Origin of the sequence: Martelella radicis (genome assembly GCF_014196625.1) — a bacterium.
Taxonomy (GTDB): Bacteria; Pseudomonadota; Alphaproteobacteria; order Rhizobiales; family Rhizobiaceae; genus Martelella; species Martelella radicis.
The window spans coordinates 1-57,671 of sequence record NZ_JACIDZ010000014.1 but is presented as its reverse complement, the minus strand read 5'-3'; the positions used below and the strand labels follow the sequence as shown (position 1 = coordinate 57,671).

The following is a 57,671-nucleotide window of genomic DNA, read 5'->3' as shown; positions in this document are numbered from 1 at the left end:
GATCGACCGGTTCCGGTGGCTTCGGGTTGAGAAGGTGGTAGAGGCTGTAGAACGCCATCAGGAGCCCGCTGACCGGAATGACGATGTAAACGATCCAGTAGGGGATATTGAGCGCGATGGTGAGCTGGCCGGAACGGAAGACCTTGGCCAGCAGGTACCATCCGCCGCCGGTGATGACGACCAGCGAGAAGACGAGAATGCAAAGGTTGATGAAGACATCGAGGATCGCCCGTTTCTTCGGCCCGAGAAGGATCGGGACGATATCGATGGCGATGTGCCGTTGCGCGCCAACCGCGTAGGCGCTACCGAGAAGGCAGGTCCAGATCATCAGGAAACGGGCAATCTCGTCCGTCCACGTGCTTGGCACATGCACGACATAGCGGCTCAGCACCTGCCAGGAAACGCAGATGACCATGATGCCCAGGAAGAGAACGCACACGAAGGACAGCGTCTTGTCGAGCCCCTTCTTGATTTGTTCCAGCATTGTTGTCTCCATCGGGAGCGAGAGAAAGATCAGGGATGCAGCGCCGAAAGGTTCTTGCGTGAACCAAAGGTTCCGGCGCCCTTCACAAAGGCGCCGGACTTCTCATCAGGCGATCAGTTGGCGGCGTCCTGGATCCGTTGCATCAGGTCCTCATATTGCGGATGGGAGGCCTTGAAGTCATCGACGATCGGCTTGACCGCCGCCTGGAAGGGAGCCTTGTCGACCGGGGTGAAGGTGACGCCGGCCTCGATCGCGGTCTGCCGGTTTTCGGTTTCCATCTGTTCCCAGAGTTCGCGCTGATAGCCCTGGGCGTCCTTGGCTGCCTGCAACAGCCAGCCGCGCTGTTCTTCCGTCAGGGCATCGAGCGTCTGCGTGGAGACGACGAGATAGTCCGGGAAGGAGCTGTGCTCGTCTTCGAGGAAGTATTTGGCAACCTCGAAATGACGGGTCGAGACGAAGGAGGGAATGTTGTTTTCAGCGCCGTCGACAACGCCCTGCTGGATCGCCGTATAGGATTCGGCAAAGGCGATCGGCGTCGGAAGGGCGCCGACGGCCTCGGTGATCGCGACCAGCATGGGCGACGGCGGAACGCGCAGTTTCTTGCCTTGAAGGTCTTCATAGGCGGTGATCGGGTCGCGGGCATAGAAGCTGCGCGAACCGGCGGCATAGGCGCCGATGGCCACATAGCCCTTGTCCCTCGTGGACTCCATGATTTCCTTGCCGATCGGGCCCCAGACGACGGCGTTGTAGTGATCCTTGTCCTTGAAGATATAGGGAAGCGTCAGGACCGAGTAGATATCGGCAAAGGATTCCAGGCCGCCGGCGGAGATGTAGGTCATGTCGACGCCGCGGTCGGGCAGGATTTCCATCAGTTCGCGGGTCGAGCCCATCTGGCCGGAGGGATAGATGTTGATCTTCATCTTGCCGCCGGAGAGTTCGGCGACTTCCTTGGCGACGAATTCGGAGACTTTCTGGCCCGAATGTTCAAGGTCGACATCATGGGCAAGCTGCAGCGTGACCGTGTCTGCGGCCATGGCCACGCCGCCCGATATGAAGGCGACCGAGCAGGCCAGTGAGAGTTTTGAAATGAAACGCATGATTCCTCCCGTTTCGTTCTGTGTGGTGTTGGTGTCCCGGCGAACTCATGTCGCTTTGGCAGGCGAGAGATACGCCGGCATCGGGGTATGCCCGGGTCTCTAGAACCCGATCAGCGCGCCGCCATCGACCACCAGAACATGACCGGTGACGAAGGAAGCGGCGGGTGAGGCGAGGTAGCAGGCGGCCCAGCCGATATCTTCCGGCTTGCCGAAAGTCTTCATCGGCGTGCGACCGAGGATCTTGTTCTTGCGTGCGTCGTCGCCTTCGATCGCCTTTCGCAGCATCGGCGTGTCGATCCAGCCGGGGGCAACGCCGTTGACCCTGATGCCGGACGGCGAAAGTTCGGAGGCAAGACCGCGAATGAGGCCGAGATAAGCCGATTTTGCCGCCTGGTAACCGGAAACCAAAGGCGTGCCGATGAACGATGCCATGGACGCCGTAAACAGTACCGATCCGCCGCCCGCCTGCTTCATGAACGGCACCAGCGCCTTGGTGAGCGCGAAGGCGCCGACGACATGGACATCGAGCACGGCCTCGAATTCGGCGACCGTCATCTCCTCGATCGGCTTCTTCTTGTGATTGCCGGCATTGTTGACGAGAATGTCGACCTTGCCGGTCTTTTCCAGAACAGCGCCGACAAAGGCGTCCGCCATCTCGGTCTTCGACACATCGTAGACCATGGGGATAGCGGCAGCGCCGAGCTCCTCTGCTGCCCTTTTGGCGGTTTCCTCATTCAGATCCGCGATGACGACCGTGGCGCCGGCGGCAACCATGCAGCTTGCCATCGCGAAACCGAGGCCGCTGCCGCCGCCGGTGATCAGGGCTGTCTTGCCCGCAAGTGAAAACGCATTTTCGGCATTCATGTGTGAACTCGCTCAATTGGCTTGGCGCGAAGCGGCCGCCTGCTTCGCATTGTGACGAGAGCTTCCGGAGACGGTTGGTTTCGCGTTCCGTCGGTCTCGGACGCCAAAATATGCCCATCGACAAACATGTCAACCTGTCTGATAGGTTTATGGGAAAGAATATTTTGATTTTCGCCTGACGATCATCATGGACATTGTTTTTGTTCATGAAATTTCTTTTCGGCGGGATGCTGTACGTCAGGCGAGGTGCTGATCGCCATCGATTGCACGTCATCCGCCATCATGACCGAAGCGCTTTCGCCATGATTTTCCAGAACCGGCCAGAGGCTATTCTGGGGGGATCGGAAGGAGGTCGCTTTGCCGCAGATCATGAAAAATGATCGAAACTGTCTTGCCAGCGCTGAAAATTGCGATAGAGATAACCTATCCTACAGGATGATAGGTTTATGAAAGGTGCATCATGAAAATCCAGAGCGTCGAGACGTGGCAATGCCGCCGCGACCTCAGCCTGTTTCCCGAAAGCCGGGCGGGCAACAATATGCCGTGGGACGTCGTCGTGCTGAAGGTGACGGCCGATACGGGGGCTGCGGGCTATGCTTCCGCGCTTGCCGCGCGCTCAGGGGCCATCACCGAGGCCTATCTGCACGAAACGATAGCGCCGGTGATGCTCGGGCGCGATCCCTATCAGCGTGAGGCGATCTGGCACGATCTTTGGAATGTCGACCGGCATTTGACTTTCTTTCCGGTCTACCTGCCGGGACCGGTCGACGTCGCCCTGTGGGACCTTGCTGCCCGGGAGGCCGGTCAGCCGCTTTACCGCTATCTCGGCGCCTATCGCGACCGCCTGCCTGCCTATGCCAGCGGTCTCTTTCACGACACGGTCGATGAATATGTCGAGGAGGCGAAACACTACAAGGCACTCGGCCTTCCGGGCTACAAGGCACACCCGCCATGCCCGTGGCGAAAGGATATCGAGGTCCACCGCGCGGTTCGCGAGGCCGTTGGACCTGACTATCTTCTGTTTACCGACCCGGTCGGCGAATACACGCTGGAAGAGGCGATCAGGGTCGGCCGGGACCTCGAAAAACTTGACTACGTGTGGTTTGAGGAACCCTTCCGCGATTTCGAGCTTCAGAAGTACCAGGCGCTGTGCCAGGCGCTCGATATCCCCATTGCCGCCACCGAAACGACAAGAGGGGCACATTGGGGGGTCGCCCAGGTGATTGCCCAGCGTGCGGCAGACATCGTGCGCGCCGATGTTTCATGGAAAGCCGGTATCACCGGGACGATGAAGATTGCGCATATGGCTGAAGCCTTCGGTCTGAAGTGCGAGATCCACACCACCACCATGGCCTATATGGACATCGCCAATCTCCATGCCTCCTGCGCGATCAAGAACTGCGACTATTTCGAGTTGTTCGTACCGCAGGAGCCGTTCGTATTCCCGATGAAGGGTGGCTTGCCGATCGATGCCGAAGGCAATGCGGTCGTGCCGGATAGCCCCGGCCTCGGTGTTGATCTAGATTGGGACGAGATCGACCGGCTTTGCGTCAATCATCGTGTGAGTTCGATCTGAACAAACCCCCAGCGGCCGCAGCCGGGCATGCGTCCGGAACAGGAATCGGCAGCCGCGATATCGATGCCGCTCAAGGGTCTTGCAGGGAGCGTTTTCGCCCGCAACTTGAGCGGCTTCACGAAGGCAGGTCAGGCGCGATCCGGCGCCTGTGGTCGCCCGGCCGGGATTGCCGTTACCGCTTGTCTCCGTAAGGCGTCCGGAATGCTCCCGAGCTGCCTGGCTTCACCCGTTCTGGAGCCGGAACTCGGCCGGCTGTTCCTTTGCGCGGCTCGTGCGGATCTGGGAGACCAGAACGGCGATGAACGCCAATGCTCCGAGCGCCAGCATCGGATATTCGATCGGCAGGCCGTCGACGTGCCGGAAACCGGAATAACCGAGCATGAGGGCGGCCGCGGCCGTGGCCAGAAGTCGCTCGCGCGCGGACAGCACCGTCAGGCCGCAGCCATAGATGGCTGCCGTCAGCGCTGTCATGCCTAGAGGCACCGCGATGATGGTGCCGAGCCCCCAGACCCAATTGACCGGGTTGAAAGTCAACAGTGGGTTGAAGATGATCAGAAAGGGAATGATGAAGCCGGAGATGGCGAGCTTGGCGGCCGAGAGCGCTGTCTTGAAATAGGGCGCTCCGGCAATCCCCGCCCCGGCCAGTGCTGCAAGCGCCACGGGTGGCGTCAGGGATGAGATTACCGCGAAATAGAACGAGAAGAAATGCGCGGCCATCGGGTCTATGCCCATCTTGATGACCGACGGGATCACCACGATCGCAACCAGCGTATAGGCAGCGCTCGTCGGCACGCCGCATCCCAGAATGATCGAGACCACCATGGTCAGGGCGAGTCCGATCAAAAGATTGCCTGCGCTCAGGATCTCGACGAGACCTGCGATCTTGTTGCCGAGACCGGTTGTGATCAGGGTCTGGGCGATCATGCCCACGATCGCGAGCGAAATGCCGATCTGGGCCCCGATCAGCGCGCCGCCGGCAATGCTCTTGACGAGCTCCAGTGGGCGCGGCCGCGTCTGTGGATCGATATAGGACAGGCCGATGGCTAGCAGGATCGCCCAGAAAGCCGATTTTGCTGGACTGTACTGCATGATCAGCAGTGTGATCAGAACCGCAAGCGGCAGGCCGAACAGCGGCAGCCGGCGCATGAGCTTTCGGTAGTCGACGCGCTCGAGCGGCGCCTTGATGTCGAAGCGGACGGCGAGGAACTGCACGCCGAGCATCACGCCCCAGAAGTAAAGAACGGCGGGCAGGATGCCGGCGAGCATCACTGCATCGTAGGAAACGCCCAGGAACGACGCCATTAGAAAGGCCGCGGCCCCCATGACTGGCGGCATGAGTTGGCCGCCCGTGGAGGCGGCAGCCTCGATGGCGCCGGCATGCTGCGGCTTGTAGCCGACCTGTTTCATGTAGGGAATGGTAAAGGCGCCGGTGACGGCGACATTGGCAACGGCGGCGCCCGAGATCATGCCGATAAAGCCGCTCGAGACCACAGCCGTCTGGCCCGGCCCGCCGCGAAAGGCCTTGCCGGCGATCTTTCCCGCCTCCAGGAAGAAATCATTCACCTTGATGATGCCGAGTAGCGAGCCGAAGACAACGAACAGGAAGACCTGATTTGCGGATATGCCCAGAAACTGGCCGAAAATGCCCGATAGCCCAATGCTGAGATAGGAGACGACATAGTCGAAATTGAACGGACGGTGGTAAAGGTGGCCGGGCAGCGCGTCCCCCCACAGAAAATAGGCCACGAAAATCGCCGCGACGATCGGTAGCGTCCAGCCCCATGCGGCCCGGGTCGCAATCACCACAAGGCCGATCAGCACAACGCCGACAACGACATCCGTCGGGTCGGGAAATCCGAATACCTCCTCCAGGTGAACCATGTTGACGAGCACGTAGCCGGACGCGGCAACGCCGAGCGCGGCAAGGGCGAGATTGAGGACCATGCCGATCCGCGTCTTCGACTGGCGCGCCTGATAGAGAAACAGAAGCAGGAAGATGAAGGCGAGATGCACGGCCTGATGCTCGTAGGATCCCAGAAACAGGTACTGGGTTGTCAGCATCTGGTAGCCGAACATCGCCAGTCCGGAAAGGACGAGGGCGCCGTCCAACAATCTCAACCGCATGACGTCGGGCTCCGATAGAGCATTTCGCAGTCAGGCCGGGCTGCCTGGCATTCGCGAGAATGCATCAAACAAACAGTGAGAGCGCTCTTGCGTTTCCAGAAACGCCAAAGGCTCCGGGGGCGGGTGTTCATCCTTGCCTCAGCGTGGGAAAAGGCGACGCGTTCCGGATGATCGGCCGCCCTTTCCCATGACGCAGCCGATCAGTTGATCAGGCCGGCCTCGCGATAGGCACGAAGGGCGCCGGGGTGGATATCCTCCACGTCCCAGCCATAGATCATGCCTTCGGGCGACATCAGCTTGCCGGTGGCCTGGTATTCGCCGAACTGGTCGATATTCTCCAGAATGAGCTTGGTCACCTGATAGGCTTCCTCGTCGGGAAATTCCGGCGCGACCATCCAGGCAACGCTGTCGGCAAAACCCTCCATCGGTTCGGTGATCGACGGATCGGCGCCGGCCGGGATTGTCGCATTGGCCATGCTGATTCCGGCTTCGCGCGCCTTGGCCACCTGCTCGGCGCCCCATTGCAGGTGATGCGGCTTGCGCCCGGAAGCGAGGAACTCGATGGTCTGCGGGCTCATCATCACGCGGTCGCTTACCGGATCGATATAACCGCCGACAACGGCGGCATCCGCCGTGCCGTCGAGAAGGGCGTTCACCGCCTCCTGCGTTCCGACATACTCGATGTCGATATCGTCATCGGTAAAGCCGTAGCCATCCTTCAAGATTGCCACCGGTTGGATAGCCCAGTTGATCTGCGCTCGGCGGCCCACGGCGATCTTCTTGCCTTTCAGGTCCTCAATGGTCTTGATATCGGGATCGAGCGTGGCAAGCCAGCTCGAGTTGAGATTGTAGTTGGCGATCAGCTTCAAGGGCTCGTAAGCCTTGTCGAAAGGCGCGTCGCCGGCCTCCGCAAGACCCAGCACGCCGCCGCCGGAGCCCACGATCGTGTTGGCCTTCAGGTCAGGTTCAGCGTCGAGCTTCTTGATGTTGAAGACAAAGCCGGGGCTTTCGGTGTGGGTAATCCGAACGCCGTTGCCGTTCTTCTTCGAAATCTCCTCAAGCGCCGATCCCATGACATAGGATCCCGTCCCGAAGGGGGCGCTGATCAGGCTGATGTCGGTCTGGTCCTGCGCCGATGCAGCGCCAGCGCCGAAAGAGAGTAGCCCGCAGGCGAAAACCGCCGCAGTGATCCCGCGGACTTTGGCATTGGCTGACTTTTGCATAACTGTTCTCCTCCCAGAGTTTCATTCCCCCGCCCGGATGGCGATTGCCGAAGGCGTCCGGACCGTCGCCCAGTCTTTTATGCCGGCCTGAATTTCGGGATGCCCGCCTCCTTGCTGATCTCCTCGAAATAGACCCGTACCCGCATTCCGACATGCACGTCCTCCGCGACAGTATCGGTGAGTTGCGCGTACATTCTGGCGCCGTCATCAATGTCGATGAGGCACATCACCACAGGCAGCTCCTCCTGCCAGCCGAGATAGTTCATGGCGACGGAATGCGAGATCGTGTAGGAGTAGACAGTGCCCTCGGATGGCATTTCAGTCCACTCCAGCGCGCGTTCTCCACACTCGATGCACCATGGTTTTGGCTGGAAATTGACCGTGCCGCAGCGCGGACATTTCTGCATGACGAGCCGCCCCTCGCGCGCCGCCGTCCAGAACGGGCGCGTCAGGTCGGAAATCTCGGGCAGTGGCTTTTTCGGCAAAGCGTTCATGGTTCAGGCCTCCGATCCGAGAATGACTGAGATGCAACTGCGGCCGGGTCGGCCATAGGGAATGCCGCCGAAACCGCAGACCGCACCGACCGTTGCATCCCTGACCTGGCGTCCGTCGGCTTCTCCGCGAAGCTGGGCCACACCTTCCACCAGCGGCATGAAGCCGCCATTGGCGCCGCCCGGCTGGCCGCCCGAGAGCTGGCCGCCGTCTGTGGAGAGCGGAAAGTCGCCATCATAATGAAGATCGTGCTCCTCGATGAATCGGCCGCCTTCACCCTTCTTGCAGAAGCCCCAATCCTCGATCGTCATCATCGAGATGAAGGGATAATCGTCATAGGGCTGCAGAAAATCGATGTCGTCATGCGTCACCCCGGCCATTTCCATTGCGCGTGGCGCCGATTGCGTAAAACCGGTCACCGTCACATCGGGAAACACTTTCGAACCGGCGTAGAAATTATTGGTCTCTCCGAAACCCAGAACATGGACGGGCCTGTCGGTGATCGATCTTGCCGTTTCGGCCGAGGTCACGATGAAGGCCAGGCCGCCATTGACGATCGGCACGCAGTCGAAGAGCCTGATCGGATCGGAAAGCATGCGCGAGCCGAGATAGTCGTCGAGCGTATAAGGCTTGCGGTAGATGGCGCCCGGATGAAGCGAGGCATGATAGCGGTTCGACACCGCGACCTTGCCGAGCTGCTCGGGGGTCACCTCATGTTCATGCATGTAACGGCGCAGCACAAGGGCGAACTGGGCCGTGGCCCCCATCACCCCGAACGGCCCCTGAAAATCCCAGAAGACGCCGCGCGTGCGCTCCGGCGAAAGCGGAAGTCCGGGTGCGATCGAGGGCATGGAAAGCGGCGTGTCGGCGCCGACGATCAACGCCCGGTCGATGACGCCGGCATCGATCAGTGCCGCGGCGCGGATCAGCATCGACGTGGCCGAACAGCCGCCCTGGTCGCCGCGGATCAGGGCGTTGGGACTGATCCCAAGGTTCTCCGCCGTTGCCGCCGACCAGTTCACGGTGTGAGCGACTTCGGCGTGGGAAACGCCGAGGCCCTGGCCATCGAAATCGGATTTCGACATGCCGGCACTTTCAAGCGCCAGTTCCGCCGCCCAGGCGATATATTCATCAACCGTGTAAACCTGCTCGCCGGGTTTCACCCGGCTGTATGGCGTTCTGCCATAGCCGACGATAGCCACTTTTCCGCGCATTTTGTCTCCTCCCAGGTCTGCCCGTTTTGTCGGCAGCCCGCATTTCAGGCGTCAGGGTGCGCAGGCGACCTGTATTTGTCTAGTTTCTATAGATGATAGACAATATTGACTTTGTGAATATTTTGGCAAAGCCACTGAGAGGCGTGATGAATCTTCGATCGATGGATCTCAACCTGCTGCTCATCTTCGACGCGATCTATTCCGAGCGCAGCATCTCGCGGGCGGCATTGCGGCTGAACCTGTCCCAGCCTGCTGTTTCCAATGCGCTGGCGCGATTGAGGCATGCGTTGGAAGATCCGCTGTTCAAGCGGGAGGGCAGCGGCATGGTGCCGACAGCCCGCGCCAAATCGCTGCGCGATCCCATAAGCCAGGCACTGGAGCTGCTGGAACGCGGGTTTCGCAGCGACGAGACCTTCGATCACTCTCAGTCCAGCCGGGAATTCGTGATCGCGGTCGAGGATTATGGCGAGACCGTCCTGATCCCGCGTTTCATCGACTGGCTTGCCGAGGCCGCGCCCGGCATTCACATCCAGATCCGCCCGGAATTGAGTTCGTCGCTGACCCGTGAACTGAGGGAGGGGACGGTCGATCTCGCGCTCGACTATTTCGCCCTGCGCGGAGACGGCTTTGAAAGCCGGTGCGTGCTGACGGAAGACCTCGTCACGCTATCGCGGATCGATCATCCGGCGATCGGCGAGCAGCTTTCCCTGGAGACCTATCTTGCGCTCCAGCATGCGGTCATCACGCCGCGGCGCAAATCCCGTCCGATGATCGATCTGGCGCTCGACAAGCGCGGACTGAAGCGGAAGATTGCCCTGACGGTCCCGCATTTTCTTTCGATGCCGACCGTGGTGCAGCGTTCCAACCTTCTGGCAACGCTTCCGCGTCGCATGGCCTATATCTATGCCGATCATTTTCGCCTGAAGACCTATACGCCGCCGGTCCGAACGCCGAAATTTCCTGTCTTCCTGATCTGGCACGATACGTTCAACACGGACCCGGCGCATCGGTGGCTGCGCAATCACCTGATCGCGCTGTGTGAATCGCTCTAAGGCGTTTGGCGCCAGTATTATTCAAGTTATGAATAATCATTCTGCCCAAAATAAATTGGACTGTTTTTACCTCGACCTGATAGCTGCTTTGAGCGCCGGTGAAATTCCCGTTGATGATCTGTCGGGAATCGGAGCGTCGAGATGACAGATTATCGGGTGGTTTCATGAACGTGCCGGTGATCCGGGCTAGTTTCCAAAGGCAGGCGTATGGCAGAGTATGAGACAATCAGATTCCGGCAGGACGGCCCCAAGGCATATCTGACCTTCAACCGGCCCGATGTGCTCAACGCGCTCAACAATCATCTGATCGCGGAGGCGCTCGATGCAGTCTCTCGGCTTTCTGCGGACACCCGGGTTCTCGTTCTGCGCGGCGCTGGCGGAAAAGCCTTTGCCGCAGGCGCCGATCTCCGCGAAATGGAGAAGCGCACGCAGTGGAGCGAAATCGATTTCGGTGCCCGCCGCCTGCTTGCCCGCAAACTTGAAACCGCTCCTTTTCCGACGGTTGCCGCGATTGACGGGTTTGCGCTCGGCGGCGGTCTGGAACTGGCGCTTGCCTGCCATTTGCGCATCGCTTCTGCCAATGCAGTCGTGGGGCTCCCGGAGACGAGGATCGGAATCCTGCCCGCCAATGGCGGCACGGCCCGGCTGACCCGCCTTGTCGGACGCGGTCGCGCCATGCGGATGATCCTGCTGGGCGAACGGATCGATGCTTCTGAAGCCGAGCGTTTCGGTATCCTCGACTGGGTCGTGGATGGGGATGTTTTCGACGGCGCGGTTGAGGCACTGGCCGAGCGCCTTTCAAAACTGGCGCCCGTTTCGGCGCGCGCGGTCATTGATACCGTCTCCCGCAGCGCCGACATGACCATTGATCACGCCATCGATTACGAGCACCGCTGGTTTCAGATCTGCCTTGCCTCTGCTGGCAAGAAGGAGGGCGTGGCGGCGTTTCTCGAAAAACGGGAACCGCAATTCGGCCCGCAGCCGGAAAGCGACGGGTTTTGAGGCGGGACTGGAGGACGCGCCAGCAGCGCGAGAAGTAGGAGGGGGAAACAGATGACGTATCACCAACCGCCGGCGGATGTGCTGGATCGCGCGCGCATGAAGGGTGCCCGGTTTGACTGGGAGGATCCGTTCCGGATTGAGGACCTGCTGACCTCCGAGGAGATCATGATCCGCGACGCGGCCCGCGACTATGCGCAGGAACGCCTGATGCCCCGGATTTTGGAGGCAAACCGTCACGAACGCTTCGACATCGAGATCATGGCCGAAATGGCCGAACTCGGCTTTCTTGGCGCGACCATCGATGGTTTTGGCTGCGCCGGCATCAGCTATGTCGCCTACGGGCTGATTGCGCGCGAATTCGAGCGCGTCGACACAAGTTATCGCTCGGCGCTCGGCGTGCAGAGCACGCTCAGCATGCTCCCGATCTATCTCTACGGATCAGAACACCAGCGCGAAGCCTTCCTGCCGGCGATGGCGCGTGCGGAAAAGCTTGGATGTTTCGGCCTGACCGAGCCCGATCACGGCTCCGATCCCTCGGGCATGCAGTCCCGCGCGCGCAAGGTGGATGGCGGTTTCCGGCTGACGGGGTCGAAGACCTGGATCACCCATGCGCCGATCGCCGATGTCATGGTGGTCTGGGCCAAGGACGATGAGGGCGCGTTGCTCGGATTCATTCTCGAGCGCGGCATGGAGGGGCTGGCAACGAGCAAGATAGAGGGCAAGTTCTCGGTTCGCGCCTCTCCGACCGGCCAGATCCACATGGATGATGTTTTCGTGCCCGAGGAAAACCGGCTTCCCGGGGCCCGTGGTTTCGGCGCGCCGTTTAGCTGTCTCAACAATGCCCGCTTCGGCATTTGCTGGGGGGCTGTCGGGGCTGCCGAATTCTGCTGGCATGCAGCGCGCGACTATGCGCTCGAGCGCCGGCAGTTCGGCAGACCGCTCGCCGCCAATCAGCTCATCCAGAAGAAGCTGGCCGACATGCAGACCGAAATCACGCTCGCCCTGGTCTCCTGCCTGCATCTCAGCCGGATGCGCGACGAGGGCAAGGCCAGCCCGGAAATGGTCTCGCTGCTGAAGCGAAACAATGCCGGCAAGGCCCTGGAGATCGCACGCCAGGCCCGCGACATGCACGGCGGCAACGGTATTTCCGACGAGTATCATGTTATCCGGCACCTTATGAACCTGGAAACGGTAAACACACTCGAAGGCACCCACGACATTCACGCGCTCGTTCTCGGGCGCGCGCAGACCGACATTCCGGCATTTTAGGGTCAGTACCATGACGTTCATGAACCCCGACCGCGCGGCGGTCATCCGACAGCTCGTCAACCCGCGGTCAGTCGCCGTCATCGGCGCTTCGGCCGATTTCTCCAAGGTCAACGGACGCCCGCTCAAACACCTGATCGACAAGGGCTATGGCGGCGAGATCCTTCCGGTAAACCCGAAATACCGTGAGATTGCGGGGCTTGCCTGCTATCCCGATATTGCCTCGCTTCCGCGTGCCGCCGATCTGGCGATCATCGCGTTGCCGGCGGCGCTCGTCTGCGATTGCATTCGGCAACTGGGGAGGAAAGGCATCCGCGCAGCGGTTATCTTCAGTTCCGGCTTCGGCGAGATGGGGCCGGACGGCAAGGCGCTTGAACAGGAACTCGCGGACACGGCGAAAGCGGCCCGCGTGATCCTGCTCGGGCCCAACTGCCTCGGCTTCATCAACGCCTTCGAAAACGTCTATGCCACGTTCAGCCAGTATGCGGACGGTGACACCGGGGCGGGCCCGGTCGCCTTCGTCACCCAGTCCGGCGCGTTCGGCACGGCGATCGCGGCGCTTGCGCGCAGGCGCGGGCTGGGCCTTGGATACTTCGTCAACACCGGGAACCAGGCCGACCTCGACTTTGCCGAGCTGATGATGGCGGTCGTCGAGGATCCGCGCGTCAAGGTCGCCGCCGGCTATCTCGAAGGCATCTCCGATGGCGAGGCGCTGGTGAAGCTTGCTCAGAAATGTCGCGCACTCGGCAAGCCGCTCATTCTGACCAAGGTCGGACGGATGGAATCCGGCGCGCGCGCCGCCGCCTCGCACACCGGGGCGCTGGCGGTCTCCGATGCGGTTTTCGATGCGGTGGCCCGGCAATATGGCATCCTCCGCGCGCGCAACGAGGAGCAGATGCTGGACATGATGGAGGTATTCTGCCAGGCCCGTCGCGCCGGCGGAAACGGGCTCGGCATCGCCACGCAATCGGGCGGCGCCGGCGTGATGATGGCCGACCGTGCGGAGGAGGTCGGGCTTGCCGTTCCCCATCTCGGCACGCAAACACAGGCAAAACTCGCATCGGTGATGCCGGCCTTCGGCGCTGCCGGAAATCCGGTCGATGTGACCGGCCAGTTCGTTGCCCGGCCGGAACTCTTGAGTGAATCCGTCGTTGCCATGCTCGACGATCCCGCAATTGATGTCGCGATCGTCTGGCTGCAACTCATGACTGGCTATGTCGATGCGCTGTTGAAGATATTCGCCGAGATCAGGGACCACACGGAAAAACCGTTCCTTGTCTGCTGGGTCGCCGCGCCCGAGGCGGCAGCGAAGGGGCTGGGCGCGCTCGGCATTCCGGTGTTTTCCGCCGGAGAACGGGCGGTCGAGGCCGCAGCAGCACTCGCGCGCTATGGGCAAAGCGAGCGAAAAGCCGACGCCGGCCCGGCAAAGTCACGCCTCTCGCCACCCGTGCCCAAGGCGCCAAGCGGCGTCCAGCCGACGGTCGAGGCATCCGCTCTCCTTGCCGCCGCCGGCATTCCGATGGCCAACGTCGCGCTTGCCGGAGACGAGGATGCCGCCGTCGCACTGTGGCGCGGGAATGGCGGCGCTGTCGCTCTGAAGGTCGAATCGCCCGATATCCTGCACAAGTCGGACATGGGAGGCATCATTCTCGGCGTCGACAGCGAAGCCGCGATCCGAGAGGGATACCGGACACTGGTGTCGCGGGCGAAGGAGAACATGCCGAAGGCCCGTCTGTCCGGCATCCTGGTTCAGGAGATGTCGCAAGGACATGTCGAACTCGTCGTCGGCGTGAGCCGTGATCCGGTTTTCGGCATGATCGTCATGGTCGGTCTAGGCGGCGTGCTCGTGGAGGTGCTGAAGGATGTCACCTTCCGCAAGGCGCCCTTTGACCGCCATGAGGCCGCCCTCATGCTTTCGGAACTGCGGATGGGCGCGATCCTCGACGGCGTGCGCGGCAAGCCGGCCGTCGACCGCGACGAAATCGCCGACCTGCTGGCCAAGCTGTCGCAATGGGCGGATGCGATGGCGCCGCGTCTTCTTGAACTGGATCTCAACCCCGTGCTTGTCGGCAAGAGCGGGCCGCGCGTGGTGGACTGCGTCATGATCCTGAACGACGCGCCGCCTGAAGCATCCAGTCGCTGAGCCATGCTCGAGCAACCGGATGCGTTCCTTCTGGCGGCGCCGATCATCTTTTTCGGCTATGCCGTCTACGGGCTGACGGGTTTCGGTTCAACCATCACCGCGCTGCCGTTGCTCGCCTTTTTTCTGCCGATCACCACCGCTTCGCCGGTGATGCAGGTGCTCGATATCCTGGCCGGCTTCCTCGTCGGCGTGCGTGGCCGAAAATTGGCGGACTTTGCTGAGCTGGCCCGGCTTGCGCCCTTCTGCGCGGTCGGTATCGCGCTCGGGCTTGTGGTCTTCCACTATGCGCCGGAGCGTGCTTTGAGGTTGACGCTCGGTGTGTTCCTGCTTGCCTATTCCGGCTTGAACTTTCTCAAACGGCCGGCCGGCGGCCCCGTATCGAGCCGCTGGGCAATCCCTACCGGTCTTTCCGGCGGCATTTTTACCGCGCTGTTCGGTACCGGCGGTCCGATCTATTCTGTCTATCTCTCGCGGCGTCTGCCGGATCACAGGACGTTCAGGGCGACGATCAGCCTGTTCATCCTGAGTATCGGCGTCTGCCGGTTCTCATGGTTCTTGAGCACGGGCTACTACGCGCGGAGGGAAACCCTGCACCTGATTGTCTGGTGCCTTCCCGCCATGCTTTGCGGGTTGGCCTTCGGCAGCCTGCTCGGCGGCCGCATTTCCCGCATCAAGGTGCTTTACGTCATCTGGAGCGTTCTCGCAGCAGCGGGGTTTGGCCTTGTCATCGGCTGAGGCCGGCCAAGGCTGGGCAGGGCCTGCCGCGCGATCATGGCAGAGCCGCCAACGTGTGACAGCGGGAATATCTGCCTATCGCAACGGCGCCACGCTTGCGCGTTTTATCAGCGTGCAGGCGAGTTCAACCCGTCGTGCGGGCGCGGATGGTCCGAAGGACTCGCTCAGACGCTCCTCGAGCAGTTTCAGGGCGACAGGACCGATATGGCCGACCGGAACGGCGACAGAGGCGAGCGGAGGCGAACTCATTTCCGCATGGACGATATTGTCGAACCCCATGAGCGATATGTCTTCCGGCACTTTGTATCCGGCCTTGTGAAGGGATCTGTGGACCCGGAGCGCGACATCGTCGGCCCCGCAGAAGATCGCGGTGATGTTCTCGGACCGAACCTGTTCGATCAGCTTGTCCGATAGGAAGGGTTGGGCGCGCCAGGCGTCTGGACCGGAAAAGGCGAAGATCGGCGCATTCTCGGGCCTGACCCCGATCTCTGCCATGCCGTCAAGAAATCCGTCTCGCCGCCGCGAGATCGTCGTTCTGCCGTGCCAGGTAACATGCAGGATGTTGCGGTGACCGATCTCCGTCAGCCATCGTGTGGCCTTGAACGCGGCGAAACGGTTCTGGGGCGAGACCGTATCGATGCCCATGTCGGGATCCTCGCCGTTGATCAGGACGACCGGCGGCAATTCCTCCCGGCGTTCGCTGAGCAGCGCCAGCAATTCGCGCCGATCGTCGTGAATGAGCAGAACGCCGTCGGCGCGTTCGTCATTGGCAGCACGAATGATGCCCTCGGCGCTCAGATGATCGCCCGGCGGCGAGTGAGGGAGAAGCTTGACGCCGATCTGTTCACATCGTGCCCGAAGCGCGGACAAGATGCTCCACAGGAACAGGTTGTTGTCATTTTCGGCAAGGCCGTAGGCCGAAGAGGCGAGCAGCACCTTTCGGATGCCGCCGCGCGCTTCCCGCTCCCTGCGCAGGCCGAGATAGCCGGTTTCACGTGCCGCCTGCATGACCCGTTCGCGCACATCCTCGGAGATTGGCGCGGTCCGGTTGATGACGTGTGAGACCGTGCTGATCGAGACATTGGCGCTTTGGGCGATGTCCTTGAGGCCGACCCGGGGCTTCGATCCCGGACCTTTTGTCGTCTTCGCCAAGATTTTGACACTCCTGATCTACTTGATGCCGGTATTGGCGATGCCAGCGGTAATGTAGCGCTGAAGAAATACAAAGATGATTGTGACCGGCGCAAGGCTCAGCATCGTCATCGCCAGAATATAGTGCCACTGGACCTGATATTGGCCCTTGAAGGCGTTGAGGCCGACCTGGAGCGTGAAATTTTCCGGACGGATCAGAACGATCAGCGGCCAGAGAAAATCGTTCCAGCGCCAGATCACCGAGAAAATCGCCAATACCGCAAGCGCTGGCGCCGTCAGCGGCAGAACGATCCGCCAGAAGATGCGGAATTCGCTCGCAGCGTCGATGCGGCCGGCCTCGATCAGTTCATCGGGGATGGTCAGCATGTACTGGCGCAACAGGAACACGCCGGTCGGGGTTGCGATGGTCGGAAGAATGACGCCCCAGAGGTTGTCCATGAGGTTGAGGCCTACAACCACCAGGAATGCGGGGACCATGACCACGGAAAGCGGAATCATCAAGGTCGAGATGATCAGCACGAATACCGCATTGCGTCCGCGGAAGCGATATTTCGAGAGCGCAAATGCCGCCATTGCATTCAGCAGCAAGGTAAGCAGGGTTGCCACCGTGGTGACGAACACGGAATTCTTGAAATAGGTCAGGAAGTTGAAGCGTTCGAGCGGCTCTGTGTAGTTGCTCGCCGCTATGGACAGTTCCAGCAACGGGCGAATGTCGCTCGTCGGCACGTTGACGGTCTCCTCCGGATTTTCAGGGTCGACCATGCTGGCCTGGATGCCGATCCGCCGCACGAGCGCCATCTCCTCCGTGTTGCCGTCGATGTTCACCTCCCACAGACCCAGAGGCCTGTCGTAACCGGCAACTTCCACCTGTGCCGGCGCCGTGGGCACGAAACTCGGCGGAAAACGGGTGATCTCTGCGGGTTGTTTGAGCGAGGAGATCGCGGCCCAGGCGACGGGTATGGCAATCAGCAGCGTCCCGAATACCAGCCAGAACCAGGAAAGCCAGTCGGCGATATCCGGTCCGTTCTTGCCGCGGGTCTGTGCGAGAAAGCTTTTTACAGGCATGAATCTTTACTCCGCTTTACGAGCCAGTTGGAGCTGCACGAGCGTCAGGATCAAAAGCACGAACCCCATGACCACCGATGCGGCGGATGCCAGGCCGTAGAGTTTCAGGTCGCTGGCAAAGGCGGTTTCGTAGATGAACTGGACGAGGAAGGTGTTGGCGGTGCCCGGCCCGCCGCCATTCGTCAGGACATAGGCCTCATCGAAGACCTGCACCGCCCTGATCATCAGGAGCACGAGGACCACGACAAGATTGGGCGCCAGCATTGGCAGGGTGATCCGGGTGAAGACCCGCCAGCGCGGGGTGCCGTCAATGGCGGCCGCCTCATAGATGTCGCTTGGGATTGCCTGCAGTCCGGCAAGCAGGATGAGCGTGTAAAAGCCCATCTGGAACCAGATCGACACGAAGATCACGAAGAAGCGCGACCAGAAAATATCGAGCATGAAGATCACGCGCTCGAAACCGAGCTCCACCAGAAAGGCGTTCAAAAGGCCGTTGGTGTTGAGGAACCACTGCCAGACCAGTCCCACGACAACGGGAGAGAGCAGAACCGGATAGAAGAACACGGCGCGGAAAAAGCCTCTTCCGAACCATATCCGGTTGAGGATGATCGCCGTCATCAGCGAAATGGCAAGCATTGCCGTGACCTTGATCGTCACATACCAAAGGGTATTCCTGACCGCGATCCAGAAAAAGGACTCGCGGCAGGTATAAGGCGAAAGGTAATTCTCGCAGTCGAACAGCCTCGCAAAGTTCTCCAGGCCGACGAAAGGCCGGTCCCCGAGCAGGACGTCCGAGCCGCCGGTAAAGGCGTAGCCGATCAGTAGCGCGATCGGCAGAAAGCTGAATATGCCGAAGATGACCATGTTGGGCGCCAGGAACGCCCACGGCATGCGCCGTCCGCCGATCAGCCGCTCAATCAGATCGAAGGGAACTTCAAGCAGCCGGACCAGCCAGGAAAAGGTCATGCCGGGAAGCGCTCTGAGATTGGTCATCGGCCGCCTCCCTGGCCTGCCTCGGTGCGTGTCGGCACGCGTTTCTCGTCGGACTCGCGGAAGACATGCACGCGCTCAACCGGAAGGTCGAAGGCCAGTTGCTGACCGGGTTCGGATTGGAAGTGATCCTGCACATGCAGGGTGACCAGTTCTTCCACGCCTTCAAGCTTGCCGTAAATGAAGGTCTCTGTGCCGAGGCTTTCCTGATACTGCACCTCGACCGCGTATGGCCCTTCATTGACTTTCGTATGCGAGGGGCGGACGCCGATAACCAGACGCTCCCCGTCGGTAACGCTGCCCGTGGCGAAAGGCAGGACGATGGAGCCGAGGTGGTCGAGCGTGACGGTGATGTTTTCGCCGTTTATGCCGCGCACCGTTCCGGGGAAGAAGTTCATCCGGGGCGATCCGATGAAGCCAGCGACGAACAGGTTGACCGGCGCGTCGAAAAGTTCAAGCGGTGTGCCGACCTGCTCCATGATGCCGTCATGCATGACCACGATGCGGTCGGCCATGGTCATGGCCTCGATCTGGTCATGCGTCACATAGATCATCGTTGACTTGAGCTTGCGGTGCAGATTGATGATTTCGCCGCGCGTCTGCACGCGCAATTTGGCATCGAGGTTGGAAAGCGGCTCGTCGAACAGGAATAATGTCGGTTCGCGCACGATCGCCCGCCCGATGGCAACGCGCTGGCGCTGCCCGCCGGAAAGGGCCTTCGGTCGCCGATCCAGGAACGGATCGAGGCCAAGCATGCCGGCGGCGCGAGATACCCGTTCATCGATTTCCGACTTCTTCATGCGGAGATTTTCAAGGCCGAAGGACAGGTTCTTGCGCACGCTCATATGCGGATAGAGCGCATAGGACTGGAACACCATCGCGATTTCCCGCTGGGCCGGGGTGAGGCGTGTGACCTGCTTCCCGCCGACGGCGATGTCGCCTCCGGTGACATCCTCAAGCCCGGCGATCACGCGCAGCAGGGTCGATTTTCCGCAACCGGATGGGCCGACGAGAACGACGAATTCGCCGTCCTCGACCTCAAGGTCGACACCCTTGATGACCTTGACGGCGCCGAAGTTCTTGGTGACGTTTTCGATCGAAAGACTGGCCATGCTTCACGCTCCCCAGTTGATCTGCGGGATGACGGTCAGGGCTGTGAACGGGGTTGGCCTGCCGTCGACGGAAAGGCCTTCGCTCCAGCCAAGAGCGAGTTCTGGCCCCTCGCTGCGGGTCACTTCGAGAACGCGTCGATCCGCGTCAAATTGCGGTGGCGCTCCCTTGTTCTCTGCCATGAAGCTCTTGAAGCCTGTCCTGCCATCGCCGCCGCCAACGCGCACCATCCAGCCGGAGCGAAGGCTAGCGGCCCTGAATTCGCGTCCGGCGGTGGCGCCTTTCCGGACCGCCTCGATCTCCTCGGATGCCCATATCGCGACATAGCCGTCGCCGGCGCGGGCAAAGAGCCAATGCCCGTCGGTCTCGACTGCGTCCAACCCGTCGCGTTCGGCAAAGGCATGCACGAAGTCCACGTCGGGGTTTTCGCCGAGATCGTAGATCAGCATGGCGGTGTCGCCATACTGCCCGACCTGAGGAAGAATACCGTTGCCGGACCAGAATGACGGTCTCTTGGTTCCCCACGGATCGAGTTCGCCCGGATGATTGACCCAGAGCCTGGCCATCGGATGGCCGGAAAGCCGCACATCGACCACGTGTTCCTGAAAACCCTTTCTGCCCGGCGAATGTTCGACAACGCTCGAAAGCATGGCCCTGTCGTTCTTGTAGAGCGCGAGCTTGCCGCTATGCTCGTGGCCTTGTGTGTAATGCGCGATGATGCCGTCCGGCTTTGACCAGAGCGCTGCCTTTCGGGCCATTTCGGGCGCTTCGTAATCGCTCAGGCAATAGAGCGGAAGGGCGGCGACGCCGCTGTTGAGCCAGCCCTCGCCAAAGGCCACCTGGCAGAACGGGCTGAGCTCGGTCTGCGGTCCAGCCTTGAGTTCCTTGTCATAGGCGCGGCCCTGTGAACCGGCGGCAATCCCTTTCAGCGTATGCAGCCCGGTCATCAGGAAAATACGGTCAAGCAGCGCTTTGCAACGGGTTTTCAGCGCCTCGTCGCACCAGCCGTAAAGGCCGAAGATGCCGATAAAATCGATCGGGTAGTAGGCTGAGGAATTCCATTCGCCAAGACCGTGCTTCTCGATCGATGAGAACCAGCGATGAAGGCGGTCCTCGGCGGTCTTCTGCTGCTCACGGCCCGTTCGCCCCGAGCAAGAAAAGATAGCGTCGGGGAACAGCGCGCCGGCTATATACTGCGAGACATGGAAGCAGAGCACATGATTTTCGCTCCAGAACCACATCACGTCATTGCCGGGCTCGTCGATCCAGTAACGCCACTCGAGAATGGCGCGACGGACGCGCGCGCGCATCGCATCAGTCAGCTTGTCGCGGTAATGCCCCCACACCCAGAGCAGCGGCACCATGGAAAAATCGGAGCAGTCATGCCGCTCCTCGATCGTTGTCAGCGCATCGCGCAGGATCGTTTCGACGGCGACCGGATCGATTTCGTCGGTCGCGAACATCGAGAGAACTCGGCCGACCCGTGGCGCGCCGTGCCGTGCCGCATGGAAAAGCGCCTCGCGTTTGCGCTCGGTTTCCGTTTCGGCGGCTTGCCGGAGCTCTGTTTCGCGCAGAAAGGCGGCATCGATTGAGCGGGCGACCGCAACATCCCCGGCGCCGAACGTGAGTTCGAGGCGGTGAAAGCCCTCGCGCAGCTTGTCGGCCGGACCGAGGTCGAGTTCATGTTCCCCGGCGCGCAGGACGGCATCGACATCGAGCAACACCGCGCGATCATGCTGGTGGGAGATCATCCGGGCCGAGACGGGGACGTCAAAGCTCGCGGGACGGTCGAAGACCAGAATGAAGGGTTCGCGGCCAAAGAAATCCCGCGCCGGTCGGACCTCGGCGGCAAGGGCGCTGACTTCGGCTATCTTCTCCGGCTCGGCGTCCGCCGCGACGCCAGCAACGATCTCTTCCTCGCCGAGATAGTGGATCTCGACAATCCATTTGGTATCGCGCTCGAACAGCTCCTCCATATGCATGAGGATGTCGTTTTCGCCGGCCTTCAGCGGCAGTGTGATCTCTGTCGCCTGGAAACCGTTGAGCTGGTATGGCTCGAATACGACCTCCGTGTCGTCGACCCTCAGACGCACGCCGCCGCATGTCGAAACCGAGAAGCGATAGTCGCCTGTCTTTTCCACGCTGAGCGTATTGCGCAGCCAGCGGCGCTTATGCGTCGGCGTGTAGCCGAATTCGCTGAATTCAATCTTGGGGTTGCCTTCGGGCGCGTAGAAGCCGTCGCGTGTCCAGAACGTTGGCGGCGGTAACGCCCGGCCTTTCATTTCCGCCACAAAGGCGACGCGGCATGGCAGCGGGGGGGCGGGATGCGTGCCATTGCGAAACGCGTAATCGATTTCCCCGCCGGCCGGAGCCGGATAGCCCGGAAATGCCGCCTCGATGATCGGGCCTAGCTCCCACAATGTCAGCGCATCACCCGTCTTGAGTGTCTGCTCGAATCGTCTCCTCACCATGCTTTTACCTTTTCATGAAAAAATTGCATGAGTAACTCCCTCTTCTCAATTGCATAAATTATTGCTAATGTCGAGCATGTAAGCAGAAAATGCGATGATTGAACAAAAATCATTAAAATTTTGCATGGTTTAAACAAGAGGAGGACTTGTATGCCAATCCGTCTGAATTTCACGCTTGCCGGGATGATTGCATTCGGCGCTTTGCTCGCAACGTCGGCATCAGGGCAGGAGCCCGCCAACCTGACATTTCTTTATTCTGACGATGATCCGGAGAACCTGGTTCGGATGGAGGAGATCGTTGCAGCCTTCAACGAGGCGCATGACGACATCGACGTCGAATTCATCAGCACGGGCTACAACACCATTCTTCGCCAGTTGCCGCTTCAGCTTGCTGTCGGCGAGGGGCCGGATATCGCCCGAGTGACCGACCGCACCCTTGGCCGTTACGCGCTTGATCTGCGGCCGCTGCTGAAGGATCCGGAGGGTTTCGAGGCGCTCTACGGCGCAAGCCTCAGTCCGTTGCGCCAGTACGAAGAACCCGGTTCGGATGCGATCAACGGCATCACATGGACGCAAACCCTGAACCTGCCCTTCGTCAACGTCACCCTGTTCGAGCAGGCAGGCGTCGATATTCCGGAACCGGGCGCAACGCTGGACGAAATCGTTGCGGCCTCCGTCGAAGTGGCCGAGGCAACCGGCGTCGCGATCCCCTTCACGCTCGATCGCTCCGGGCACCGCATCACCGGGCCGCTTCTGTCGGCAGGCGCCGATATCATTTCCGAGGACGGGGTCTACACCTTCCCGGACGAGGCGGCGCGCTCCGTCATTGAAGAGCTCTACGGCTACACGCTAACGGGCGCGTTCCCGCCCGAAATGTGGGGCGCGGCCGGCGGTTCGGCCTACAAATCCATGGGCGAGGAATTCGCCAACGCCAATGCCGTGACCTATCTGTCGGGCAACTGGATGGTCGGAGCGCTCGCCGGCATGATCGGTGATGCCTTCGAATGGACCGCCATTCAGGCTCCTTGCGGTCCCGGCGGCTGCGTCGCCATGCCGGGGGGAAGTTCGGTAATCGCCTTCGAACATACCCGGTACCCGGAAGCGGCGGCCGCGTTCATGGAATATATCGGCAGCGAGGACATCCAGCGCGCGCTTGCCGAGGAGTTTATTCTTGTTCCCGGCGCAGATATCGAAGGGCTCGACTACAAGACCGACGATCCGAACGTTCAGAACGCGATGAAGGTCTTCAACGCGAACCGCGACACCCCAACCCCGCAGGCCTATCAGCTCAATGTTGCCAAGGGCAATACGGCGTTCTTCACCGCCGTTGTCCAGCGTCTTTCCCAGATGATCGTCGGCGAACTGTCAGTCGAGCAGACCTTCGACACGCTCAAGAAGGACATGGACGTCATCAATGCGGAGGTTGCCGCCCAGGAATAACCCGAGCCTGCCGGAGGCGTGAGCCGCGCCTCCGGCCTTTCGCGCGCCGGCCGATCGTGCCGGACAGAAGATCCGAGACATCACGCCAACCGAATTTATCGAGCGCGCTGCCGTCAGGCCGGGCGCTTTTGATGACCCGAATGCCAGGAGCAAACATGATCGATAAACTGAAGGTCGCCATAGTCGGGGCCGGCATTGGCGAGGAGCACCTGCAAAAGGGTTTCGCGCCGGCGGCCGACCTCTTCGCGGTCACGACGATCTGCGATGTCGATCACGCGCGTGCGACGGCCATGGCCGCCCGTCATGGCATTGACGATGTCGTCACCAGCTTTGACGACCTCCTGGAGCGCGGCGATATCGATGTCATCGATATCTGCACCCCCTCGAAGCTGCATTTTGCCCAGACCATCGCTGCGCTAGAGGCGGGCAAGCATGTGATCTGCGAGAAGCCGCTGGTGAGTTCGCTCCGCGAAATGGATGCCCTGGAAGAGACTGCCGCCGCGGCACGCGGCCTTTTGATGCCGATCTTCCAGTATCGTTTTGGTGCGGGCGTGCAGAAAGCACGTCTGATCATCGACAGCGGTCTTGCCGGAAAGCCCTATTTCGGTTCGGCGGAAACCTTCTGGCGACGTGAAAAGGACTATTACGCCAATTCCTGGCGCGGACGCTGGAGCGGCGAGATGGGTGGGGTTCTGGTGACCCATGCCATCCATATCCACGATCTCTTCACCCATCTCATGGGACCGGTGGACTGCCTGTTCGGGCGGATCGCAACGCGGGTCAATGCCATCGAGGTCGACGACTGCGCCTCCGCCTGCCTCCAGATGAAGAGCGGCGCGCTGGCATCGCTGAGCGCGACGCTCGGCTCACAGGACCAGATCAGCCGCATCCGGCTGATGTTCGAAAACGTCACGATCGAGAGTGGGCATGTTCCCTATGCGCCTGGCCGGGAGCCCTGGACCTTCATTCCCCGCAATGACGAGATCGGCGATGCGATTAACGCGGCTCTCGCCGATTTTCCCTCCCGTGCAGACGGGTTCGAGTATCAGGTGCGCGGCTTTCACGCCGCAATCGCAGACGGTGCGGCGCTTCCCGTGACGCTTGCCGATGCCCGCCGGTCGATCGAGCTCGCGAGCGCCTTCTATCACTCTGCCAGGCTGCGCGAGGACGTCTGCCTGCCGCTTGGCAAGGATCACCCGGTCTATGATGGCTGGGTTCCGGCCTGGGCTACGAAATCGGCCGCGGAGTGACCACGCGGTGAGCGCTGCTCTCGGTGGAAGCTTTAAGGTGGGCGCGAAGACGCGATGAGACGGCGGGCCTTGCGCATCACAAAAATATGATATTAAAAGTCAAGTTAATGCATGGCGCCCTGCCGGATGCCGGGCTGGGCGCTACGCTTTGTGTCTTTTGAACGAATGAACGGCGGGATGTTCCTTGCGTGCCTATCCCGCACCAGAACGTTGAAAATGCCGTGGGCTACCAGCATTCCATGATCTGCCATACGGATGGCATTCACCCGATCGCTCCGGTCAAATGGCGCGGTCTTGACGGTCTCGTGGGCGTCTACTGGGATGCGGAGGGCGCTTGCGGCGCAGGCGCCTATTATCTTTCGCCGGATCCGCGCATCGTCATCTTCTTCAACGACGTCTCATCGCACATCCGCATGTCGAACAGGCAGTTCGGTTTTGGCGCGCAGGAGCGGCCGTTAACGCGGGCAATCTATGTGCCCGCCGGCACGCCCATGTGGACGAAATTCACCGCGTCGCACCGGTTTTCGCATCTCGACCTGCATCTGCATGAGGACCGTCTGCTGCGCTACCTGATCCCGTCGGTCGGCGCCTCGGTGGCGCGCAGTATCGTGCGCCGCCCGGTCGAAGTGCAGGAGGTCGGGCCGATCGAGACCCTGGCGCGGATGATCGTCGAAGAGGTGGAGAACCCGACCCGTCACGCTGTTTATGCCGAGAGCCTCGTGGGCAGCGTGGCGACGGCGCTTCTCGATATCCCGGAAGGGGCCGGCGAGCGCGTGCCGGGCGGCGGGGTCACCCAGGCGCAGATGAACCGGCTGCTGTCCGCCTTCGACGCCCGTCCCGGTCTCCGCATGTCGGTAGCCGAAATGGCGGAAACGGCCGGTCTGTCGGAAAGCTGGTTTTCTACCGCCTTCAGGCAGACCACGGGCAAGACGCCGCTTCAATGGCAGCTTGCGCGCCGCATCGAGCGCGCTCAGGCGCTCTTGAACGGAACAGTCCTTTCCGTGGCGGATGTGGCGGCGAAGCTCGGATTTTCCGACCAGGCGCATCTGACCAAGGTCTTCCGCCAGTTTACCGGGGAAACCCCGGCGGCATGGAGACGCGCTCAGCGATTTTGAGCAGCGCCCGCCCAGCGCCGTCGCGCGGGACGGGCGGCGCTCCTTGTTCTACCAGGCCTGGCGCAGCGTCACATAGACGGCACGTCCCTGATTGTACCAGTCGGCGCCGTAGCCGCCATAGGCCACATATTTCTCGTCGAACAGATTGGTGGCGTTGACCTGGAAGGTGGTGTTCTCGGCCACCTGATAGGTGAAGGCCGCATCGAAAGTGATGTTCGGATCGGACTTGATCGCGTTGTCCTCGGCAAAATAGTAGGAGCTCTGGTAGCGCGCCCCGAGACCGAAGGTCATGTCGCCGCGCCTGCCTTCGCCTTCAAGCGTATAGTCGACCCAGAGCGAGGCGACGTTGTTGGGCACGAAGGCAAGCTGGTTGCCGACATTGCCGCCGGCGCCATTCTCGACGATATCCGACATCATGTAGGAATAGGCGGCGGTGAAGCTCAGATTGTTCAACAGTTCCGCCTTGGCCTCCAGATCGATACCGCGCACGCGGGACTTTCCGATCGTCTCCTGCAGGTTGGTTGCCGGATTGGTGACGGTGATATTGTCCTTGGTGAGATCGTAGATCGATGCGCTGAACATCGCCGGGAAGGCAAGCGGCGCGTATTTCGCGCCGAGCTCGAACTGCTCGCCGCGTTCCGGCTCAGTGCCAAGCGTCGGCGGCGCGACGGACTGGGCATAGCTTGCATAGGTCGAGACCTCGTCGGTCACCTTGTAGATCAGTCCGGCGCGCCCGGTAAATTCGCTGTAGTCGCCGGCCGTGGTGATGCCGGTCAGGTTGTTGCGCTCTTCGAGATCCAGCCAGTCGTTGCGCAGTCCGATGGTTCCGATCAGCTTGTCGGCCAAGGTCAGTTCCTGCTGGAGGTAGAGCGAAGTGGTCTTCTGTTTGCTGTTCGTGCTGGCATAGGGACCGGCATAGTCCGGACCGCCGGAATAGATCGGATTGGTCCAGTCGATGCCGGGCGCCGGCGCGTAATAGGCGTTGTTCGTGCCCGAATAGTCATTGTACTGGACGCCCGCCAGCGTGCGGCTGTCGACGGTGCTGAACGATGTGTCGTACTCGAGATGCGCGTCGATGACGAAGTCGTCATAGGAGCTGGCATTGCCGAAATAGTAGCGGTCGGCGATCGTGTCGCCGTTGTCGACCGGCTCGTAGACATAGGCATAGCCAAAGCCTTTGTCGGCATCGGTATAGCGTGCCCGCGAGCTGAAGGTCAGGCCCGAACCGAAGTCATGGTCGAACATCCATGTGACGGTGTTGCGGGTCACGTCATTGTAGTTGTAGTCCGGTTCGCCGAGAAAGAAGCTGCGGTCGAAATCCGATCCGATCGGATGCCCGCCGCCGCCCGGCGTGCCGTCGGTGTCGAGATAGTCATAGAGCAGCGTCATCGTCGTTGCATCGGAGGGCCGCCAGGTGATGCCGCCCATGATGAATGTCTCGTCATCATTGGAATAGTCATATTCCGCATCGGCGTTCTGGAACTTGCCCGTCAGGCGATAAGAGAGGGTGTCGTCTTCCGTGATATTGTCGCCGAAATCGAAGCCCACTTCGGCGTGGTCGAAGGAGCCGCCGGAGATATAGGCCTCACCGAAGCGTTCCCGACGCGGCGTCTTGGAGACGAAATTGACGGTGCCACCGGGATCGGAGACGCCGTAAACGGTCGAGTCGGCGCCCTTCAGCACTTCGATCCGCTCGAAGGCGAAGGGCTCTTCCCGGACACCGCCGAAGGGCGAGCCGAGCGGCAGGCCGTCACGATAGGTATAGGCATCGAAGCCGCGAATCTTGAAATAGTCGAAACGGTCGTCCGAACCGTAAAAGTCCGTTGTCACGCCGGCGGTATAATCGAGCACCTGCTCGACCGTCTGCGCATCGCGCTGCTGGACTTCCTTTGCCGTGATCACGGAAACCGAGGCCGGAGTGTCGAGGATTTCCTGTGACAAGCGACCGCCGCCGGAGGAACCGAAGGCGACAATGGAATTGGCGTCGTCATCGCCGTAGCCGACAAGGTCGATGTTGACCGGATCAAGCATCGTGGTATCGGCGGGCAACGTGTCGAGAGCCTCCTGCGCCAGTGCGGGCAGCGCGCTGGCCGCAAGGGCGGTGCAGGCGAGAAGAACCGTGGTCCTCAATCCGATCGGGGATCGCGGGCCGTGACTATTGCGGTGTGAATGATCCATCTTGGCTTCCAGAATTTGACGTCTCACGGGCGCTGCCTTCACCTTGCGGCCGTGGCGCGCACCGTGCCGATGAGGGCATGTTCTGTGGCTCTTTAACTTGAATGAATTAGTCCAGTATTGTAGATTTTCTTGTTTTTTGTAGGATTCCCCTGAAAATTCAGAGGCCTCAGTCTCGTTGCAGGCACCGTGCTTGACCCCGTCATATGAACATGACACAGAAAGTCAACTTTAAGCGGTCAATCAAAGAGGTTGCCGATGTCGCGCCTGTCCGGTTTGTCCCTGCTCATCGTTGCCTTCCTGTCGGTACTCGCGTCCGGTCCGGCAGCGCGGGCCGGGGAGAGCCTTCAACAACCCATCACGATCGAACATGCCTTCGGCAAAACCGTCATTACCGAGAAGCCAGAGCGTGTCGCCACTGTCGCCTGGGCCAATCACGAGGTCCCTCTGGCGCTCGGGATCGTGCCTGTCGGCTTTGCCGCCGCCAATTTCGGTGATGACAACGGTGACGGGTTTTTGCCCTGGGTATCCGAGCGGCTGGACGAACTCGGCGCCGATGCTCCAGTTCTCTTTGATGAAGGTGACGGGATCGACTTCGAGGCGGTGGCCGAAGTCAGACCCGATGTCATTCTCGCGGCCTATTCCGGCCTCACCCGATCCGACTACGACACGTTGAGCCGGATTGCACCCGTCGTCGCCTATCCCGAAGCTCCCTGGTCAACGGGTTGGCGCGACATGATCCGCTTCAACGCTGCCGGTCTTGGCATGCCGGAAGACGGCGAGGCGCTGATTGCCGATATCGAGGACGAGATCGATGCCGAAATCGGCAGATATCCTGAGCTTGAAGGCAAGACTGCGATGTTCATAACGCATCTCGATGTCACGGATCTGAGCGTGGTCAATTTCTACACCACTCACGACACCCGCGTTCAGTTCTTCAGGGATCTCGGCCTTCAGATGCCCGAAAGCGTGAAGGCCGCTTCGACCGGCGGCAGTTTCTCCGGATCGATCAGCGTCGAGCGGATCGATGCCTTCGACGATGTCGATATCATCGTCACCTATGGCAACAGTCTTCTGCTTGAGGCCATGAAACTCAATCCGCTTTTCCGGCGCATGCCGGCCGTTCGCAACGGGGCGGTGGTTCTGCTCGGGCGCGATCCGCTCGGGACGGCCGCCAACCCGACGCCGCTGTCGATTTCCTTTGTTCTTGAAGACTATGTGGCCGAGCTTGCAGCCGCTGCCCGAAAATCGGAATGACGGCGAAGACCTTGATCTCATTCGAACGACTGGCGCCTCGTCTGCGTGAACGGCTGCGGCAGAACCGGGCTTTCTGGCTGGCTGCCATGCTTGCCGTGCTGGCGGTCCTGCTGGCGGCATCGCTTGCCATCGGCACAAGGTCGGTTTCGCTTTCAGATGTCGCCGGCGCGCTCGCCGGCCATGCGGATACGATAGGCGAGGCCGTGGTGACCATGCGCATCCCGCGCACCCTGCTCGCCCTGCTCGCCGGCGCGGCGCTCGGCCTTTCCGGGGCGCTGATGCAGGGCATGACCCGCAACCCGCTCGCCGATCCAGGCATATTCGGCGTCAACATGGGGGCCTCGCTTGCTGTGGTCATCGGCGTCGCATGGTTCGGTATTGCTTCGTCCCAGGCCTATATCTGGAGTGCGATCCTCGGGGCCGGCGTCACGGCCGTCTTTGTCTATGCCGTCGGATCGCTCGGGCGCGGCGGGGCGACCCCGCTGAAGTTGACGCTGGCGGGGGCTGCGACGTCAATCGCCTTTGCCTCGCTGGTGATTGCCGTCGTGCTGCCGCGCGGCGATATCGCCGGCGGAATCCGTTCCTGGCAGATCGGCGGCGTCGGCGGCGCGACATTCGAGCGGATACTGCCGGTGCTGCCGTTTCTTGCAGCGGGCCTCGTTCTGGCGCTCGTCTCCGCCCGAAAGCTGAACGCCATGGCGCTGGGCGACGAGATTGCAGCGGGCCTTGGCGAGAACGTCTCCCTCGGCCGCGCCCTGTCCGCTCTTTCCTCCGTGCTGCTTTGCGGCGCCATCACGGCCGTTTGCGGGCCGATCGGCTTCGTCGGCCTCGTTGTCCCGCATGTCTGCCGCCTTCTGGTCGGCGTCGATCATCGCTGGCTGCTGCCCTTCTCGGCGCTTGTCGGCGCAGCACTGCTTCTGGCGAGCGACATTCTCGGGCGAATTGTCGCGCGGCCCGGCGAGGTCGATGTCGGCATCGTCACCGCGCTTGTCGGTGGGCCTTTCTTCATCTGGATCGTCAGGCGTCAGAAGGTACGTGAACTGTGACCACGCTTTCAGCCATTTCGATAATCCGGCAGGCCAGGCTGCGGCGAAGATACCGGATCCTTGCCGGCTTCCTGCTGTTGCTTTTCGGGCTGTTCGCGCTGACGCTGGTGCTGGGGCAATCCCTCACGCCGCCGGGTGACGTGCTGCGCGTGATGATGGGAGAGGATGTGCCGGGCGCTTCCTTTACCGTCGGTCAGTTACGGCTGCCACGCGCCTGTATGGCCATCCTGTCGGGCCTCAGCTTCGGCCTTGGCGGCGTTGCGTTCCAGGTTATGCTGCGCAATCCGCTGGCAAGCCCGGATATCATCGGCATCTCGTCCGGCGCGAGCGCGGCGGCGGTTTTCGCCATCGTGGTCCTGTCCTGGAGCGGTCCCGCCGTTTCCGTGGTCGCCGTCATTGCCGGCCTTGGCATCGCAATCCTGGTTTACGGTCTTGCCGCGCGCAACGGCGTTGCCGGAACGCGTCTCATTCTGGTTGGCATTGGCATCTCGGCCATGCTGGAAAGCATTGTCGCCTATATTCTTTCCATGGCGCCGATGTGGGACCTGCAGGAGGCAATGCGCTGGCTGACGGGCAGTCTCAATGGCGCGACATCGAGCCAGGTCTTGCCGCTTATCGTCAGCCTCGTCTTCTTCGGCGGGGTGCTGGTGAGCCGGGCACGCGAACTTGACGCACTCCGGCTTGGCGATGATACGGCAGCCGCCCTCGGGGTCGGCGTCGCGCGGACGCGGGCCGTCGTCATCATCGCTGCCGTCGGTCTGATCGCGGTGGCGACCGCGGTTACCGGACCGATTGCCTTTGTCGCCTTCCTATCCGGACCGATCGCCGTACGCATCATCGGAAACAACGGCTCGCCCCTCATTCCGGCGGCGCTTATCGGAGCTAGCCTTGTGCTGACCGGTGACTATGCCGGCCAGTTTCTGCTGCCGAGCCGTTATCCCGTCGGCGTCGTCACCGGCGCGCTTGGCGCACCCTATCTCATCTATCTCATCATCAGGGCCAACAGGGCCGGAGGTTCGCTTTGACCGTTCATACTCTCAAGGCCGACCGCATTTCGGCGGGCTACGACGATAGCGTGGTCCTGAACGATTTGAGCTTTGCCGTGCCTTCGGGACGGATCACGGCTATTGTCGGCGCGAATGCCTGCGGCAAGTCGACGCTTCTTCGCACCCTGTCGCGGTTGCTGGCGCCGAAGGCGGGCGAGGTGCTGCTCGACGGCAAGGCGATCCACAATATGCCGACGAAGATGCTTGCCCGCACGCTCGGGCTATTGCCGCAATCGCCGCTGGCGCCGGAGGGGGTCACGGTTTCTGATCTCGTCAGCCGTGGCCGTCATCCGCATCACGGCCTTTTTTCACGCTGGACGGCGGCAGATGACGAGGCCGTTGCCGCAGCGCTGGACACCACAGGCACCGCAGACCTTGCCGATCGCCCCGTCGACGAGCTGTCCGGCGGCCAGCGTCAGCGCGTGTGGATCGCCATGGTGCTCGCCCAACGGACTGACATCCTGCTTCTCGATGAGCCGACCACCTTCCTGGACATCAACCACCAGGTCGAAGTTCTCGATCTTCTGACCGACCTTAACCGGATAAACGCCACCACGATCGTCATGGTGCTGCACGATCTGAACCTTGCAGCCCGTTATGCCGATTATCTGGTCGCCATGCAGGGTGGTACGCTCCACACGGCAGGCACGCCGGAAAAGGTTCTTACAGCTGGGCTGGTCCGCGATGTCTTCGGTCTCGAAAGCCGGATCATTCCCGATCCGGTTTCCGGCCGGCCGATGATGCTGCCGGTCGGCCGTCATCACATGGCCGGGGAGAATCGCGATGCCTGAAACGGAACGCAAGGAAAGTAGGAACGCCATGGTCGAACCAAGCACATTCACGCTCTCGGGCGTTGCCGTGCCGAGGAAGCCCGCCGCCATGCTCGATTTGATCGCAGAACATTTCGCCGAACATGCCGAGGTCGAACGGGACGGTGGTCTTGTCACGCTGAAAAGCGCGTTCGGCGTGGCGAGGATCGAAACCGACGGAGAGCAGCTCGACATTCTGCTTTCGGCAGCGAGCGAGGGGGCCTTGCAGCTTTCACGAACCATGCTGGCCGAGCACATGTTCTATTTTGCCGGGGACGAAAAGCTTGCGCTCGAGTGGTCGATGCCTCCGGCCGAGGCAACGCCCTCGAACCTCTGCGAAGCCGTTGTCGTTTCCACCGAGACCGTGACCCCGCATATGGTTCGGGTGATATTTTCCTGCGGCGATGTCCACCCTTATGTCGGCGGCAATATGCATGTTCGACTTCTCGTGCCACCGAAGGGGCGGGAGCCGGTCTGGCCTGTGGTGGCCGGTGACGGCCGTATCAAATGGCCGGAAGGCGAGGACGCTCTTCTGGTCCGCGTCTATACGATCCGTCGCGTGGATGTCGATCGCCGTGAGGTCTCCGTCGACTTTCTGCAGCATCCGGCCGCGGATATTGCGACGCCAGGGGCCGACTTCGCCCGGGATGCCAGGCCGGGAGATCGGGTCGCGTTTCTCGGACCCGGCGGCGGCGTGGTGCCCGAGGCCGACAAGATCTTTCTGGTCGGCGACGAGGCGGCGCTGCCGGCGATTGCCCGCATCGCGGAGGAAGTCCCGGCCGGCACGCGCCTTTCAGCGATCATCGAGGTCGAAAACGAGACCGAGGAGCAACCGATCAGTAGCGCGGGTGATTTGGAACTCCGCTGGCTGCACCGCTCAAACGATCGCAAGAACGCAATGCATGGACTTGCCGACGCGGCAAAGGATGCGATCGCCGGGCTCGATCGGGAAACATTCGTCTGGATCGCCTGCGAGAAAGCCGATGTGCGCGATATTCGCAGAGTACTGAAGGAACGGCAGCATGACCGCAAGATGATGTATGTCGCCTGGTATTGGGAGCGCGGCAAGGCAGCAACGGGCTGAGGGCTGCGGCGCGCCCTTTCGCGTCTTTCCTGCAATCGGGCGTGGACAAGGGCGTCAGTCGGTCAATGCGCCGGCCCCTGGCCAAAGGCAAGGCACGTGATTTCCCGGGCGTTTCCCGCAAGCAGTTCGGCGAGGACCATGTTATCTTGAACCCGAAGCCCGAAGAGGTTTTCGGCCTGAAGGACAAAGCGCAGGGTGAGTTCGTTCAGGAAATCCTCGCGCGCGGGGAAGAAACGGGCCTCCGGCGCGGCGATCTGCCCGATCATGAATTCCGTCGCTCCGCGCAGCGATCTGCCGTCCTGCGTCGCGTTCAGATAATCGAAACCCGCGATCTCGCCGTAACGCGCCAGCCGGAAATGACCGATCAGGTTGAAGATCGAATAATGGAAGGGCCGGGTGCGTTCGAGCTCTGCCGGCTGCGTGCCGTCGCGCAGGATCTGGCTTGCCATCCGCCGATGGACGGCGTCGTAGAGCATCTCTCTTGCCGAGGCCGTATCGCCGGTAAAAAGCGCATAATTGACGGACTGGACGTCGAAATAGGTGCCGTGATTATTGTGCCAGATATATTCGTCATGGCCGAGCGGGTGCGTGTGCATCCACCGGCGGAAAGCGTGGAACCAGTCGCGGAGACCTTCCATATCCCTTCTATCCAGCAACCCGCATGCTTCGAGCATCAAAGCTGAATCGATGACTCGCCACAGGCAGCGTGTGTCGATGAGCCCAAGGCCGCGTCCCTCGGCCACGCCGGGCACCGACTGGCCGAAGCGCAAGTTCGGATTCATCCGGGTTTTCTCCTCGAGAAACCATGCGCGGAGGAAGTCCACGGCCTTTGCCGAAAAATCTGAATTTGCGGTGAAATGAAAGGCGAGCGCGAGGTCGAGCACGGTGTTGGCCATCCGTGTCAGCCGGCTTTCATCGACATCCTCGCTGAGAGAAGCCGGGTTTCGCGCGCCGTCGCGGCGGACATAGGGCAGGCCGTCAGCGGTGTCCGGGTTCGGCCACCAGTAGGAGCCGAGGCTCATATAGTCGCGCCGGTCGCCGCTCGGCGGCAGGAAAGATTTGGCGGTCACGGTCTCAAGAGGGGCGCCGAGCGCCTTCTTTGCGCGCGCAAGGAGGGCGCAAATGGCGATGTTTTCCGCGCTCTCGGGCCGGTCGAGAGCCTTGCGGGCGTTCTCAAGCGCGCCAGGATCGATCGTCAGCATGTTTGCAACGGACCGTCTTGTGGAAATAGGTTGGCGCATGAATACGGCCCTCAAACGGGCGGCGCGTTCGCCACGCGCCGCCTTTTATGTGTGCGTCAGCGTGGTCTTGCTGCGGAAACAGCGATCTCGAAAGGCGCGGCTCCGGCGAACTCGGCCCTTGCGCGCGCGCCGGGCGTAACCTCGTGAATGCCGGTTGTCATGCCGGTCAGCACGATATCGCCCTTTTTGACCTTGAGGCCGCGCGCCTTCAGGTTCTCGGCGAGCTGGCGGATCGATTCCAGTGGGCCGCCGGCGGGCTTGGCGGCTGATCCCTCGCCGGCCAGCGTGCCGTCGACAAGCATCCGCGAGGTCATCGCCGCAAGATCAAGATTTTCCCAGCCCTCGATGATCGGGCCCACGACGGCGCCGGCATTGTTGCCGTGATCGCTGACGACAGCGAGCGGACCGATGGCGTTGAGGCTTGGCAGCGGCGAGGAGGCGATTTCCGCGCCAGCATGGATACCCTCAAGCGCCGAAAGGATGACGGCATCGGTGAACCCTTCATCCGAGGGCTCCAGATCCTTTGCAAACACCGCGGTGAATTCGGCTTCGAGCGCGGCGAAACCGCCGTCGAAAACCGTCACTTCGGCCATGCCGCCCGCAGGCAGGCGACGAACGTTTTCGGCAAAGACCGGGCCGACGATCCGCGTCGCATCGAGTTTTGCCTGAAGGTCGGGATGCACGCCTGCGACCTTCCACCCTGCGACCGGCCGTCCGTCCAGTTCAAGCGTCTTGTCCTGGACCCGATAAGCTTCATCGAGTGTGTCCGGCAGTTTGCCGGGAAAGGTGTCGAGGATGGTTGTCTTCTGTCGTGCGGCGACAAAAGCGGTCGCCACGGTACGGATATCGTCTTCGGTCATGTTCTTCATCCAAATATTTGTCGTCTGTTCGGCTCTTTCTTACGGCTGTTTGCCGATATAGGCGAGAATGCCGCCGTCGACATAAAGCACATGGCCGTTGACGAAGTCCGAAGCCGCCGAGGCGAGGAAGACCGCCGGGCCCTTCAGGTCCTGGGTCGTGCCCCAACGGTTTGCAGGGGTCTTGGCCAGGATGAAGGAATTGAACGGATGGCCGGGCTCGCGCAGCGGCGCGGTCTGCGGCGTTTCGATATAGCCCGGGCCGATGCCGTTGCACTGGATGTTGTAGGAACCGTATTCGGACGCGATGTTGCGGGTCAGCATCTTCAGACCGCCCTTGGCGGCGGCATAGGCAGAGACGGTCTCGCGGCCGAGTTCGCTCATCATCGAGCAGATGTTGATGATCTTGCCGGAGCGGCGTTCCATCATCGACGGCAGCACGGCCTTGGCCATGATGAAGGGCGCCGTCAGGTCGATATCGATGACCTTGCGGAAATCCTTGGCTTCCATCTCGTGCATCGGCGTGCGGGCGATGATGCCGGCATTGTTGACGAGAATGTCGACCGGGCCGACGTCCTCGGTAATCTGCGCCACCATTTTCTGAACCGAAGGTTCGTCGGTCACATCGCAGATATAGCCCTTGGCGTTAATATCGGCTTCCTTGTAGGCGGCGACGCCCTTCGCCAGAAAATCTTCATTGATGTCGTTGAAGACGATCGTCGCACCGGCTTCGGCGAGCGCCGAGGCGATGGAGAAGCCGATGCCGTAGGACGCGCCGGTCACCAGCGCGACCTTGCCTTCAAGCGAGAAATTGTCTGCCAAGTTCATGTCCTGTCCTCAAACCGCGTTACAAAAAGTGCTTTCATTCGCAATGAAGGCACATTGCCCCTGCCATGTCACCTCTCCGAACGGCCCCGCGACATGGTGGCCTGTATCAGGGCTGCACGGCTTCAAAGCGATCGCGACGCGCCACGATTGCCTCTTTCCGGAAAGGGCGAGCAAAGCGTGCTCCCCGTCCGCAAATAGCACGCTGATGCCGCCGATCTGCCCTTCGGTGCGGGCCGAAAGCTCCCGCGCCTCGTCGAAAACGCCATGCCGTTCGACAACTGCCGCAAAAACCGCATCCTGCGCATTGACCCGGATCATCAGTCCGGTTTCCGGACGCAGATTGAAGTGCGGGTCCTCGGCCCCGACAAGTGTTGCGATCAGCGTCGCAGGCCGGCTCGCCGCAAGCGAAAGCGAAACATATTCGCTGTCCTGCATCCAGGTCAGCCGCGTCGCGCCGTCCTCAAGCGTAGCCTCGCCGCGTTTCCACAAGTGCCGGTAGCCCGGTTTTTCCGAAAGCGGCGACAGGCTTTCGGCGGCAGAAAAGCGTTCATCCATGCGCACCAACTGACCTTCATAATAAAGCGCATAGTCGTATTGGTGCGGGCGATCGGCAAAGATGCGGAAGAGATCGATCAGAACGGGGTGTTCGAAATCGGCATGCCGGACGAGGAGAACCGTCCGCTTCATCGTGACGCCGGGATCGAATTCCCGGATCGCGCCGCTCATCATTTGGCAGTCGGGGTTCTCGGAGAAGAACACCTGATGCTCGCCATGACGCTTCATCGCATGCTGGCCGTTGCCGCCGTTTTGCGCGGCCTCGTCCACGGTCACGGTGTTGTGGGCGATGGTCTGCTTGGCGAAAGTGATGTTTTCGGGCAGATAGCTGCCTCCGTTCTTGGGCTCCATGTTGATCCAGCGCACGGAGCCATAATCGCGGAGGATCTCGTGGCCGCCGGCGAAATAGCCGAGCGTCAGCCCGTCGAAATGGGCATGTTCCTCAAGCCCGTGCGTGCCGTAGTCGAGGCTCGCGACGGCCTGTCCGCTATCGCCGTCATCCGCGCGCATGATCCCGATGGCGCCCTTCTCGCCGTTCCTGCCGCAGGTCAGTTCTACGCTGGGTGCGGACAGGCCGCCCTCCGGCGCGCGCTCCCGCGCGTCTTCGAGCGCCTGGGAGAGCATGCCGCCCGAAACATCCGGCCAGACGCGGCCATGGCGCTCGGCAAGCCATAGCAGGCGCGGATCCGGTCCGTAGCGCCGGAACAGCGTGCTTGCGCCGATCACATAGCCGAGGCTGTCGACATTCATGCGCTTCAGGGCATCATTGAGCGGCAGGAAAGTGCCGTCTGGCAAAACCGATGACAGCGCGCCGAAAAATCCGCGGCGAATGACCTGGTCGTTGAACTCGTAGATCGTCAGTGCCGGGCAGCGGCGTTCCAGCGCCTCGGCGAAGAGCAGCATCGGCTGAATGGCGAAACGCTGGTAGTAGGGGCCTTCCTCATAGTAGCCGGAGGGAGAGAACAGGCCGGAAAGCTGGGCAAGGAAACCCGCTGTACGGTCGTCGCCGTTCTGGCCATGGATTGCCAGGTCCAGCCAGTCGCGCCGCCCAGTGGCAAGACCGGCAATGCCGACGGCGCTGGAGGCCCACATGCCGTGATTGTGGATGATGTCGAAATGGTGGGCATAGGTCCGGGTGAACATGTCCACCATCGGCGAAAACAGATGACCTTCGATCATCGCCTGATCATCTTCGCTGAGCCATTCCCGGATGCTGCCATAACCAGCGGCGGAAAACAGCAGCCACATATGCTCGTTCAGGATCTGGTGGAAGAGGCGGCCCGGCGGGTTCGGCGTGTTCGGCACCGCAAAGGGCAGCGTTTCGTATCTTCGCGCATAGGCCAGCAAAATGTCGCGGATCCGTCGCGGGTAGCGTTCGTCTCGAAAAATCTGCCAAAGGCGGCCGCCAGAAAAGATCATCTGGTAGTTGTGCTTGTGCGCCTCATGGGCCGAGCTGCCGCCGGGGCCGCTGCCCGGTACATCGACCGGCGCCTGCAGGAAACGCTTGAAAGCGTCTCGCTCATTGCGCAGCGTACTGCCGATCAGGCTGTCCTGCGCCACAAGCGCTGAAAGCGCGGATGCCTCGACCTCCTCAAGGAAGACTGGGCCGGCAGGCGGGCTGAAGGGCCGTGCTTTCTCGGCGAAACCGGGCGATGTCATCTTGGTGACCATTTCGGTGGTATTCTCTGCTGTCTGACGGGGCCATTGCCGAAGGGGCGGCGATCCTGATGCCGTCGCGCTCTCCCGCTTTGCCGCGAAATGCTTCATTTGAGGCCGATCCGGGCGCCGGTTCCGGCATCGAAGACATGGACCCTGTCGATGAAGGGCTGCAGCGAGAGCTGGTCCCCGGTTTCGATGTCGACCCTGTCCTTGAAGGCGGCCGTGAGCTGGCCGCCGGCCGTCCTGCAGAACACCATCATGTCGGAGCCGGTGTTCTCCACCGAGGTGACTTCCGCACTGAGGCTGTGCTCCGTTTCGGCCGAAACGATGCGCACATGTTCGGGCCGGATCGCGTAGATGATCGGTTGTCCTTCGCTCACCGCCAGTCCCTGCGGCAAGGGCAGGAGACTGCCGTCATTCATCAGGGCGTGGTAGGCGCCGTCCTTCTCGGCAATGGTGCAGGAAAGCTGGTTGATCGCCGGAGATCCGATGAAGCCTGCGACAAAGGCGTTGGCGGGCGTGTCGTAGAGTTCCAGCGGCGTGCCGACCTGTTCCACGCAGCCATCGCGCAGGACCACGATCTTCTGGCCCATCGTCATCGCCTCGATCTGGTCATGGGTGACATAGATAGAGGTCGTTTTCAGGCGGGCATGCAGGTCGCGGATCTCGGCGCGCACCTGGGTGCGCAGCTTGGCGTCGAGGTTTGACAGCGGTTCATCGAACAGGAAAACCTGCGGGTTGCGCACGATCGCCCGGCCCATGGCGACGCGCTGGCGCTGGCCGCCGGAGAGTTCCTTCGGCAGGCGGTCGAGAAGGGCTTCGAGCCCCAGCATGCGGGCAACGTCATCGACCTTGGAGCGGATTTCTTCCTTCGGCCGACGCGCCAGATGCAGCGCGAAGCCCATGTTTTCACGCACCGTCATCTGCGGGTAGAGCGCGTAGGACTGGAACACCATGGCGATGTCGCGCTCCTTGGGCTCCAAATCGGTGACGTCGGCGCCGGCAATATCGATGCTGCCGCCGGTGGTTTCCTCAAGACCCGCGATGATGCGCAGAAGGGTCGACTTGCCGCAGCCGGACGGACCGACCAGGACGCAGAATTCACCGTCTTCGATGTTCAACGACACGTCCTTGATGACATTGACGGCGCCGAAAGACTTGTAGACGTGGTTGAGAACGACAGATCCCATGACGAGTTCCTCTGACTTTCAGGTCTTCAACCCTTCACCGCGCCGGACATCAGGCCGCGGTTGAAGTGCTTTTGAAGAAGGAGATAGATGACGATGCTCGGCAGCATTGCGAGAAGCGTGACGGCGATGAAGATGTTCGGCGTGATGCTTTCATCGACGCGGATGGAGCCGAGAATGACCGGGATCGTGTAGAGCCCCTCGTCGTTGACGACGATCAGCGGCAACAGGTACTGGTCCCAGATCATGATGAAGCCGAAGATGATGCAGGTGCCGAGCGCCGGCTTCACCAGCGGCAGGACCACGCGGTAGAAGATCTGGAACTCGTTGGCGCCGTCAATGCGGGCGGCTTCCTCCAGCTCCTTCGGGATCGCTTTCATGAACTCCGTCAGAAGGAAGATCGAGAAGGCCCAGCCGACAATCGGCAGGATCATCGCCGCATAGGTGTTGTAGAGCGAGACGTCGATGACCGGCAGGCGCTGCAGCACGACGAGATAAAGCGGAATGGCGATCACTTCCTCGGGCAGGATCAGGGTCGAGAGGATCAGCAGGGCGACGAAGGCGACCCCGCGGAACTTCTTGCGCGCCAGCGCATAGGCCGCCATGGCGCTGACCATGGTCTGCAGCACGGTGCCGAAGGTGACGACGATCACCGAGTTCATCAGGTAGCGCCAGACATCAAGGTTCTGCCAGGCAAAGATGAAGTTGTCGAAGGAGGGTTGGTTCGGCCATGCCAGAAGCTCGCCCGGCTTGACCGAGAGACCGCTGAAGGCGGTGGCCACAATGCCCCAGTAGGGACCGACGAAGACGATCAGCACGAGCGCGTAGATGATCAGGCGGCCGGCGCGATTCCATTGTTTCTTGAGCATTTTTACTCTCCTAGAACCTGGAGATCCGGTTCTTGATACCGAGGTGCACCATCGTCAGCAGCACCGTGAACAGGAACAGGAGGAAGGACACGGCCGAGGCATAGCCGTAATCGAATTGTTCGAAGCCGATCTTGTAGATGTGGGTCATGATCATCTCGGTGGAGCCGGCCGGACCGCCGCCGGTTGTCGCATAGACTTCGGTAAACACGCGGAAACCACGGATGAAGGAGAGCATCAGCACCACGGAGATCGCCGGGATCATGCCGGGAAGCGTGACATAGCGCAGGCGCTGCCAGGGCGAGGCTCCATCGACATGGGCAGCGTCATAGAGGTCGCGGTTGATGCCCGCCAGACCCGCGATGAAGATGACCATGCTGTAGGGCACGCTCTTCCAGATGTGCAGGAGAATGATCGTCGCCAGCGCCTGGTGGGTGTCGGCAAGAAAGCCCTGCGGGGCGACGCCGACCCAGCCGATGATCTGGTTGACCACGCCGCTCGGCGTCGGGTTGAACAGGATGCGCCAGATTTCGGCAACGACGGCGGCGCTGGTGACGGCCGGCAGGAACATCGCCGTGCGGATGAAGCGCAGGTGCCGGGCCGGGCCTTCCAGCGCCAGAGCCAGGGCAAAGGCGATGACTGCGCCGATCGTCATGGAAAAGATAACGTAGATCACCGTGTTGATCACGGCGGAATGCAGCGCCGTGTCGGTGAGGACGCGCTGGAAATTGTCGAACCCGACCCATTCGTTCGGCCCGTAGAAATTCATCTGGTAGAAGCTGATGATCAGTCCCCGGACCATGGGGTAGAATTTGAACCAGGTGAAGATGACGAGGGCAGGCATGAGAAACAGCCACGGTATCACGCCGCGCTTGAGGCGCCTGGAAAACTTGGTTTTGCGACGTCGGGTGACGTTTGGCGCTGCGGCCACCTGGCCGTTCTGCGCGATCATGGGCTCACTGGGCATTGAATTCGCCTGGACTTTCAAAGAATGGATGGTGTGATGGCCCGTTTGGAGGCCGGCGGAGGTGCCGCCGGCCCTGCCTTGAGGCCTATTCGGCCAGCGCGCCCTGATCCTTCAGGATGCCGGTAACCGTGCCATTGGTTTCTTCCAGAAGTGCGGGAATGTCTGACTCGCAATCAGCGAAGATCTTGTTGAAGCCCATGGCCGTGTCGAGCCTTATCGGCGTCCAGTCCGGAACGGTCGGAACATAGCGGCCCGCGTCGGCATAGAGCTTGGCGAACAGACCCCAGCGCTCGTCTTTCAGGGTGGCGAGCGTGTCGACATTCTTGTTGATCGGCAGACGGACGATCGGGATGCGCCCGGTGCCCACGGCCATGCCCATGGTCTGGCCTTCCGGCGAGATCATGAACTCGACGAACTTGCGGGCGTCGTCGACCTTCTCGCTGCCCTTCATGAAGTAGACATTGGTGCCTTCGGCAAGCGTGGCAACGCCCTCAGGCCCGGCCGGCGGTGCGATCACCTCGATCTTGTCGGCGCCGGGTTCGGCGTCAAGAAGCGCGATGTGGTAGGGTCCGGTAAAGAACATGCCGGTCTGGCCGGAACGGAAGGAGGGGATGACATCGGCGGTGGTGGCGTTGATGGCGCCCGGCTGGGTGAGGCCCTCGCAGACGAGGCTGCGCATGAATTCCATCGCCTCGACATTGCCTTCCTGGGGCAGCGCCGCCTTGTAGCCATCGCCTTCCTTGGCAAGATAGCCGCCGCCGGCCTGCCACATGAAGCTGCTCATGAACCAACTCGCATAGCCGCGCGTTGTCGACGCGGGCAGGATGAAGCCATAGGTATCATCCTTGCCGTTGCCGTCGGGGTCGTCGTGGGTGAAGGCCGCAGCCATGGCTTTCAGCTCATCCCAGGTCTTGGGCTGTTCAAGCCCGAGCTTTTCGCGCCAGTCCTTGCGGATGAAGAGGGCAAAGGACTGGGCCGAGGTCGGCACGCCGTAATACTTGCCGTCAGCGGCCTCGGCGCTCTTCCAGGCGGTTGGGTAGATGTCGTCAGCGCCCTCAATCTTGGAACGGTCGACCTCCTCGATGATCCCCATCTGCTCCATCTGCCCCATGGCGGTAGCATCATTGAAAAGCAGGTCCGGCAGTTCGCGGCCTGCGGCGGCGCGGGCCAGGCGCTGCTCGAAATCGGTGGTGGCGTTGAAATAGTTGATATGGATGCCGGTCTTCGTCTCGAAGGCCTCGGCCATCTGTTCATAGACTTCGCGCGAGTCGTTGCTGGCGCGGATCCACACATCGAGGTCCTGCGCGTTTGCCGGAATGGCTGCCGTTCCGGCGAGAAGGGCGCCGGCAAGCCCGGCAATGCAAGTGATCTTTTTCATGTGGTCTCCTCCACGGTTTCACTGCTGTCGACGGAGACTGGCCTAGAGCTTCAGCATCCGACTGGCTTGGACCATAACGCAGCAAATTTCCGGAATCAAGAAAACGTTTAACTAAACTTTGGACCGGCGATTCCATGCGATGAAAGAGGCGACCTAAGCTTGTCTTACGTCTTTGAAATAGCTGCATATCTAATTAAGCTGCGTCAAACTGACACGCGTGTGTCTAGCGCTGTAAATGCTTGTGGGCTCGGCGAGAAAGTGCCACAATACAGCCATATCGACAAAATCAGGTAAACGTTTTTTATGTCCGAGCCCAGAGCTGCCACAATCAAGGATGTCGCCACCGCGGCGGGCGTTTCGATCGCCACGGTGTCGAAATTCGTCAATCGCCAGCAGACCTTTTCGCCTGCGGTGGAGGAGCGCATCCGCGCGGCCATCGCATCTCTCGGTTATCGGCAGAACCCGGCCGCCCGCAGCATGGTCACGGGGCGCACCCAGGCGATCGGCCTTGCGGTGATGGATATCCGCAATCCGCATTACGCCAATATCGTCAAGGGCGCGAACCGCGTCGGCATGAAGAGCGGCTACAGCCAGTTTGTCGTCGACATGGAGGAGCGTCGCGAAGGCGTTCATCAGATGCTGGATGCGCTGGCCATGCGCGTCGACGGGCTGATCGTGAGCACGCGGATCCCGGAACAGGACATGGACTGGCTCGCCAATATGGGCAAGCCGGTGATCTTCGTCGGCCGGCCGATGCGCGATGTGATCTATACGGTGCGCACCGACGGTTACCTCGGCGCCGGGCTTCTGGCGCGCTATCTCGTGCGTCAGGGCTATCGGCGTATCGCCTATGCCGGTTTTCCGCTTGCCTCCTGGAACGAGGAGCGCCTGAGGGGGCTGAAGGAGGTGGTCGAAGCCGAGGGGCTGGAGCTTCAGGTCTTCGAGGTGGACGGCACGGTGACCGAGTCGGGCGAGCGGGCGGCTGCCCATGTCCTGCTGCGGCCCGACCGGCCGGAGGTGATCGTTGCCTGTAACGATCAGGTGGCGCTCGGCTTTCTGATTCAGGCGCGCGCGCTCGGCATCTCCATACCGGAGGATGTCGGCCTTGCCGGCTTCGACAATATCGAACCGAGCCGCTATGTCCTGCCATCGCTGACGACCGTCGATATGCGCAGCGAGACCATGGGCGAGATCGCGATGCAGCAGATCCTGGCGATGATCGCGGGCAAGGAGATTGCGCGCGACTACAGGCTGGAGCCGACACTGATGATCCGGCAGTCAACCATGAGGCCGCCTGCCGGTGGCTGAAGCACATATGGGCCGGCCGCGCCGGACTTTGGGCCGCCTTCGACCTGCCCGCGCCAGGCGCTCGCGCCGAAAACCTATGCGAATTTGGTCCTCAGATAGTCGAGATAGGCGCCGCAGTCGCCGGCGTCAGCGCCGATCGAGGAGAGAGCCTCGCGGCGGCTTCTCGAGCGGCCGTGCTGCCAGACAGCCTCTCCGAGTTTTTGCCGCAGCGGCGCAAGATCGCCGGCCTTGGTGGCACTGCGCAATTGAGGATCTGTTTCATCGAGCCGCGCCATGATCTGAGCGGCGGTGACATTGCCGATCGTGTAGGTCGGGAAGGAGCCGATATAGCCGCTCGACCAGTGGACGTCCTGAAGGCAGCCGAGCCCGTCATGCGGCACATCGATGCCGAGGTCCTCGCGCATGGCGGCGTTCCAGGCCGCCGGCACGTCATCGACAACAAGCGAACCGTCCATCAGCGCCATTTCGATGCGCACCCTGAGCATGATGTGCAGATCATAGGTCAGTTCGTCCGCTTCCACGCGGATGAGGCCCGGCTCGGTGCGGTTGACGGCCCTGACGAACTCTTCCTTGCTGACATCGGCGAGCTGGTCCGGGAAATGCGCCTTGAGCCGTCCGAAATGCAGCGCCCAGAAATCAGCGGAACGTCCGATATGGTTTTCGAAAAGCCGCGACTGGCTCTCATGCATGCCGAAACTGCTGCCGCCGACGGAATAAAGACCGATCAGATCGGTCGTGTGTGCCGTGCGGGTCAGTGCCGGATCGACGCCCTGTTCGTACAGCGCGTGGCCGGTCTCGTGCATGGTGCCGAAGATCGACATCGGCAGATAGTTCGGGTTCCAGCGCGAGGTGATGCGCACATCCTGGCGGGTAAACGAGATCTCGAAGGGATGGACGGCTGTGTCGAGCCGGCTGCGGGTAAAATCAAGGCCGAGAACTTCGGCAAGCTCCGCACAGAGCGCTTTCTGCTGTTCGACCGGATAGGCGCGGTAGAGAAAATCCGCGCGCGGTTTCGGTCGTTCGAGCGCTGCCGTCAGGATCGGCTTGATGCCGTCGCGCAGGTCGTCGAACAGAGCCTTCAGCGAGGCGGCGGTCTCGCCGGGCTCGTAGATCTGCACCATCGGGTCATAGGGGTGGGCGTCATAGCCGATCGCGTCCGCCATCTGGCGCGCAAGCGAGACGATCTCGGCAAGATGCGGACGGAACAGGGCAAAGTCGCCTTCCGCACGAGCCCCTTCCCAGGCGCGGCCGGCAATAATCGAGATTTCGTCCTGGCGACGCAGCAGTTCGGGCGGCACGCTCAGATGCCATTTGCGAGCGGCAAGCACAGCCTCGGCGGCGCGGCGCTCGCGTTCATCGGAAGGCTTTGCCAGCACGGCTTCGGCGGCATCTTCCGTGGCGGTGTCGAGCAGCATCGCGCGCGCCTTGGCCTTCAGCGTGGCAATCTGCTGGCCGCGGGTGGCTGCTCCGCCTGCAGGCATCATGACTCGCGCATCCCATTGCAGCAGGTTGACGGCCGAGAGAATATCGTTGATTTCGGCTGTGCGGGTTGTGAACGCGTTCATGCGGCCTCCGGCTTTGCTGTGGCGCCGGTGCCGCCGTCGTTGAGGTGGCAGGCAACCGATGCCGTTCCGCTTGTCGCCGGCTTGAGGCGCGGCAGTTCGGTTTTGCACCTCGGGCCGGCCATCGGACAGCGCGGATGGAAGGCGCAGCCTTTCGGCGGGTTGATCGGCGAGGGGATTTCGCCCTCGATCGGCTGAAACGAGCCGCGCCCGGCGCCAAGCTTCGGGATCGAGGCGAACAGCGCCCTAGTATAGGGGTGGCGCGGCGTCGCATAAAGCTCTTCCGCTGTGGCGAGCTCGACGATCCGTCCGAGATACATGATCGCCACACGGTCGCACACATGGCGCACGACCGAAAGGTCGTGGCTGATGAAAACGGCGGTAAGATCGAGTTCGCGGCGCAGATCCATGAACAGGTTCAGCACCTGCGCCTGGATCGAGACGTCCAGCGAGGCCACCGCTTCGTCCAGCACCAGCAGCTCCGGCTCCATGGCGAGCGCGCGGGCAATGGCGACGCGCTGGCGTTGACCACCGGAAAACTGGTGCGGCAGGCGGTCGGCATAGGCGCCCTCAAGGCCCACCTGCTCAAGCAGACTGCGCACACGGGCGCGGACTTCATTGGCCTTGACGATATGATGGATGCGCGGACCTTCGGCGATCGTCTCGCCCACCTTCATGCGCGGATTGAGGCTTGCGAACGGATCCTGATGGATCATCTGCACCTTGGTGGTGAGCTTGTCGACATTGTTGCCGTGCTTGCGGGCAACGGGCGCACCGCTCAGAAGCACCTGACCCTCGCTTGGCGTGTAGATGCCCGAGATGATGCGGCCGAGCGTAGACTTGCCGCAGCCCGATTCGCCGACAAGGCCGAGCACCTCGCCCTCGGCGACCTCCAGCGAGATATCGGAAAGCGCATGAACGGTTTCGCCCGAGGGCTTGCCGGCGAGCCTGTTGATGCCCTGGATGACGAGGCCGGGCTTTCGGGTGAAGCGTTTGTGAACGCTTTTGATCGTCAGAAGCGGCTTGCTCATGGGGCCTCCATCGGATGATGACAGGAAACCGAATGCGTTCCGGTCTCATGCAGGGGCGGCTCGGTGGCGCAGATGTCTGACGCGCGCGGACAGCGCGGCCTGAACGGACAGCCCGATGGCAGATTGGCAAGCTGCGGCGTCGATCCGGGGATTTGCGGCAGATGCGCGCCCGGCTCATGCAGGCTCGGCACGGAGCCGATCAGGCCAACCGTATAGGGGTGGCGGGGGGCGACAATCACCTCTTCGGCCGTGCCGCGCTCAACGATCCTGCCAGCATACATGACGCAGATGTCGTCAGCGAGGCTGGAGATGACGGCAAGGTCGTGGGTGACCCAGACGATCGCCGTGCCGGTCTCGTCGGCAAGCCTGCGCACCTCGGCGAGAATCTGGCTCTGGATCGAGACGTCGAGCGCCGTCGTCGGTTCGTCGGCGATGATCACCGCCGGGCGGTGCAAAAGCGCGGTGGCAATGGCCACGCGCTGGCGCATGCCGCCGGAAAGCTGGTGCGGATAGGCCTTCAGCCTTTCGCGGGCAGCCGGAATGCCGACGGTCTCGAGGGCCTGGCGCGCACGCTCCCAGGCGTCGCGCTTCGACATCTTCTCGTGCACGCGCACGGCCATCGCCATCTGGTCGCCGATCCGCAAGACCGGGTTCAGTGTCATCATCGGGTCCTGAAACACCATGGCGACCTTGGCGCCGCGCAGTTTTCGCAGTGCCTCGGGCTTCAGCGCCCTGAGGTCCTGGCCATCGACCAGAACTTCGCCGCCGGTGATATGGCCCGGTTCCTCGACAAGGCCGAGAATGGAAAAGCCGGTGACGCTCTTGCCCGAGCCGCTCTCGCCGACAAGACCCATGATGCGGCCGCGCTCGACCGAAAAGCTGACATTGTTGACGGCGGTGACGTCGCCGCGACGGGTTTCAAACCGGGTGGTGAGGCCCCGGACGTCCAGTGCTTTGGTCATCGGCTGCGCCTCGGGTCTAGAACGGTGCGGACCTGATCGCCGACCAGATTGATCGTCACCACCGTCACCATCAGGAAAAGGCCCGGATAGATCGACAGCCAGTAGCGGTCCGTGTGGATATATTTGAAGCCGTTGGCAATCAGCGAGCCGAGCGAGGGTTCGGTGAGCGGCAGACCGACGCCGAGGAAGGAGAGCGTCGCCTCCAGCGCGATCGCGCTTGCGACCTGTACCGTGGCAACCACGATCAGCGGCGGCAGCACGTTCGGCAGGAGGTGGCGGAAGAGAACGCGGCCTGTGGGAAGCGGCGTCGAGCGGGCGGCCTCGATATAGTCCTTGCCGCGCTCGACGGTCGCCGCGCCATGGGTGGTGCGGGCGAAATAGGCGTATTGGGCAATCACCAGCGCCAGAATGATCTGGCCGACGCCCTGTCCGAGAACGGCGACCAGCACCAGTGCCAGCAGGATCGCCGGCATCGACAATTGCAGGTCGACGATGCGCATCAGGAAGGCCTCGATCCGGCCGCCGAAATAGGCCGCCGACAGGCCGACGCAAATGCCGACGATCAACGCCAGCCCGCCGGCGGAAAGGCCGATGACGAAGCTGGTGCGCAATCCGTAGAAGATCGCCGACAGCATGTCGCGGCCGACATTGTCGGTGCCGAGAAGATGGGTATAGCCGCCGGAACCGACCGTGCCGGGCTTCAGAAACGCATCCATCCAGTCGAGCTTGGCCATGTCATAGGGGTCCTGCGGCGACACCAGCGGCGCTGCAAAGGAGACGAACAGCAGGCCTACGATCATGATCAGAGAGACGACCGCGACCGGGGAGCGGGCAAAGTCGGAACAGAAATTGCGGAACCGGGCGGGGCGGGTTTCCACCGGCGCCGCAGCGGGCGTAGCGTCAGCCATCACTTGCCTCCCTTCAGCCGCACGCGCGGATCGAGCTGGGCGTAGATGATGTCGACGACAAGGTTGATGAGCACGAAGAGAATGACCACGAGAATGAGATAGGTGACCATGACCGGGCGGTCGAGCTGGAGGATGCTGTCGATGATCAGCTTTCCGACGCCCGGCCAGTTGAAGACGCTCTCGGTGACGACGGCAAAGGCGAGCGTTGAGCCGAGTTCAAGGCCAAAGACTGTGACGATCGGGATTGAGATGTTGCGCAGAACATGGCGGAACACGATCTGCCGGTCGGGCAGTCCCTGGGCGCGGGCGAATTTCACATAGTCCGTCTGCATCGCCTCGACCATTCCAGCCCGGGTGAGACGGATGAGCAGGCCCATCATGAACAGCGAAAGGTTGAAGGCCGGCATGATGACGTGGCTCCAGCCGTCCACGGTCGCCAGAGAAGTGCGCAGGCCGAGGATGGAACCGATATCGCCGCGCCCGCCGGAGGGCAGCCAGCCGAGATTGACCGCAAAGGCCATGACCAGCAGCATGCCGATCCAGAAGGTTGGAACGGAGAAGCCGAGAACCGAGAGCGCCATGATTGCCTTGGCAGGCAGGCTGTTCGGGCGGTAGCCCGCATAGATGCCGGCTGGGATGCCGATGAGGGTTGCGATCATCACAGCGACGAAGACCAGTTCGATGGTGGCCGGAAGCCTGGAGAAGACGAGTTTGATGACCGAGACATTGTAGACCATCGACGTGCCGAGATCGCCGTGGATGACATTGGAAAGAAACGTCCAGTATTGCTGCCAGAGCGGTTGGTCGAGACCGTATTGCTCGATCAGTTTCTGGCGGATCTCCTGGGTCGCGCCGGGGTCGATCATCACATCGATCGGATTGCCGATTGCGTAGACGCCGAGAAAGACAATGATCGACATTGCAAAGATGACGACAACGGCCTGCAGCAGCCGCTGGACAAGAAAACCAAGCATCTAAGCCTCTTGGAATAGAGCATGCGCATCTGCGCGACGCGCTGAATATCGCACGAATGGCATCATCCGGCATCTGGCCGGGTATCAATTCGCCGATGAGGGGCTGCGGCGATACCTGCCGCAGCCCCGTGAACGCCCTGGCGCACGAGCGTTCGCCGCGCCGCCTTACTTGGCGGGCGTGATCTCGTAAGCGCGCGTTTCCTGGTCGACGCGCGGCGTGATTTCGATGGTGTCGGCATCAGCGGCCCAGACGGTCTGCAGGATGACGGTCGGGATCAGGGCGCGGTCTTCCATGGCAATGTAGGAAGCTTCTTCATAAAGCTTCTTGCGTGCCTCGGCATCGAGCGTCTGCGTGCCTTCGTCGAAGACCTTGTCGAATTCCGGGTTGGAATAGCCGGTGCGGTTGAAGTTGCCGAAGCCCTTTTCCGCGTCCTTGGTGTGGGTCAGCGCACCATAGGTGTAGGCGGCTTCACCCGTCAGCGTGCCCCATGCCGACATGGTCATCGTGTATTCCTCGCGCGCTGCGGCGGGGAAGAAGACCGTGCCGTTGAGAGCCTGTGCGTTCACCTTCAGGCCAAGGCGGGCCCACATCTGGGCGAGCGCTTCGCAGACCACGGCATCGCCGGGAACGCGGTTGTTGGTGCAGGTGAAGTCGATCTCGAAACCGTCCGGATAGCCGGCCTCTGCCAAGAGCGCCTTGGCCTGTTCGATATCGTATTCGCGCGGGCCGAGTTCTTCCGAATAGCCGAAGAAGCCTTCCGGCATCAGCTGATTTGCGGGGTTGCCGAGACCTTCGAGGACGACATTGACCAGCACGTCGCGATTGATGGCAAGGTCAAGCGCCTTGCGGACGCGCAGGTCCTGCAGCGGGTTGCCGTCGACCGGCTCGCCGTCGACGGTGATCGGCTGCGGTTCTTCATCCTTCACGCTCGGCGCGATGTTGAGGATGTAGATCGAGTCGGAGATGAAGGTTTCCAGGCTGTCATCGTTCTGGAAGGCCAGATAGTCGGACGCCGGAACGTAGTTGATCATGTCGACATCGCCGGAACGCAGGGCCGCGACACGGGCGGCGTCATCCGGGATTTCGCGACGGATGACCTTTTCCCAGGCCGGTTCTTCGCCCCAGTAGCCGTCAAAGCGCTCGAGCACCAGATCACCCTTGGGCTCCCAGGAGACGAATTTGTAGGGGCCAGTGCCGATGGCGGCTTCGCCGGAGTTGAACTCCTCGTTGCGGGCTTCCATGCTGGTTCCGTCGGAGACGACGAAGAGGCGGGTAAAGTCGTTGGGGAGCGCAGGCGCCATGCCCTTTGTATGGACGCGCAGCGTGTAGTCGTCGACCACTTCGACGCTGTCGACATATTTCGTGTAGAGCGTCATCGGCATCGGGCCGGTGACTTCCGGAATGCGCTCGATCGAGAACTTGACGTCTTCGGCGGTGAAGTCAGAGCCGTCATGGAATTTTACGCCTTCGCGCAGCTTGAATTCCCAGGTCGTGTCGTCGATCGGCTCCCAGCTGACGGCGAGGCCGGGTTTCAGCTGCAGCTTATCGTCGACATCAACGACCGTGTCATAGATGTGGCGCAGCGCTTCGGCCTGGCTGCCGAGCGTCGACCAGTGCGGATCAATGGAGTCCGGGCCGGCGCGCAGGCCGATGATCAGGTCGTCGGCAAGCACCGCCGGCGCCGCTGCCATCAGCGCAAGCGCGGTGACGGCGGAACGGAGAAGAGCTTTTTTCATCAGGTTTGTTCCCCTTTGTTTCAACTGACTGATACGATAGTCCCGATTTTTTGAAACGGTCAACCCTGAACTGAGACAAATATCATTTTGAAAACATAAAAACAGTTGCTTCAAAGGCTTGGCAGGTTGGGTGTTTTTGTCCATTATAACACTATGACAGACACGCAGGTGCAATTCGATCAGGCAATGGATCGCATCGTCGATGCCATTGACCGCTCTTCTTCTGTTGCCGTTTCGGTGCAGTTGCGCGGAGCGTTGGAGTTCGGGATCGCGTCCGGAGAGTTGCCGGCCGGTGGCCGCATGCCTTCCGTGCGCTCGCTTGCGTCAAGGCTTGGCATTTCGCCTGTGACCGTCAGCACCGTCTACGCCGCGTTGCAGGAAGTCGGGCATACGGAGGGTCGCGTCGGTTCCGGCACATTCGTCAAAAGCATTTCCGTTCCGGCAAACCAGGTACGGCTGCGCGAACTCGATATGCGGATTGCGGAATTGGTTGAGCTTGGGCGCGATTGCGGCATTTCGCCTGCCGAACTGGCGACGCGGGTCTCCATGTCTTCCAGCAGGCCGAACATGAACATGCGGCTTCTGATCGTCGGTAATTTTGTCGAGGCGACCGAAGCTTATGCTGCGGCGCTGCGCCCGCATCTTGCCCATGGCGACACGCTTTCGGTCGCGACCATGGACATGCTTGAGAATGTCGCCCCTGACAGCGTCGATCTGGTGATTTCGCCGCGCAGCCTCCTCAAGCCCGCTCGCGACCATTTTGCTGACACGCCGATTACCGGCGTCACGCTGATTCCGGATGAGGCGACGCGTGTCTCCCTGGCCTCGCTTGCGACCGATGCCGAGGTCGTCGGCTATTCTTATTTCGATACGTTCGTGACGCTGATGAAGGCCGGTATCCGACGGTTCGGTCCGCATATCACCGAGTTGAAGATGGTGGTGCGCGGCGAGCCTGGCGTGGAGGAGGCGATCGCTTCGGCCGATGTGCTGGTCTATGCGACGGGGGCCGAATATCTGCTTGAGACGCTGAGATCCGACCAGCGCGCCTTCGAATACCGGCACACGCCCGACATTCATTCCGTGCGGAAGGAACTGCTTCCCACAATCGAAGCCTACAGAACAAAAATCCTCAAAAAACGGAGGGGCAACGTTGAAAATTTCCGAAAGCAACTGGGGTGAAATCGAGGACTATCTGAAGGCAGATGACCGTTGCGTCCTGCCGCTTGGCAGTACCGAGCAGCACGCCTTTCTCAGCCTCTCCGTCGACAGCATCCTGTCCGAAAAGGTCGCAGCCGATGCCGCCGAGCCGCTCGGCGTTCCGGTGTTTCCCGCCGTTGCCTATGGGCTGACGCCGTATTTCATGGCTTTTCCGGGCAGCGTCACGCTGAAGCTCTCGACCTATGCAGCGCTTGTCTCAGACATTCTCGACAGTCTCTATGCGACGGGCTTTCGCCGTATCCTGGTCGTCAACGGCCATGGCGGCAATACGCCGGTGCAGCCGGTCACCATGGAATGGATGGAGCGTCACGAAGGCGCGCGCTGCCGCTTCCATGACTGGTGGCGGGCGCCGAAGACGTTTGCGACCGTCCGCGAGATCGATCCCATCGCCAGCCACGCCAGCTGGATGGAGAATTTTGCCTGGACGCGCCTGCCGGGCCGCGAGATGCCGGCCGAGCAGAAGCCCTATGTCGATTTCGACCGCCTGCGCGATCGCAATGCCGCTGGCGTTCGCGCGCTGATCGGCGATGGCAATTATGGTGGTCTCTACCAGCGCCCCGATGAAGACATGGACCGGCTCTGGTCCGTGGCTGTCGAAGAAACCCGCGCCCTGATCGAGGGTGACTGGGCATGAGCAATTCGCCAATCCTGATCTGGGGCGCCGGCGCGATCGGCGGCGTTCTCGGTGCCTATTTCGCCCGCGCCGGCCATGATGTTCACATGGTCGATATCGTGCCTGAACATGTCGAGGCGATGCGCACCACTGGCCTGAAGATCGAAGGCCCGGTGGAGGAGTTCAGGCAGGTCCTGAAGGCGAGCACGCCGGATGAACTTGAAGGACAATTCGACCGCGTGTTTCTGGCGGTCAAGGCGCATCATACGGCAGGCGCGCTCGACATGCTCATCCCGCATCTGGCGGAAGACGGCTATGTCGTCTCCGCCCAGAATGGCCTCAATGAAAAGGTGATTGCGGAAAAGATCGGCGCTGAAAACACCGTCGGTTGCTTCGTCAATTATGGTGCCGACTGGCTGGAGCCGGGCCGCATTCTTTATGGCAACCGCGCTGCCGTTGCTGTCGGCGAACTTGATGGCCGGATGACGCCGCGTGTTGCCGAGGTGCACAAGCTTCTGTCGCTGGTCGAGCCGGATGCCGTGGCGACCGACAATATCTGGGGTTATCTCTGGGGCAAGATGGGCTATGGCTCGCTGCTGTTCTGTACCGCACTGACGCCGGATTCCATGTCGGATGCGATGGCGCGGCCGGAACATCGCGTCGTCTACGAAAAGCTCGGCCATGAGGTGATGCTGCTGGCCGAGGCCGAGGGCGCAAGCCCGCTTGGCTTCAACGGTTTTGATCCGGCGGCCTTTCTGGCGGCTGATCCCGAAGGTATGCTGGCGGCGCTCGACAAGATGGTGGCGCATAACCGCAAGACGGCCAAGACCCATTCCGGCATCTGGCGCGACCTTGCCGTGCGCAAGCGCAAGACGGAAGTGGATGCGCAGATCGGCACGATGATCCCGCTTGCCGCCGCGCACGGTCTTGCCGTTCCCGCCCTCGCGAAGATGGTCGACCTCATTCACGACATCGAGGACGGCAAGCGCGAGCAATCGGCGGCCCTTGTCGATGAGATGGTGCTGCTGTGCAGCTAGATCTTTCCAGCAAGGTTTTCGCCGTCACCGGTGCGGCGCAGGGTATCGGCGCGGCCATCGCCCGCCAGCTCAAGGCGTCTGGCGCTGCTGTCGCCGCCATCGATATCGACGGCGATGGCATGAAACCGCTTCTTGGTGACGGCATCAGCCTGCATCAGGCCGATCTTGGCTCGCGTAAGGGCGCGCATGCGGCAATCCGGTCCGTGCTCTCACAGCATGGCCGTATCGACGGGCTTGTCACATCAGCCGGTGGTGTGCGCGGGCAGGCTGGCCGCCCGATCGAAGAAATCGGCGAGGATGACTGGCATGTGATCTTTCAGGCCAATGTCGACGCCGCCATGTGGTGCGTGCAGGCTGCGGCGCCCGATATGAAAGCGCGCGGCGAAGGCCGGATTATCACCATCTCCTCAGGTGCAGGCCTGCGACCGAGCTTGACCGGCATTCAGGCCTATGCCAGCGCCAAGCACGCGCTTGTCGGCCTGACGAAACAGCTTGCGCTGGAACTCGGCCCCTTCGGCATCACGGTCAATTCCGTGGCGCCCGGTTTCGTCCTTTCCAACCCGTCCACGCAAAAGCAGTGGGCGGCCTTCGGCGAAGAGCGGCAGAAGGCCGTCATCGGCGGAATACACATGCGCCGACTTGGTGCGCCGGCCGACATTGCAAATGCCGTCACCTTTCTGGCCTCGCCGCAAGCCGGCTGGATCAGCGGACAAATTCTTTCGGTCGATGGAGGCCATGCATGAGCGAACCCTATGAATGGGACGAGGCGACCTGGCGCGGCCGGGTCAATCAGGTGCGCGCGGGCAAGAGCCTGCTGCCGAAGGCCTGGCCCGGCGGCGCGCGCTGCGCGGTGGCGCTCAGCTTCGATAGCGACCACGAGACCAATGAGTTGCGCGATGGCGGGGAGTCGCCCGCTCGCCTCAGCTGGGGTGAGTTTGGCGCAAGGCGGGGCATCCCGCGCATCCGCAAGGTGCTCGATCGCTTTGGCGCAAAGGCAAGTTTCTTCGTGCCCGCCGTCTCCGCGCTGCTGCATCCGGAAGAACAGAAATCGCTGGCCGAGGATGGCCACGAGATCGCGCTTCACGGCTGGATCCACGAGCGCAATGCGCAGGTGCCCGCCGACAAGGAGCGCGAACTGATGCTCCGCTCCGCCGATACGCTGGAAAAGCTCACCGGCACCCGTCCCGTCGGCATGCGCACGCCGTCATGGGATTATTCCGATGTGACGCTGAAGATCGCGCGCGAACTCGGTCTCGTCTACGACAGTTCGCTGTTTGCCGATGACGATCCTTACGAGATCCTCGACAATGGCGAGCGCACAGGCATCGTCGAGCTGCCGGTCGAATGGATCCGCGATGATGCGGTCTATTTCATGATGAACCGTTTTGGCGCGCAGCGGCCCTATACGCCGCCGACCGATGTGCTCGATATCTTTCGTCGCGAGTTCGATGGCGCCTATGAAGAGGGCGGCATGTTCCTTCTGACCATGCACCCGCACATCACCGGCTATCGTTCGCGGATTTTTATTCTGGAAGAGCTTCTGTCGCACATCACGTCAAAGGGTGATTGCTGGATTGCCACCCATGCCGATATCGCCCGCTACTGTGCTACCGAAGCCGGGCTGAAGGAGTAGACATGCGTTATTCTCTCGCGGTCCATGGCGGGGCCGGAACCATTTTGAAATCGAAGATGACGCCGGAAAAGGAAGCGGCCTATCACGCAGGCCTTCGCCGGGCGCTGGAAGCAGGTGAAGCCGTGCTGAAGGATGGTGGGGCAGCGCTTGATGCGGTAACGGCCGCCGTCTGCGCGCTGGAAGACGAGCCGCTCTTCAATGCCGGGCGCGGCGCGGTGTTCACCGATCATGGCGAGCAGGAAATGGATGCTGCCGTCATGGATGGACGCGACCGCAAGGCTGGCACGGTTGCCAGCATTTTCGGGCCGAAGAACCCGGTTCTGGCGGCGCGCGCGGTGATGGAACACACGGTCCATGTCTGCATGACCGGGCCGAATGCGCTGGAAATTGCCCGTAACGCCGGCGTCGAATTCGCCGACAAGGACTATTTCTTCACGCAGGCTCGCTGGGACGCGCTTCAGGAAACGCTGAAGATGAAGGCCAAGGGCGAGGATGACGCCGACCCGGCCCGCCGCCATGGCACGGTTGGCGCTGTGGCCTGCGACAATGACGGCAACCTGGCGGCCGCCACCTCCACCGGCGGCTGGACCGGCAAGGCCAAGGGCCGCATTGGCGACACGCCGATGATCGGCGCCGGCACCTATGCCGACAATGCCACCTGCGCTGTGTCCGGCACAGGCCACGGCGAGATCTTCATCCGCTGGACGGCAGCGTCCGAGATCGCTGCGCGCATGCGCTACAAGGGCGAGAGCCTGGAAGAGGCCGCGCGTCATGTGGTGATGGTCGATCTCGGCGAAAACGATGGCTCCGGCGGCGTCATCGCGGTTGACCGGGACGGCAATATCACGCTGCCGTTCAACTCCGAAGGTATGTATCGCGGTCATGTCCGCGCCGGCGAGGAAGCCGTTACGGCTATTTACCGGTCCTAGAGCGTTTCCACGAAAAGTGGGTACCGGTTTCCGCCCGGGAACGCACAGAAACAAAGAGATAGAGCGATTTCGCGGTTCGAAGAAGAGCGGAAGCGCTCAAGAACCGGATGGGACCGCCGCCTTCTTGGCGGTCCGTTCAGGGCCTGCGACGGGGTTGTCTGTCGCAGGCCTTTTTTTTTGCGCGTATCGTTCAGTCGGCGAGAAGAGCCCGGCAGCTTAAATGTTACCGGCTTTATCTTGCTCAATCGTGCTTTACGGATGCGGCAGCGGCGCCTTGGCGTCTCGTCACGCCCATATATTCGCTCGGGTAGGCCGCGGCTGCAGCATGCAGGTGTAAACGGACGAGCTTCAGTCCATGATCAGCAGGACGAAAAGAGCATGAGGCTTGTCGTTCGTGATTGTTTCAGCCTCTTGGGCGGCGAGGTGAGACAGCCTCGTGATGCGGCTGGCTCCATAGGCGCCCCTTCTCTTCATCTGCCGCCTTCGACGCAGGCTGGCCCCAAAACGACTTCGGCATCTCTCTGCGAGAAGTACCGTTTCGTCAGAACTTCTGTTTTACTTGTATACATCGAAGTAAACTCTGAAAAGATTCAATTTGAAAAAGTTATTTTTGTTGATATGATTTAATTAGTAGAGTCTACTACAAGTATAAACTATGAATAGTGAATTTATACTTGTAGCGTTTTAAATTTTGGCTCAGGCAACGACGAGGCCACGCTGCTACGGCGGTCAACCGGGGGGATGAAAATGTCTGCAAGATTTCGCGATACGGCTGCAAGTTCCACGAGATTTGGCGGCTTTGGGCTGGGAGTATCGGGTTCCGGCGAGTGCGGGCCGCATCGCCTTTCCCGCTTTCTTTCTGGAACGGCTTTCACGACCCTGCTTCTGGCAAGCGGCGTGGCGCTCTACAGCGGCATGCCGCAACAGGCTGTGGCTCAG

General features: G+C 61.5%; 50 protein-coding genes (1 of these 50 running past the window's edge). 23 read left to right on the top strand and 27 right to left on the bottom strand.

Annotated elements, in window-relative coordinates:
- The 3 genes from GGR30_RS18250 to GGR30_RS18240 form a co-directional block, all read right to left on the bottom strand.
- Positions 1-484 carry the 5' portion of a TRAP transporter small permease gene (locus GGR30_RS18250; RefSeq protein WP_183489302.1) on the bottom strand. Its footprint begins 38 nt before the window's first position, so only the first 484 of its 522 coding nucleotides appear in the window; its start codon is at positions 482-484; its stop codon lies beyond the left edge, outside the window.
- Positions 485-597: 113 nt separating this feature from the next.
- Positions 598-1,581: a TRAP transporter substrate-binding protein gene (locus tag GGR30_RS18245; RefSeq protein ID WP_183489299.1), complete on the bottom strand. Its 984-nt coding sequence runs from the start codon at positions 1,579-1,581 to the stop codon at positions 598-600.
- 99 nt (positions 1,582-1,680) lie between these two features.
- Entirely contained in the window at positions 1,681-2,445 is a 765-nt protein-coding gene (locus tag GGR30_RS18240; RefSeq protein ID WP_183489296.1) for an SDR family NAD(P)-dependent oxidoreductase, read from the bottom strand.
- A 460-nt stretch (positions 2,446-2,905) separates the two neighbouring features.
- On the opposite strand from GGR30_RS18240, the gene GGR30_RS18235 reads away from it, so the two are divergent.
- The gene (locus GGR30_RS18235) at positions 2,906-4,021 is read left to right on the top strand and encodes an enolase C-terminal domain-like protein (RefSeq protein WP_183489293.1); all 1,116 of its coding nucleotides are present in this window, start codon (positions 2,906-2,908) and stop codon (positions 4,019-4,021) included.
- 222 nt (positions 4,022-4,243) lie between these two features.
- Here the strand turns inward: GGR30_RS18235 and GGR30_RS18230 are convergent, their stop codons facing one another.
- From GGR30_RS18230 to GGR30_RS18215, 4 genes are all read right to left on the bottom strand, one after another.
- Entirely contained in the window at positions 4,244-6,145 is a 1,902-nt protein-coding gene (locus tag GGR30_RS18230; RefSeq protein WP_183489290.1) for a TRAP transporter permease, read from the bottom strand.
- Positions 6,146-6,345: 200 nt separating this feature from the next.
- Positions 6,346-7,368 (bottom strand): TAXI family TRAP transporter solute-binding subunit, encoded by a 1,023-nt coding sequence (locus GGR30_RS18225; RefSeq protein WP_183489287.1) that lies wholly within the window; start codon positions 7,366-7,368, stop codon positions 6,346-6,348.
- 77 nt (positions 7,369-7,445) lie between these two features.
- The gene (locus GGR30_RS18220; protein WP_183489283.1) at positions 7,446-7,862 is read right to left on the bottom strand and encodes a Zn-ribbon domain-containing OB-fold protein; all 417 of its coding nucleotides are present in this window, start codon (positions 7,860-7,862) and stop codon (positions 7,446-7,448) included.
- A gap of 3 nt (positions 7,863-7,865) precedes the next feature.
- Positions 7,866-9,074 (bottom strand): thiolase family protein, encoded by a 1,209-nt coding sequence (locus tag GGR30_RS18215; RefSeq protein WP_183489280.1) that lies wholly within the window; start codon positions 9,072-9,074, stop codon positions 7,866-7,868.
- 146 nt (positions 9,075-9,220) lie between these two features.
- Between GGR30_RS18215 and GGR30_RS18210 the strand changes: the two genes are divergently transcribed.
- The 5 genes from GGR30_RS18210 (at position 9,221) to GGR30_RS18190 (ending at position 15,272) form a co-directional block, all read left to right on the top strand.
- Positions 9,221-10,126, top strand: coding sequence for a LysR family transcriptional regulator (locus GGR30_RS18210; RefSeq protein ID WP_183489277.1), 906 nt, complete (start codon positions 9,221-9,223; stop codon positions 10,124-10,126).
- A gap of 207 nt (positions 10,127-10,333) precedes the next feature.
- The gene (locus GGR30_RS18205) at positions 10,334-11,128 is read left to right on the top strand and encodes an enoyl-CoA hydratase/isomerase family protein (RefSeq protein ID WP_183489275.1); all 795 of its coding nucleotides are present in this window, start codon (positions 10,334-10,336) and stop codon (positions 11,126-11,128) included.
- Between the two features lie 51 nt (positions 11,129-11,179).
- Positions 11,180-12,397, top strand: a complete 1,218-nt coding sequence (locus GGR30_RS18200; RefSeq protein WP_246414022.1) for an acyl-CoA dehydrogenase — start codon at positions 11,180-11,182, stop codon at positions 12,395-12,397.
- Positions 12,398-12,407: 10 nt separating this feature from the next.
- Complete coding sequence (locus GGR30_RS18195; protein ID WP_183489272.1) at positions 12,408-14,537, top strand: acetate--CoA ligase family protein; 2,130 nt, start codon at positions 12,408-12,410, stop codon at positions 14,535-14,537.
- A 3-nt stretch (positions 14,538-14,540) separates the two neighbouring features.
- Positions 14,541-15,272 (top strand): sulfite exporter TauE/SafE family protein, encoded by a 732-nt coding sequence (locus tag GGR30_RS18190; RefSeq protein WP_183489269.1) that lies wholly within the window; start codon positions 14,541-14,543, stop codon positions 15,270-15,272.
- A 75-nt stretch (positions 15,273-15,347) separates the two neighbouring features.
- Here the strand turns inward: GGR30_RS18190 and GGR30_RS18185 are convergent, their stop codons facing one another.
- From GGR30_RS18185 to GGR30_RS18165, 5 genes are read right to left on the bottom strand one after another with little or no spacing between them, the layout of a single operon-like run.
- A complete protein-coding gene (locus tag GGR30_RS18185) occupies positions 15,348-16,424 on the bottom strand; it encodes a LacI family DNA-binding transcriptional regulator (protein WP_183489266.1) in 1,077 nt (358 codons plus the stop codon).
- An 18-nt stretch (positions 16,425-16,442) separates the two neighbouring features.
- Positions 16,443-17,489: a carbohydrate ABC transporter permease gene (locus GGR30_RS18180; protein WP_183489263.1), complete on the bottom strand. Its 1,047-nt coding sequence runs from the start codon at positions 17,487-17,489 to the stop codon at positions 16,443-16,445.
- Positions 17,490-17,495: 6 nt separating this feature from the next.
- A complete protein-coding gene (locus GGR30_RS18175) occupies positions 17,496-18,482 on the bottom strand; it encodes a carbohydrate ABC transporter permease (RefSeq protein ID WP_183489260.1) in 987 nt (328 codons plus the stop codon).
- Positions 18,479-19,591, bottom strand: a complete 1,113-nt coding sequence (locus tag GGR30_RS18170; protein WP_183489257.1) for an ABC transporter ATP-binding protein — start codon at positions 19,589-19,591, stop codon at positions 18,479-18,481. The genes GGR30_RS18175 and GGR30_RS18170 overlap by 4 nt, the downstream gene beginning before the upstream one ends.
- 3 nt (positions 19,592-19,594) lie before the next feature.
- Positions 19,595-22,060, bottom strand: a complete 2,466-nt coding sequence (locus tag GGR30_RS18165) for a PA14 domain-containing protein (protein ID WP_183489254.1) — start codon at positions 22,058-22,060, stop codon at positions 19,595-19,597.
- A gap of 150 nt (positions 22,061-22,210) precedes the next feature.
- Here GGR30_RS18165 and GGR30_RS18160 point away from each other — a divergent pair, with 150 nt between their 5' ends.
- The 3 genes from GGR30_RS18160 to GGR30_RS18150 all read left to right on the top strand — a co-directional run bounded on the left by GGR30_RS18160 (position 22,211) and on the right by GGR30_RS18150 (position 25,865).
- Positions 22,211-23,500, top strand: a complete 1,290-nt coding sequence (locus GGR30_RS18160; protein ID WP_210288108.1) for an ABC transporter substrate-binding protein — start codon at positions 22,211-22,213, stop codon at positions 23,498-23,500.
- A gap of 155 nt (positions 23,501-23,655) precedes the next feature.
- Positions 23,656-24,750: a Gfo/Idh/MocA family protein gene (locus tag GGR30_RS18155; protein WP_183489250.1), complete on the top strand. Its 1,095-nt coding sequence runs from the start codon at positions 23,656-23,658 to the stop codon at positions 24,748-24,750.
- Between the two features lie 221 nt (positions 24,751-24,971).
- Positions 24,972-25,865 (top strand): helix-turn-helix domain-containing protein, encoded by an 894-nt coding sequence (locus tag GGR30_RS18150; RefSeq protein ID WP_343066521.1) that lies wholly within the window; start codon positions 24,972-24,974, stop codon positions 25,863-25,865.
- Between the two features lie 48 nt (positions 25,866-25,913).
- Here GGR30_RS18150 and GGR30_RS18145 read toward each other — a convergent pair whose 3' ends face one another.
- Positions 25,914-28,043: a TonB-dependent siderophore receptor gene (locus GGR30_RS18145; protein ID WP_183489247.1), complete on the bottom strand. Its 2,130-nt coding sequence runs from the start codon at positions 28,041-28,043 to the stop codon at positions 25,914-25,916.
- A gap of 255 nt (positions 28,044-28,298) precedes the next feature.
- On the opposite strand from GGR30_RS18145, the gene GGR30_RS18140 reads away from it, so the two are divergent.
- Genes GGR30_RS18140 through GGR30_RS18120 form a run of 5 tightly spaced genes read left to right on the top strand, consistent with a single transcriptional unit; the run spans position 28,299 to position 33,282 of the window.
- Positions 28,299-29,297, top strand: coding sequence for an iron-siderophore ABC transporter substrate-binding protein (locus GGR30_RS18140; RefSeq protein WP_183489244.1), 999 nt, complete (start codon positions 28,299-28,301; stop codon positions 29,295-29,297).
- A complete protein-coding gene (locus GGR30_RS18135) occupies positions 29,294-30,343 on the top strand; it encodes a FecCD family ABC transporter permease (RefSeq protein WP_183489240.1) in 1,050 nt (349 codons plus the stop codon). Before GGR30_RS18140 ends, GGR30_RS18135 begins: the two co-directional genes overlap by 4 nt.
- Positions 30,340-31,368, top strand: a complete 1,029-nt coding sequence (locus tag GGR30_RS18130) for a FecCD family ABC transporter permease (RefSeq protein WP_183489237.1) — start codon at positions 30,340-30,342, stop codon at positions 31,366-31,368. Before GGR30_RS18135 ends, GGR30_RS18130 begins: the two co-directional genes overlap by 4 nt.
- A complete protein-coding gene (locus GGR30_RS18125) occupies positions 31,365-32,180 on the top strand; it encodes an ABC transporter ATP-binding protein (RefSeq protein ID WP_183489233.1) in 816 nt (271 codons plus the stop codon). The genes GGR30_RS18130 and GGR30_RS18125 overlap by 4 nt, the downstream gene beginning before the upstream one ends.
- On the top strand, positions 32,173-33,282 hold the full coding sequence (locus GGR30_RS18120; RefSeq protein WP_246414020.1) for a DUF2218 domain-containing protein: 1,110 nt from the start codon (positions 32,173-32,175) through the stop codon (positions 33,280-33,282). The genes GGR30_RS18125 and GGR30_RS18120 overlap by 8 nt, the downstream gene beginning before the upstream one ends.
- A gap of 62 nt (positions 33,283-33,344) precedes the next feature.
- Here GGR30_RS18120 and GGR30_RS18115 read toward each other — a convergent pair whose 3' ends face one another.
- The 8 genes from GGR30_RS18115 to GGR30_RS18080 all read right to left on the bottom strand — a co-directional run bounded on the left by GGR30_RS18115 (position 33,345) and on the right by GGR30_RS18080 (position 42,820).
- The gene (locus GGR30_RS18115; RefSeq protein WP_183489230.1) at positions 33,345-34,484 is read right to left on the bottom strand and encodes an alginate lyase family protein; all 1,140 of its coding nucleotides are present in this window, start codon (positions 34,482-34,484) and stop codon (positions 33,345-33,347) included.
- 95 nt (positions 34,485-34,579) lie between these two features.
- Positions 34,580-35,383, bottom strand: coding sequence for a 2-keto-4-pentenoate hydratase (locus GGR30_RS18110; protein WP_183489227.1), 804 nt, complete (start codon positions 35,381-35,383; stop codon positions 34,580-34,582).
- A 39-nt stretch (positions 35,384-35,422) separates the two neighbouring features.
- A complete protein-coding gene (locus GGR30_RS18105) occupies positions 35,423-36,208 on the bottom strand; it encodes a gluconate 5-dehydrogenase (protein ID WP_183489224.1) in 786 nt (261 codons plus the stop codon).
- A 9-nt stretch (positions 36,209-36,217) separates the two neighbouring features.
- On the bottom strand, positions 36,218-38,434 hold the full coding sequence (locus GGR30_RS18100; RefSeq protein WP_183489221.1) for a heparinase II/III domain-containing protein: 2,217 nt from the start codon (positions 38,432-38,434) through the stop codon (positions 36,218-36,220).
- 92 nt (positions 38,435-38,526) lie between these two features.
- Complete coding sequence (locus GGR30_RS18095; protein ID WP_183489218.1) at positions 38,527-39,612, bottom strand: ABC transporter ATP-binding protein; 1,086 nt, start codon at positions 39,610-39,612, stop codon at positions 38,527-38,529.
- 26 nt (positions 39,613-39,638) lie between these two features.
- Positions 39,639-40,478 carry a carbohydrate ABC transporter permease gene (locus GGR30_RS18090; protein WP_183489214.1) on the bottom strand — a complete coding sequence of 280 codons (840 nt, stop codon included), beginning with the start codon at positions 40,476-40,478 and terminating at the stop codon, positions 39,639-39,641.
- 10 nt (positions 40,479-40,488) lie between these two features.
- The gene (locus tag GGR30_RS18085; RefSeq protein ID WP_210288107.1) at positions 40,489-41,442 is read right to left on the bottom strand and encodes a carbohydrate ABC transporter permease; all 954 of its coding nucleotides are present in this window, start codon (positions 41,440-41,442) and stop codon (positions 40,489-40,491) included.
- A gap of 85 nt (positions 41,443-41,527) precedes the next feature.
- Entirely contained in the window at positions 41,528-42,820 is a 1,293-nt protein-coding gene (locus GGR30_RS18080) for an ABC transporter substrate-binding protein (protein ID WP_183489211.1), read from the bottom strand.
- A 303-nt stretch (positions 42,821-43,123) separates the two neighbouring features.
- Here GGR30_RS18080 and GGR30_RS18075 point away from each other — a divergent pair, with 303 nt between their 5' ends.
- Positions 43,124-44,128, top strand: a complete 1,005-nt coding sequence (locus GGR30_RS18075; RefSeq protein WP_183489209.1) for a LacI family DNA-binding transcriptional regulator — start codon at positions 43,124-43,126, stop codon at positions 44,126-44,128.
- Between the two features lie 74 nt (positions 44,129-44,202).
- Here the strand turns inward: GGR30_RS18075 and GGR30_RS18070 are convergent, their stop codons facing one another.
- From GGR30_RS18070 to GGR30_RS18045, 6 genes are all read right to left on the bottom strand, one after another.
- The gene (locus GGR30_RS18070) at positions 44,203-45,693 is read right to left on the bottom strand and encodes a carboxypeptidase M32 (protein ID WP_183489206.1); all 1,491 of its coding nucleotides are present in this window, start codon (positions 45,691-45,693) and stop codon (positions 44,203-44,205) included.
- On the bottom strand, positions 45,690-46,721 hold the full coding sequence (locus tag GGR30_RS18065; RefSeq protein ID WP_183489203.1) for an ABC transporter ATP-binding protein: 1,032 nt from the start codon (positions 46,719-46,721) through the stop codon (positions 45,690-45,692). The genes GGR30_RS18070 and GGR30_RS18065 overlap by 4 nt, the downstream gene beginning before the upstream one ends.
- Positions 46,718-47,683, bottom strand: coding sequence for an ABC transporter ATP-binding protein (locus tag GGR30_RS18060; protein ID WP_183489183.1), 966 nt, complete (start codon positions 47,681-47,683; stop codon positions 46,718-46,720). The genes GGR30_RS18065 and GGR30_RS18060 overlap by 4 nt, the downstream gene beginning before the upstream one ends.
- Positions 47,680-48,591, bottom strand: coding sequence for an ABC transporter permease (locus tag GGR30_RS18055; protein WP_183489179.1), 912 nt, complete (start codon positions 48,589-48,591; stop codon positions 47,680-47,682). The genes GGR30_RS18060 and GGR30_RS18055 overlap by 4 nt, the downstream gene beginning before the upstream one ends.
- Positions 48,591-49,565 (bottom strand): ABC transporter permease, encoded by a 975-nt coding sequence (locus GGR30_RS18050; RefSeq protein WP_183489176.1) that lies wholly within the window; start codon positions 49,563-49,565, stop codon positions 48,591-48,593. Before GGR30_RS18050 ends, GGR30_RS18055 begins: the two co-directional genes overlap by 1 nt.
- A gap of 165 nt (positions 49,566-49,730) precedes the next feature.
- A complete protein-coding gene (locus GGR30_RS18045; protein ID WP_183489173.1) occupies positions 49,731-51,302 on the bottom strand; it encodes an ABC transporter substrate-binding protein in 1,572 nt (523 codons plus the stop codon).
- Positions 51,303-51,455: 153 nt separating this feature from the next.
- Between GGR30_RS18045 and GGR30_RS18040 the strand changes: the two genes are divergently transcribed.
- The 8 genes from GGR30_RS18040 to GGR30_RS23240 form a co-directional block, all read left to right on the top strand.
- Positions 51,456-52,481: a GntR family transcriptional regulator gene (locus GGR30_RS18040; protein ID WP_183489171.1), complete on the top strand. Its 1,026-nt coding sequence runs from the start codon at positions 51,456-51,458 to the stop codon at positions 52,479-52,481.
- A complete protein-coding gene (locus tag GGR30_RS18035) occupies positions 52,453-53,154 on the top strand; it encodes a creatininase family protein (RefSeq protein ID WP_183489168.1) in 702 nt (233 codons plus the stop codon). Before GGR30_RS18040 ends, GGR30_RS18035 begins: the two co-directional genes overlap by 29 nt.
- Complete coding sequence (locus GGR30_RS18030) at positions 53,151-54,170, top strand: ketopantoate reductase family protein (RefSeq protein WP_183489165.1); 1,020 nt, start codon at positions 53,151-53,153, stop codon at positions 54,168-54,170. The genes GGR30_RS18035 and GGR30_RS18030 overlap by 4 nt, the downstream gene beginning before the upstream one ends.
- On the top strand, positions 54,161-54,913 hold the full coding sequence (locus GGR30_RS18025) for an SDR family oxidoreductase (RefSeq protein ID WP_183489162.1): 753 nt from the start codon (positions 54,161-54,163) through the stop codon (positions 54,911-54,913). Before GGR30_RS18030 ends, GGR30_RS18025 begins: the two co-directional genes overlap by 10 nt.
- Positions 54,910-55,803, top strand: a complete 894-nt coding sequence (locus GGR30_RS18020; RefSeq protein ID WP_183489159.1) for a polysaccharide deacetylase family protein — start codon at positions 54,910-54,912, stop codon at positions 55,801-55,803. The genes GGR30_RS18025 and GGR30_RS18020 overlap by 4 nt, the downstream gene beginning before the upstream one ends.
- A gap of 2 nt (positions 55,804-55,805) precedes the next feature.
- A complete protein-coding gene (locus GGR30_RS18015) occupies positions 55,806-56,732 on the top strand; it encodes an isoaspartyl peptidase/L-asparaginase family protein (RefSeq protein WP_183489156.1) in 927 nt (308 codons plus the stop codon).
- A gap of 378 nt (positions 56,733-57,110) precedes the next feature.
- Positions 57,111-57,359: a hypothetical protein gene (locus GGR30_RS18010; protein WP_183489153.1), complete on the top strand. Its 249-nt coding sequence runs from the start codon at positions 57,111-57,113 to the stop codon at positions 57,357-57,359.
- 120 nt (positions 57,360-57,479) lie between these two features.
- The coding region (locus GGR30_RS23240) for a hypothetical protein (RefSeq protein ID WP_210288106.1) at positions 57,480-57,671 on the top strand (192 nt) is incomplete at its 3' end.

Coding starts and splice junctions, on each gene's coding strand:
- GGR30_RS18245 (WP_183489299.1), bottom strand. CDS start 1,581: ATGCGTTTCATTTCAAAACTCTCACTGGCCTGCTCGGTCGCCTTCATA.
- GGR30_RS18240 (WP_183489296.1), bottom strand. CDS start 2,445: ATGAATGCCGAAAATGCGTTTTCACTTGCGGGCAAGACAGCCCTGATC.
- GGR30_RS18235 (WP_183489293.1), top strand. CDS start 2,906: ATGAAAATCCAGAGCGTCGAGACGTGGCAATGCCGCCGCGACCTCAGC.
- GGR30_RS18230 (WP_183489290.1), bottom strand. CDS start 6,145: ATGCGGTTGAGATTGTTGGACGGCGCCCTCGTCCTTTCCGGACTGGCG.
- GGR30_RS18225 (WP_183489287.1), bottom strand. CDS start 7,368: ATGCAAAAGTCAGCCAATGCCAAAGTCCGCGGGATCACTGCGGCGGTT.
- GGR30_RS18220 (WP_183489283.1), bottom strand. CDS start 7,862: ATGAACGCTTTGCCGAAAAAGCCACTGCCCGAGATTTCCGACCTGACG.
- GGR30_RS18215 (WP_183489280.1), bottom strand. CDS start 9,074: ATGCGCGGAAAAGTGGCTATCGTCGGCTATGGCAGAACGCCATACAGC.
- GGR30_RS18210 (WP_183489277.1), top strand. CDS start 9,221: ATGAATCTTCGATCGATGGATCTCAACCTGCTGCTCATCTTCGACGCG.
- GGR30_RS18205 (WP_183489275.1), top strand. CDS start 10,334: ATGGCAGAGTATGAGACAATCAGATTCCGGCAGGACGGCCCCAAGGCA.
- GGR30_RS18200 (WP_246414022.1), top strand. CDS start 11,180: ATGACGTATCACCAACCGCCGGCGGATGTGCTGGATCGCGCGCGCATG.
- GGR30_RS18195 (WP_183489272.1), top strand. CDS start 12,408: ATGACGTTCATGAACCCCGACCGCGCGGCGGTCATCCGACAGCTCGTC.
- GGR30_RS18190 (WP_183489269.1), top strand. CDS start 14,541: ATGCTCGAGCAACCGGATGCGTTCCTTCTGGCGGCGCCGATCATCTTT.
- GGR30_RS18180 (WP_183489263.1), bottom strand. CDS start 17,489: ATGCCTGTAAAAAGCTTTCTCGCACAGACCCGCGGCAAGAACGGACCG.
- GGR30_RS18175 (WP_183489260.1), bottom strand. CDS start 18,482: ATGACCAATCTCAGAGCGCTTCCCGGCATGACCTTTTCCTGGCTGGTC.
- GGR30_RS18170 (WP_183489257.1), bottom strand. CDS start 19,591: ATGGCCAGTCTTTCGATCGAAAACGTCACCAAGAACTTCGGCGCCGTC.
- GGR30_RS18165 (WP_183489254.1), bottom strand. CDS start 22,060: ATGGTGAGGAGACGATTCGAGCAGACACTCAAGACGGGTGATGCGCTG.
- GGR30_RS18160 (WP_210288108.1), top strand. CDS start 22,211: ATGCCAATCCGTCTGAATTTCACGCTTGCCGGGATGATTGCATTCGGC.
- GGR30_RS18155 (WP_183489250.1), top strand. CDS start 23,656: ATGATCGATAAACTGAAGGTCGCCATAGTCGGGGCCGGCATTGGCGAG.
- GGR30_RS18145 (WP_183489247.1), bottom strand. CDS start 28,043: ATGGATCATTCACACCGCAATAGTCACGGCCCGCGATCCCCGATCGGA.
- GGR30_RS18140 (WP_183489244.1), top strand. CDS start 28,299: ATGTCGCGCCTGTCCGGTTTGTCCCTGCTCATCGTTGCCTTCCTGTCG.
- GGR30_RS18135 (WP_183489240.1), top strand. CDS start 29,294: ATGACGGCGAAGACCTTGATCTCATTCGAACGACTGGCGCCTCGTCTG.
- GGR30_RS18120 (WP_246414020.1), top strand. CDS start 32,173: ATGCCTGAAACGGAACGCAAGGAAAGTAGGAACGCCATGGTCGAACCA.
- GGR30_RS18115 (WP_183489230.1), bottom strand. CDS start 34,484: ATGCTGACGATCGATCCTGGCGCGCTTGAGAACGCCCGCAAGGCTCTC.
- GGR30_RS18110 (WP_183489227.1), bottom strand. CDS start 35,383: ATGACCGAAGACGATATCCGTACCGTGGCGACCGCTTTTGTCGCCGCA.
- GGR30_RS18105 (WP_183489224.1), bottom strand. CDS start 36,208: ATGAACTTGGCAGACAATTTCTCGCTTGAAGGCAAGGTCGCGCTGGTG.
- GGR30_RS18100 (WP_183489221.1), bottom strand. CDS start 38,434: ATGGTCACCAAGATGACATCGCCCGGTTTCGCCGAGAAAGCACGGCCC.
- GGR30_RS18095 (WP_183489218.1), bottom strand. CDS start 39,612: ATGGGATCTGTCGTTCTCAACCACGTCTACAAGTCTTTCGGCGCCGTC.
- GGR30_RS18090 (WP_183489214.1), bottom strand. CDS start 40,478: ATGCTCAAGAAACAATGGAATCGCGCCGGCCGCCTGATCATCTACGCG.
- GGR30_RS18085 (WP_210288107.1), bottom strand. CDS start 41,442: ATGCCCAGTGAGCCCATGATCGCGCAGAACGGCCAGGTGGCCGCAGCG.
- GGR30_RS18080 (WP_183489211.1), bottom strand. CDS start 42,820: ATGAAAAAGATCACTTGCATTGCCGGGCTTGCCGGCGCCCTTCTCGCC.
- GGR30_RS18075 (WP_183489209.1), top strand. CDS start 43,124: ATGTCCGAGCCCAGAGCTGCCACAATCAAGGATGTCGCCACCGCGGCG.
- GGR30_RS18070 (WP_183489206.1), bottom strand. CDS start 45,693: ATGAACGCGTTCACAACCCGCACAGCCGAAATCAACGATATTCTCTCG.
- GGR30_RS18065 (WP_183489203.1), bottom strand. CDS start 46,721: ATGAGCAAGCCGCTTCTGACGATCAAAAGCGTTCACAAACGCTTCACC.
- GGR30_RS18060 (WP_183489183.1), bottom strand. CDS start 47,683: ATGACCAAAGCACTGGACGTCCGGGGCCTCACCACCCGGTTTGAAACC.
- GGR30_RS18055 (WP_183489179.1), bottom strand. CDS start 48,591: ATGGCTGACGCTACGCCCGCTGCGGCGCCGGTGGAAACCCGCCCCGCC.
- GGR30_RS18050 (WP_183489176.1), bottom strand. CDS start 49,565: ATGCTTGGTTTTCTTGTCCAGCGGCTGCTGCAGGCCGTTGTCGTCATC.
- GGR30_RS18045 (WP_183489173.1), bottom strand. CDS start 51,302: ATGAAAAAAGCTCTTCTCCGTTCCGCCGTCACCGCGCTTGCGCTGATG.
- GGR30_RS18040 (WP_183489171.1), top strand. CDS start 51,456: ATGACAGACACGCAGGTGCAATTCGATCAGGCAATGGATCGCATCGTC.
- GGR30_RS18030 (WP_183489165.1), top strand. CDS start 53,151: ATGAGCAATTCGCCAATCCTGATCTGGGGCGCCGGCGCGATCGGCGGC.
- GGR30_RS18020 (WP_183489159.1), top strand. CDS start 54,910: ATGAGCGAACCCTATGAATGGGACGAGGCGACCTGGCGCGGCCGGGTC.
- GGR30_RS18015 (WP_183489156.1), top strand. CDS start 55,806: ATGCGTTATTCTCTCGCGGTCCATGGCGGGGCCGGAACCATTTTGAAA.
- GGR30_RS18010 (WP_183489153.1), top strand. CDS start 57,111: ATGAGGCTTGTCGTTCGTGATTGTTTCAGCCTCTTGGGCGGCGAGGTG.